Here is a 54840-nt window from a genome sequence, read left to right as displayed (position 1 = left end):
TTGAAGAGATCGTCAAGGGCTCGTTCGGCAAGAACCCCGCGGTGTTCAACAATGCCGGCCAGCACTACAACCACATCCACTTCTGGAGCTGGATGAAGCCCAATGGCGGCGGCACCAAGCTGCCGGGCAAGATCGAGAAGAAGATCAACGAGGACCTCGGCGGCTTCGAGAAGTTCAAGACCGACTTCCAGGCGGCCGGCGTCGGCCAGTTCGGCTCCGGCTGGTGCTGGCTCCAGGTCAAGAACGGCAAGCTCGAGATCTCCAAGACCCCGAACGGCGAGAATCCGCTGGTGCATGGCGCCACCCCGATCCTCGGCTGCGACGTCTGGGAGCACTCCTATTACATCGACTACCGCAACCGCCGCCCCGATTATCTCAAGGCGTTCGTCGAGAACCTCGTGAACTGGGAATACGTCGAGTCCCTGCTCGAGAAGGCGTAAGGCCTCGTTGTCATTCCGGGGCGCCCGCAGGGCGAACCCGGAATCCAGAAGTTGTGGCGCGAGATTCTCAGGTGCGCAGTTGCGCACCAGAGCTCGCACTTTGTGCGCCCCGGAATGACAGAAAACAAAAGGCGGTCGCTCGCGCGGCCGCCTTTTTGCTGTGCGGAATTGCCCTGCGTGGCGCGCGCACCGGTCTGTCATCGTACTGTTTGCATCGAATGGACGCCGCCCTTAATCAGGAACGGCATCACCCTCGAGCGACCGAGCCCGTTGTCAGAACCTTCCCCGAAGAACCCGGCGCCTGCCGAGGACGCGGAGTCCGAACCGCGGCCGGGGCGGGTCCGCAAGCCGATCGGCTGGTCGACGATCATCATCGCAGCGCTGGTCGCGGTGAGTGCGACCTTGGTCTGGCGGCGTGACGGCACCGACGGTGTTCTCGACATTCTGACCCACGATCTGTCGCTATTCTCAGGCATCCTGCCGCGCGTGCTCGCCGGCTGCCTGCTCGGGGCCTTCATCTCGGAGATCCTGCCGCACGAAAAGGTCTCGCGCTCGCTCGGACCGAAATCCGGCCTGATGGGGCTGCTGATCGGCACCGCCTTCGGCGCGATCCTGCCGGGCGGTCCCTTCACTGCCTATCCCGTGGCGAGTGCGCTGCTCGCAGTCGGCGCCGATTTCGGCGCCACCATCGCCATGGTCGTGAGCTGGACCCTGATCGGCTATGGCCGGGCGGTGGCCTGGGAAATCCCGATCATGGGCACCGACTTCACGCTGTGGCGGATTCTGATTTCGCTGCCGCTGCCGGTACTCGCCGGTGCGCTCGGCCGCTTCGTCTATGTCCGGCTCTATCCGAAGCGTGAAAGCGACGAGGACGCGGCATGAGCGCCGCGCTTTTCATCGACATCCTGTTGTGGGGATCGGTGTTCGGCGTCGGGCTGATCGCCTTTCGCCGCGGCCCGCCTGTGTTCAAGGCCTCGCTGCGCGAAGGTTCGATGGATTTCATCAACATCGTGCCGCGCATCGCGCTGGGCGTGATCGGCTCCGGCTACATCGCCGCGATCATCCCGCAGGAGGTGATCACCGGCTGGCTCGGGCCGGACAGCGGCTGGCTCGGGGTTGCGACCGCCGTGGTCGCCGGCGCCGCCACGCCGGGCGGGCCCGTGATCGGCTTCTCCATCGGCACGGTGGCGCTGAAGTCGGGCGGCGGGGTGCCGCAGGTGGTGGCCTATGTCGTAGCCTGGGCCCTGTTCGCCTTCCAGCGGGTGATCTTGTGGGAAATCCCGTTCATGCCGGCCCGTTTCGTCTGGTTCCGCTGCGCCGTGTCGGTGCCGTTTCCTTTCGTGGCAGCTGCCATCGCGATGGTGATCGGCAAGCCGTGAGCCCGACGTGGACAGGGGTTATGTTATAATATAACGTTCCGAAATGGTTCCCGCCGCGTCCCACGCCCACCATCACGACCATGCCCATGGCCATTCTCATGACCACGCGCATTCGCATGGGCACGACCACACCCACGCCCATGTCCACGACGCGGCCTCGCCGCATCCGGCCCAGGCGGCGCCCTGGTCGATCCTGCGCATGACCATGGCCGCGCGCCTTCTGGCCGCGCTCGCCGTCTGTGCCGTGCTCTGGGGCGTGGTCTTCCTGGCGATGAGGTGACCATGGCGGCGCTGCACTTCCACAATGTCACGCTCGGCTATGACCGGCATCCGGCCGTGCACCATCTCAACGGTGAGGTTGCGCGGGGCGCGCTGGTCGCCGTGATCGGCCCGAATGGCGCCGGCAAGTCGACCCTGCTGCGCGGCATCGTCGGCATCCTCCGGCCGCTCGACGGCAGCATCCATCTCGGCGGGCTCGACTCTCGCGATATCGCCTATCTGCCGCAGAGCGCGGAGATCGACCGCAGCTTCCCGATCTCGGTGTTCGACTTCGTCGGCACCGGGCTGTGGCGCGGGACCGGCTTGTTCGGCGGTATCGGCAAGGCGGCGCGCGGGAAGATCTTGCGCGCGATCGCCTCCGTCGGCCTCAATGGCTTCGAGAACCGCCCGATCGGTACGCTCTCGGGTGGCCAGATGCAGCGCGTGCTGTTCGCGCGCGTGTTGCTCCAGGACGCAAGCCTGATCGTGCTGGACGAGCCCTTCAACGCCATTGACAGCAAGACCACGACCGACCTGCTCGCGCTGGTCAAGCACTGGCATGGCGAGGGCCGCACCGTGCTCGCCGCGCTGCACGACATGGAGATGGTGCGCAACCATTTCACCGAGACGCTGGTGCTGGCGCGAGGCCCCGTGGCGTGGGGACCGACAGTGGAGGTTCTGACGCCGGAAAACCTGCTGGTGGCGATGCGGATGTGCGAGGCGTTCGACGACAGCGCCGCGGCCTGCGCCGCCGACGATACCAGCTCGCGGGCGGCGTGATCACCGATGCTCTACGACACGCTGATCGGTCCCTTCACCGAATTCGAGTTCATGCGGCGGGCGCTGGCCGCCGTGATCGCATTGTCGCTGGCCGGTGCGCCGATCGGCGTCTTCCTGATGCTGCGGCGGATGAGCCTCGTCGGCGATGCCATGGCGCATGCGATTCTGCCCGGCGCGGCGGTCGGCTTCCTGCTCTCCGGGCTCAATCTGTTCGCGATGACGGCCGGCGGGCTGATCGCAGGCTTTGCCGTCGCGATCCTCGCCGGCGTCGTCGCGCGCTCGACCGGGCTGAAGGAGGACGCCTCGCTCGCGACCTTCTATCTGGCCTCGCTGGCGCTCGGCGTCACCATCGTCTCGATCAAGGGCACCAATATCGACCTGCTCCACGTGCTGTTCGGCAACATCCTCGCGATGGACGACCAGACCCTGCTGGTGGTGGCCTTCAACGCCACCGTGACGCTGCTGGTGCTCGCCGTGATCTACCGCCCGCTGGTGATCGAGAGCGTCGATCCCTTGTTCTTGCGCACAGTCAGCCGCGCCGGCGGTCCCGCGCATCTCGCCTTCCTGGCGCTGGTCGTGATCAACCTCGTCAATGGCTTTCAGGCCCTTGGCACGCTGCTTGCGGTCGGCCTGATGATCCTGCCGGCGGGTATCGCGCGGTTCTGGTCACGCGATCTCACCGTCATGATCTGCATCGCGGTGGTCGCTGCCGCGGCTTCCGGCTATGCCGGCCTCGTGCTGTCGTTCCAGACCCGCGTGCCGTCCGGCCCTGCGGTCATTCTCGTGGCGACGGTGCTCTACATCGCCTCCGTGCTGTTCGGCCGCGTCGGCGGCATCGTCCGGCAGATGTTTCCCGGCCGGCATCTGGAAGCGTGACGGGCGATGCGCTTCCTTCTGTTCCTTGCCTTGCTGACCATCGCCTCGCCGTTGCAGGCCGCGGAACGGCTCAACGTCATTGCGAGCTTCTCGATCCTCGGCGACTTCGTCCGTAACGTCGGGGGAGATCGGGCCAACGTTACGACGCTGGTCGGCCCCGACAGCGACGTCCACGTCTATACGCCGGCGCCAGCCGATGCGAAGCGGGTCGCGGAGGCGAAGCTCGTCATCGTCAATGGGCTCGGGCTGGAGGGCTGGCTGCCGCGTCTCGTGCAGTCCGCAGGGAGCAAGGCCGTGGTGGTCACCGCGAGCGCCGGCATCGTGCCGCTGAAGCTCGGTTCGGCCGCCGACCCCCACGCCTGGCAGTCGGTCCCCAACGCCAAGGTCTACGTGACCGATATTGCCAATGCGCTGGCGGCGGCCGCCCCGGATGATGCGGAGTTCTTCCGGGTCCAGGCAAAAGCCTATCTGGAAAAGCTCGAAACGCTCGACCGCGAGGTCCGCGAGGCCGTGGCGAAAATCCCGCCGGAGCGGCGCAAGGTGATCTCGACCCATGACGCCTTCGGCTATTTTTCCGCCGAATACGGTATCCAGTTCATCGCCCCCCTGGGGGTCTCCACCGAAACCGAGCCGAGCGCACGCGACATCGCGGCCATCATCGGCCAGATCAAGGCACAAAAAATACCGGCCGTGTTTCTGGAAAATATCAGCGACGACCGGCTGATCCGGCGGATCGCGGCCGAGACCGGCTCAAAAGTCGGCGGGACCCTGATTTCGGACGGTTTGACCGGCGAAAAGGGGCCTGCACCCACTTACATTGATATGGTCAGGCACAATATAAAGGCGCTGACCAGCGCGCTTGACCACTAGGGCAGGGGCCACCCCGCCTCGCGTCGCGCGAAAAGCCCGAAGTCCGGAGTTGTTATGTCTGAAGCGACCTCTCAGAAAATTCCCGTGACCGTCCTGACCGGCTATCTCGGTGCCGGCAAGACCACGCTCCTGAACCGCATCCTGTCGGAGAATCACGGCAAGAAATACGCCGTCATCGTCAACGAATTCGGCGAGATCGGCATCGACAACGACCTCATCATCGGCGCCGATGAGGAAGTGTTCGAGATGAACAATGGCTGCATCTGCTGCACCGTGCGCGGTGACCTCGTGCGCATCATGGACGGCCTGATGAAGCGCAAGGGCAAGTTCGACGCCATCATCGTCGAGACCACCGGCCTTGCCGATCCGGCGCCGGTCGCCCAGACCTTCTTCGTCGACGAGGACGTGCAGAAGAATGCGCGGCTCGATGCCGTGGTCACGGTGGCCGACGCCAAATGGCTGTCCGATCGGCTCAAGGACGCGCCCGAGGCCAAGAACCAGATCGCCTTTGCCGACGTCATCGTGCTGAACAAGACCGATCTCGTCAGCAAGGGCGAGCTTGCCGAGGTCGAAGCCCGCATCCGCGGCATCAATCCCTATGCGAAACTCCACCGCACCGAGCGCTGCTCGGTGGCCCTGGCCGACGTGCTCGACCGCGGCGCCTTCGATCTCGACCGCATCCTCGACATCGAGCCGGACTTCCTGGAGGCCGACGATCATGACCACGACCATGATCACCACCATCACGGCCACGATCATCACCACCATGATCACGGTCACGGCCTGAAGCACTATCACGACGAGGACATGCAGTCGCTGTCGCTCAAGACCGACAAGCCGCTCGATCCGAATGTGTTCATGCCCTGGCTGCAGAATTTGGTGCAGGTCGAAGGCGGCAAGATCCTGCGCTCCAAGGGCATCCTCGCCTTCCACGACGACGACGATCGCTACGTCTTCCAGGGCGTCCACATGATGCTGGAGGGTGACCACCAGCGAAAGTGGAAGGAGGGCGAGCCGCGCGAGAGCCGCCTCGTCTTCATCGGCCGCGAATTGCCGGAAGAGGCCATCCGCAAGGGTTTTGAGAGCTGCATCGTCTCGTGATGAAAGAGTTTTCGCCGGCCCCCGATTCCGCCTCGATCGTCTCCGTCACCGATCGCGTCAAGCCGGTTACGCTCGGCATGGGCGTGACCTCGGTGCATTTCCTCAGGGATCGCGCCGCCTTCGTCGGCGGCGAGGAGAATGTCGCGTTCGTCGATGACAAGGGTGAGATCAGCACGGTCACTGTTCACAGCGGCGGCATTCTCTCCACCGCCTGCGATGGCAAGCGCCTCGTGATGGGGGGCGACGACGGCAAGGTCGTCTCGCTCGACGCCAAGGGCGAGGTGACGCTGCTCGCCACCGATCCCAAGCGACGCTGGATCGATGCGGTGGCGCTGCATGCGGACGGATCCTACGCCTGGTCGGCCGGCAAGACGGCTTTCGTCAAGAGCGGCAAGATCGAAGAGAAGTCGCTCGAGGTGCCCTCGACCGTCGGTGGGCTTGCGTTCGCGCCCAAGGGACTCCGGCTCGCAATCGCCCATTACAATGGCGCGACGCTGTGGTTTCCGAACATGGCGGGATCAGCCGAATTCCTGCCCTGGGCCGGCTCGCATCTCGGCGTCACTTTCAGCCCGGACAACAAATTCCTGGTCACCACCATGCACGAGGCGGCGCTGCATGGCTGGCGGCTTGCCGACAACAGGCATATGCGGATGACCGGCTATCCCGGCCGCGTCCGCTCGATGTCCTGGAGCGCGGGCGGCAAGGGGCTCGCGACCTCGGGCGCCGACACCGTCATCATTTGGCCGTTCGCCAGCAAGGACGGTCCGATGGGCAAGGAGCCCGCGATGCTCGCGCCACTGCAGGCGCGGGTGTCGGTGGTCGCCTGCCATCCGAAGAACGACATCCTCGCCGCCGGCTACAGCGACGGCACCGTGCTGATGGTGCGGCTGGAGGATGGCGCCGAGATCCTGGTCCGCCGCAACGGCACGCCGCCCGTGGCCGCGCTCGCCTGGAATGCGAAAGGCACGCTGCTCGCTTTCGCCGATGAAAATGGGGACGGCGGAATGCTGGAGCTTTAAACTGTCATCCTTTAGGCCGTAGGGTGGGCAAAGGCGCTCTTGCGCCGTGCCCACGATCTTTTTGCATTGACGGGAGCCGTGGGCACGCTTCGCTTTGCCCACCCTACGGCAGCTGACATTCATGCGATTTCTGACGACCTTCCAGCTTGCTGATTTCCTCGACACGCTAATCAGCCTGACTACGGCCTTCGTGCTGGGCACGCTGATCGGTGCCGAGCGGCAATATCGCCAGCGTACCGCGGGCCTGCGCACCAATGTGCTGGTCGCAGTCGGCGCGGCCGCCTTCGTCGATCTCGCCATGCAGCTGGACGGCGCCGATGGCGCGGTGCGGGTCATCGCCTATGTCGTCTCGGGCATCGGCTTCCTCGGCGCCGGTGTCATCATGAAGCAAGGTATGGACGTGCGCGGGCTCAACACCGCTGCGACGCTATGGGCTTCGGCCGCTGTCGGCTCCTGCGCCGGTGCCGACATGATCGCGCAGGCGGCGGCGCTGACCGTCTTCGTCATCGCCGGCAACACCATGCTGCGCCCCCTGGTCAACGCCATCAACCGCATCCCGCTGAACGAGAAGGCGCTGGAGGCGACCTATTATTTCAAGCTCGCGGTCGCCGCCGACGCACTGCCCGACATGCGCGACCGCCTCGTCGACAAGCTCGAAGGTGCGAAATATCCGGTGGCGGGTATCGAGGTCGTCGAGCTCGGCGAGGATATGCTGGAGATTGTCGCCAAGCTGGTCGCCAGCGCGGTCGACCCGAACGAGCTGAACGCGGCGGCGACCGATCTCCAGCATCTGCCCGGCGTCCGCCACGCGACGTGGGAAGTCAGCACGACGGAGTGAGCGCGGCGTTTTGGCGCGCAGGCTGCAGTTCCCCCTCGCCGGGAACGGAACCCCGGTCGGGCAATTTCGTTGATCCCGCGGACAAAGGCGGTGATCGACATGACAGTCAATGACAAGCGCAGACTGAAACTCGACCTTCTGATCGCCTGTTCGCTGTTCGCAGCAGGTGTCGTTATATCGGGCATATCGATCGCGCAGATCCGCGCCGAGAGCCGGATGCAACTGGCGCAGGCGACACCGCCGCTTCAGGGCACGCCCTCTGACGAGCAGAGCAAGGTGCCCGCGGAAGCCAAGCCGGGCGGCGACCGGCCGACCACGCCGGCCCCCGAGCCGGCGCGGCCTGAGCCGCAGACACAAGGCGCGGCGACCAAGCCGGCACTGCCGCCGGCACCGGCCGAGAAGATCGCGCCGCCGATCGAGAAGAAGTAGCTGTCTGATAGACCAACGGTGTCATCGTCCGCGAAGGCGGACGATCCAGTATTTCAGAGACCGTAGTGATTGAACCGAGACGCCGCGGCGTACTGGATGCCCCGCCTTCGCGGGGCATGACAGCTGTGGTGGGGCCGAAGCCCGCGCCCCTCACCGCACGAGAATGTTCTTGAACTGCCAGGGATCGCTGGTGTCGATGTCTTCCGGGAACAGTCCCGGACGATCCGTCAGCGGCGTCCAGTCGGTGTAGAACCCCTTCACTGGGCCGAGATAGGGCAGCTGGATTTCCAGCAGGCGATCGAAATCCATCTCGTCGGCTTCGACGATGCCTTCCTTCGGGTTCTCCAGCGCCCACACCATGCCGCCGAGCACGGCGGAAGTCACCTGCAGGCCGGTGGCGTTCTGGTAGGGCGCGAGCTTGCGGGTCTCCTCGATGGAGAGCTGCGAGCCGTACCAGTAGGCATTGTTGTCGTGGCCGAACAGGAGCACGCCGAGCTCGTCGATGCCGTCGACGATCTCGTTCTCGTCGAGGATGTGGTGCTTCTCCTGCATCTTGGCGGCGCGGCCGAACATCTCGTGCAGCGACAGCACGGCATCGTCGGCCGGATGATAGGCATAGTGGCAGGTCGGCCGGTAGATCGCCTTGCCCGATGCGTCGCGCACCGTGAAGTAATCGGCGATCGAGATCGACTCGTTATGGGTGACGAGGAAGCCATATTGCGCGCCGCGGGTCGGGCACCAGGTGCGCACGCGCGTGTTGGCGCCGGGCTGCATCAGGTAGATGGCCGCGCCGCAGCCGGCTTCGTGGGTCCGCGCGTTCTCGGGCATCCATTTTTCATGGGTGCCCCAGCCGAGCTCTGACGGCTGCACGCCTTCCGACAGGAAGCCTTCGACCGACCAGGTGTTGACGAACACGTCGGGCTCTTTCGGCTTCTTCGAGCGCTGGGTGTCGCGTTCGGCAATGTGAATGCCCTTGATGCCGGCCTGCCGCATCAAATCCGCCCATTCGGCCTTGGTCTTCGGCTTGGGGGCATTGAGCTTGAGATCGGCGGCGACGTTGAGGAGCGCCTGCTTGACGAAAAAGGAGACCATACCGGGATTGGCGCCGCAGCAGGAGACCGCCGTGGTCGAGCCCGCGGGACGCGCGCGCTTGGCCGCCAGCGTGGCTTCGCGCAGGGCGTAATTGGAGCGCGCTTCCGGACCCTTCGAGGAGTCGAAATAGAAGCCCAGCCAGGGCTCGTTGACGGTGTCGATGTAGAGCGCGCCGAGCTCGTTGCAGAGCTCCATGATGTCGGTGGAGCCGGTGTCGACCGATAGATTGACGCAAAAGCCCTGGCCGCCGCCTTCGGTCAGCAGCGGGGTCAGCAACTCGCGGTAATTGTCCCGGGTCACGGCCTTCTGGATGAAGCGCACATTGTGCTTTTCGCAATGCGCCTTGCGGCCCTCGTCCTTGGGATCAATCACGGTGACGCGGGACTTGTCGTAGTCGAGATGCCGCTCGATCAGCGGCAACGTGCCTTTGCCGATGGAGCCGAAGCCGACCATGACGATGGGACCGGTGATCTTCGCGTAGATCTGCGAGGCGGGGCTCATGGGATGGTTTTCTCCGGAACGTGCTGGCAAACAAATGGTGAGGGGTGGATCAGGCGCTGCAGCGCGTGTCAGATGCTGCGGCGCTTGGCGGTGACTTCGATCTCGACCTTCATCTCGGGCTTGGCGAGGGCGCTGACGACCAGCAACGTCGCCGCCGGCCTGATGTCACCGAGGACCTCGCCGCAGACGGCGAAGTGGGCGTCGATGTAGCTGGCGTCGGTGACGTAGTAGGTCGCACGGACAATATCGGCCATCTCGAATCCGCCCTCTTTCAGGGCAGCTTCGATGGTCTTGAAGCAGTTGCGTGACTGGCTCGTGACATCAGCCGGCATCGTCATCGTGGTGTAGTCATAGCCCGTGGTTCCCGCGACGAAGGCGAAATCGCCGTCGATCACGGCGCGGCTGTAGCCGACGGTCTTCTCGAGGGGAGAGCCGGTGGAAATGAGGCGACGGGACATGTTTCGGACCTCGACTGAAAGGGGTGTTTCGCGGGGTTAAAGGGCGTTTCCCGGGCCTGCGCAACCCCGAAAGAGCGGGCGTCAGGACGGGCGCAGCCGGGCGTTGCCGCTTTACGCGGCTTCGGTCGTCGCCATCATGGCAATCCCTCAGGCCGCGTGCGCATGGAGGGCGCGAAGGACCCTCCGTTTGGACAGGGGCGCGCCGGTCGGGACAATCATCCCCTCGGCGCCATCGAGCGCACCCGCCTGGAATTCGATCGCGAGCAGCCGGTCGCGCTCGAACGGGCCGGGCAGCGCCAGCGCGCCGGTCTTCTCGCCCGAGAAGCCGAAGCGGGCATAATAGGGGGCATCGCCGAGCAGGATGACGGCTTCATGCCCGCGCGCCCGGGCGGCGGCCAGCGCTTGATGCATCAGCGCGGCGCCGATCCCGAGCTCGCGGCAGGCAGGGTCAACCGCCAGCGGTCCGAGGACCAGAGCAGGCCTGCCTCCGGCGCTGACGTGCCACAGCCGCACGGTTCCCACGAGCTTGCCCTCGCGCACCGCCGACAGGGCAAGGCCTGTGGCGGGCGCGCGTCCGTCGCGCAGGCGCTGGCAGGTGCGGCCGTGGCGGTTCTCGCCAAAGCAGGCATCGAGCAGCGCTTCACGGGCGGCGACGTCGGCAGCACGCTCCGCGCGGATCACGAACGGAGCGGCTTTCGAGGTGAGGGCGATCTGTGGCTTCCGAAAAGCAGTCATGGCGCGTCAGTCCCCGCTTGAACCGGCGTGCGCACAGCACGCCTGTCCAAGACGTCGTCAGATCGAACTGTCAGGGAGGAGCCGGCAATCCGGCTCCCGGGTTCGTCAGGCCTCAGAGAAAGAGGCGGATCAGATATGGTACGTCCGCAGCGGCGGGATGCCGTTGAACGCCACCGACGAGTAGGTCGACGTATAGGCCCCGGTGCCTTCGATCAGCACCTTGTCGCCGATCTCGAGCGTGACGGGGAGCGGATACGGGCTCTTCTCGTACAGCACGTCGGCGCTGTCGCAGGTCGGACCCGCGAGCACGCACGGCGTCATGTCCGCGCCGTCGTGACGGGTACGGATGGCGTAGCGGATCGACTCGTCCATCGTCTCGGCGAGACCGCCGAACTTGCCGATGTCCAGGTAGACCCAGCGCACCTCGTCCTCGTCGCTCTTCTTCGAGATGAGCACGACCTCGGATTCGATGATGCCGGCGTTGCCCACCATGCCGCGGCCCGGCTCGATGATGGTCTCCGGAATCTGGTTGCCGAAGTGCTTGCGCAGCGCGCGGAAGATCGAGCGGCCGTAGGTCACGACCGGCGGCACGTCCTTCAGGTACTTGGTCGGAAAGCCGCCGCCCATGTTGACCATGGACAGGTTGATGCCGCGCTCGGCGCAGTCGCGGAACACCTGCGAGGCCATCGCCAGCGCACGGTCCCACGCCTTCACCTTGCGTTGCTGCGAGCCGACATGGAACGAGATGCCGCACGGCTCCAAGCCCAGGCGCTTGGCAACGTCGAGCACCTCGACGGCCATTTCCGGGTCGCAGCCGAACTTGCGCGACAACGGCCACTCGGCGCCGGCGCAATCATAGAGGATGCGGCAGAACACCTTCGCGCCGGGGGCGGCACGGGCGACCTTCTCGACCTCGGCGGCGCAATCCACGGCGAAAAGCCGGATGCCGAGCGCGAAGGCGCGCGCGATGTCGCGCTCCTTCTTGATCGTGTTGCCGAAGGAGATGCGGTCGGGCGTCGCACCCGCGGCCAGCGCCATCTCGATCTCGGCGACCGTCGCGGTGTCGAAGCAGGAGCCCATGGATGCCAGCAGCGCGAGCACTTCCGGCGCCGGGTTCGCCTTGACGGCGTAGAACACGCGGCTGTCGGGCAGCGCCTTGGCGAAGGTCTGGTAATTGTCGCGCACGACCTCGAGGTCGACGACGAGGCACGGCTCGGTGTCGAGGCCATCCTTGCGGCGGTTGCGCAGGAATTCCTGGATACGTTCGGTCATAGCACTCTCCAAAGCGGCCCCAGCGACGGAGCTCGTTCAAAGTGGTTCTCGGACGAGGGTGCTACGCCGCTGCCGCACGATGGAGACGCGACAGGGCAAAGACCCCTAGACCGAATTGTGCTGCCGTGGATTGGTTGGGAATTTCCCGCCCGCACACCTGGCAATGAAGGACAAGCCTTTTCAGTAGCCCGCGCCGGCGTTGGAATGCCGGTAGAGACCAAAAAAGCCCGATCCGTCGTTGCTTTAAGTCGCGTCCCCCGTTGAGAGCGGGGTGCGCCGGTTCGCCTCCGGCTGCCAGTCACGGTTGCAAAGAGCGAAGTCACCTTCGACAAGGCATCTCTTTGAGAGAGATGCTGGACGCTCCGGGTTTGCTTCCTCGTCCGACCTTCAGGCCTTGCGACCTTCAGTCTTCCGACTTCCGCACTTCCGAAGAGCCCCTCGGCTTCTTCACCCCTTGGCGGCTGTCCGGCCTCTTGTCCGGATACCTACCGACTGACACGCGACCACAGGCACGTGCGAAATTGGGCAAGAGCGCACATAAGCGTTTTGAATCAGCTTCGCAAGAATTTTTTTAGGCTGAGAACAGAATTGCCTAACATCTGCTTGCGCGGTGTTGCGCGAGCGACGCGGAAGATGAACACGCGTTAAGTTTTCTGTGGCAGCGCGCGCGTCTCTCGCGCGCGAAGCGTCAGCGGCGCTTCGTGAAGGGCTCGACACGCTGGGCCGCGCGGATGAACGCGGTCATCACGAGCACACCGAGCGCGAACAGCACGGCCTGCAGGATGTGGGTGCCCTGGTCGCCAAGCCCGAACAGGATCGCGAGCGCCCAGCCGCCGGCGAAGGCCGCGCCGAACACCTCCGCGCCGATCAGGATGGCGGCGCTGATGACGGTGATGACGCTTGGCCAGGCGATCTGGCGGGACGAGGAGGAAGGCGCGTTCATGGGCTCAGGGATCCCTAGTCTTCAAGGGCCGCAATCTCCCCGAAAAGGCGGCCGGGAGCAAGGCCAAATGGCCCAAAAAAGCCCTATCGCGTGCTATAGCTGGCCGCAACAATTGAGCCACGAAATCGGGACTTGTGATGTCAGAACCCCGCCAAATTACGGACTCCGAGACCAACCCGCTGCTGAAGGCCTGGGTGACGCCGTTTGCGACCCCGCCGTTCGACGAGATCAAGCCCGAGCACTTCCTGCCGGCCTTCGAGCAGGCCTTCGCCGACCACTCCGCCGAGATCGCGGCGATCACCAACGATCCGGCGGCGGTCGACTTCGCCAACACCATCACGGCGCTGGAGCGCTCGGGCAAGCTGCTGAGCAAGGTCGCGGCCGTGTTCTACGACCTCGTCTCGGCGCATTCCAACCCGGCCATCCTGGAGATCGACAAGGAGGTCTCTCTGCGGATGGCACGGCACTGGAATCCGATCATGATGAACGCCGTGCTGTTCGGCCGCATCGCCCAGCTGCACGAGAACCGCGCCAATCTGGACCTGGCTCCGGAGCAGCTTCGCCTGCTGGAGCGCACCTACACCCGCTTCCACCGCGCCGGCGCCGGCCTCTCCGAGGAGGCCAAGATGCGGATGGCGGAGATCAACGAGCGGCTCGCCCAACTCGGCACCAGCTTCAGCCATCATCTGCTCGGCGATGAGCAGGACTGGGTCATGGAGCTGGGAGAGGCCGACCGCCAGGGCCTGCCGGAGAGCTTCGTCGCCAGCGCCAAGGCTGCGGCAGAAGAGCGCGGCATGGAAGGCAAGGCCATCGTCACGCTGTCGCGCTCCTCGGTCGAACAGTTCCTGAAGAGCTCCGCCCGGCGTGATCTGCGCGAGAAGGTCTACAAGGCTTTCACCGCGCGGGGCGACAACGGCAATGCCAACGACAACAATGGAACCATCGTCGAGGTCCTCAAGCTGCGCGAAGAGAGCGCCAAGCTGCTGGGCTATCCGACCTTCGCCGCTTACCGGCTGGAGGACTCCATGGCCAAGACGCCGGATGCGGTCCGGAGCCTTTTGGAGCGGGTCTGGAAGCCGGCCAGAGCGCGGGCGCTCGCCGACCGCGACGACATGCAGGCGCTGATCACGGAAGAGGGCGGCAATTTCAAGCTCGCTCCCTGGGACTGGCGCTTCTACGCCGAGAAGCTGCGCCTTCAGCGCGCCAATTTCGACGATGCCGCGATCAAGCCGTATCTGTCGCTCGACCAGATGATCGCCGCCGCCTTCGACTGCGCCACGCGCCTGTTCGGTATCACCTTCGAGGAGCGCAAGGACGTTCCGGTCTGGCATCCCGACGTCCGGGTCTGGGAGGTCAAGGGCCCCGATGGCAAGCACAAGGCGCTGTTCTATGGCGACTACTTCGCCCGGCCGTCGAAGCGCTCCGGCGCCTGGATGACCTCGCTGCGCGACCAGCAGAAGCTCGACGGCGATGTTGCGCCGCTGGTTCTCAATATCTGCAATTTTGCCAAGGGCGCCGGCGGCGAGCCTTCGCTGCTGTCGCCCGACGATGCCCGCACCCTATTCCACGAGTTTGGCCACGGCCTGCACGGCATGCTCTCCAACGTGACCTATCCGTCGCTGTCGGGCACCTCCGTGTTCACCGATTTCGTCGAGCTGCCGTCGCAGCTCTACGAGCACTGGCAGGAGCGGCCCGAGGTGCTGCAGAAGTTCGCCCGTCACTACCAGACCGGCGAGCCGCTGCCCGACGAGCTGTTGCAACGGTTCCTGGCCGCGCGAAAATTCAACCAGGGCTTTGCCACGGTCGAATTCGTCTCCTCGGCCCTGGTCGATCTCGAATTCCACACCCAGCCGGCCGAAGCGGCCAGCGACGTCCGCGCCTTCGAAAAGAAGGAGCTGGAGAAGATCGGCATGCCCGAGGAGATCGCGCTGCGTCACCGGCCCACCCAGTTCGGTCACATCTTCACCGGCGACCATTATGCCGCCGGCTATTACAGCTACATGTGGTCGGAGGTGATGGACGCCGACGCCTTCGGCGCCTTCGAGGAGGCCGGCGACATCTTCGATCCCGCCGTCGCCAAGCGTCTGCACGACGACATCTACGCCTCGGGCGGATCGGTCGATCCCGAGGCCGCCTATGAGGCGTTCCGCGGCCGCCCGCCGGAGCCCGACGCGCTGCTGCGCCGGCGCGGCCTGCTCGACGACGCGAAGGCGGCCTGATGGGCATGCGCGCCCTGTTCGGATCGCTGCTTGCCGCCGGCCTGTCGCTCGCGGCAGGCACGGCGCAGGCCCATCCGCATGTCTGGATCACCGCGACCAGCGAGCTGCTCTACGCGGCCGACGGCTCCATCACCGGCGTCCGCCACGCCTGGACGTTTGATGACATGTTCTCGTCCTATGCGGTGCAGGGGCTCGAGAGCAAGACCAAGGGGGCCTATACGCGCGAGGAGCTCGGGCCGCTGGCGCAGACCAACGTCGAGTCGCTCAAGGAATACGCCTACTTCACCTTCGCGCGAGCGGACGGCAAGAAGGAGCGATTCCAGGAGCCGGTCGACTATTTCCTCGACTACAAGGATACGGTCCTGACCCTGCACTTCACGCTGCCGCTGAAGAACCCGGTCAAGTCCAAGCAGCTGGTGCTCGAAGTGTTCGACCGCTCTTTCTTCATCGACTTCCAGATGGCCAAGGAAAGCCCGGTGAAACTGGTGGGCGCGCCCGCCGGCTGCCAGATGAAGCTGGAGCGCCCGAGCGACGGCACCGCGAGCGCGCAGAAGCTCAACGAGCAGACCTTCATGAACGGCGAGAACTCGAATTTCGGCATGATGTTCGCCAACAAGATCACGGTGGATTGCCCTTGATCGGTCGTCTTCGCTCTCCGCTCACCCGCGGGCTTCTGGTCTGCGCCGCCGTCTTCCTCGTCATAGGTGTGGCTGATGCCGCGCTTCACGATGTCTTCGCGCAAAACCCCTTTGGCGCGCCGCGCCCGGCGCAGGCGGCTCAGCCCGAGGCCAGCGGCCTCATCGGCTGGCTGCTGGCCAAACAGTCGGAATTCTATCGCCAGATGTCGGCGACCATTCGCGCCGCCAAGTCCGACGGCTCGGCGGTGTGGACGCTGCTGTTCATCTCGTTTGCCTACGGCATCTTCCACGCCGCCGGCCCCGGCCACGGCAAGGCGGTGATCGCCTCCTATCTCGTCGCCAACCACGAGACCGCGCGGCGCGGCATCGCGCTGTCGTTTGCATCGGCCCTGATGCAGTCGCTGGTCGCGATCCTCATCGTCGGCATTTCTGCCTGGGTGCTGAATGCGACGGCCAAGACCATGTGCAAGGCGGAAGGGGCGATCGAGATCGCGAGTTACGCCCTGATCGCGCTGTTCGGGCTGCGTCTCGTCTGGGTCAAGGGCCGCATTTTCATCCGGGCGCTGCAGGCGGCCCAGCCGGTGCCGGCGATCGCCGGCGTGCCGCATCATCACGATCACGGTCATCACCATCATCACGATGCCCACGATCATCACGATCACGGTCATGATCACCATCACCACGGTCATGATCATGCCCACCACGGGCATGACCACGTCCATGACGAGCATTGCGGTCATTCCCATGGCCCCACGCCGAGCGAGCTCGCCGGCCCCGGTGGCTGGCGGCGCGGCTTCGCTGCGATCCTGACCGTCGGCATCCGCCCCTGCTCCGGCGCGATCCTGGTGCTGGTGTTCGCGCTCGCCCAGGGCCTGTTCTGGGCCGGCATCGCCGCCACCTTCCTGATGGGATTAGGCACCGCGATCACGGTCGCGGCCATCGCGGTCGTCGCCGTCTCCGCCAAGGACATCGCCGCCCGCCTCAGCGCAGGGCGCGACGGCGGCGGCGCGCTGTTCATGCGCGGCATCGAATTCGCGGCTGCTGGCGTCGTGCTGCTGTTTGGCGCGGGCCTGTTGTTCGGCTACATCGCGGCCGAGCGGACGACGTGTTTCTAGGCGAAGGTCTCGTAGCCCGGATGGAGCGCAGCGCAATCCGGGACAGTGCCGCCGTGGAAGACCCCGGATTACGCTTTGCTCCATCCGGGCTACGGTCGCAAACCTCACACCGGCAGAAACCGCTTCAGCGCCGGCATGAAGAAGATCCCGAGATTGATCGCAAAGCCGATGCTCCAGAGGATCGAGCGCAGCGTCGGGCGGTTGCCGAGATAGGTCAGCACATAAGCGAGGCGCACGATGAGGAAAAGTGCCGCGAGCTCGTCGATCAGCCGCTGCGGCGAATCCCTGAATTCGGCGAGCAGCACCGCGAAGGCGAAGAACGGGAAGGTCTCGATGCCGTTCTGGTGCGCGCCGAGCGCGCGCTGCGAGAGCGCGTCCTCGTAGAAGGCGGGGTCGCGTGGCCGGGAATTGTCGAAGCGGCGAAACCTGATCCATTTGATCGAGCCGATCGTCGACAGATAGAGCAGCAGCGCTCCAAAGACGCACCATTCCGCGAGTGTCATCGTCGCTCCCCCGCCTGGGTGCGACCCTAGCGAAACCGGCCTCATCTTGACAAGTTCGGACCAACGCGCGACCCACAGAGCCATGACCAGTGTCGTCCCCATCGAGGCCGCGAGACCGGCCGCCCAATCCGCCCAATCCGCCCTGCCGCGCGCTGGCGTGCTCCTGATCAATCTCGGAACGCCCGACACGGCCGATGCGCCGGGCGTGCGGGTGTACCTGAAGGAGTTCCTCTCGGACGCCCGCGTCATCGAGGACCAGGGCCTGGTCTGGAAGTTCGTGCTGAACGGGATCATCCTGCGCAGCCGCCCCCGCACCAAGGCGCTCGACTACCAGAAGATCTGGAACACCGAGAAGAACGAGTCGCCACTGAAGACCATCACACGGTCGCAGAGCGACAAGCTCGCCGCCGCCCTGTCGGACCGTGCCCACGTCGTGGTCGACTGGGCGATGCGCTACGGCAATCCCTCGATCAAGTCGGGCATCGACGCACTGATCGCGAAAGGCTGCGAGCGCATCCTGGCGGTCCCGCTCTATCCGCAATATTCCGCCTCGACCTCGGCGACGGTCTGCGACGAAGTGTTCCGCGTGCTCGCTCGTTTGCGTAACCAGCCGACGTTGCGGGTGACGCCGCCTTATTACGAGGACGCGGCCTATATCGAGGCGCTTGCCGTCTCGATCGAGACGCATCTGGCGACGCTGTCCTTCAAGCCGGAGCTGATCGTGGCGTCGTTCCACGGCATGCCGAAATCCTATGTCGACAAGGGCGACCCCTATCAGCAGCACTGCATCGCCACCAGGGCGGCACTGCGCCGCCGGCTCGGCATGGACGAGACCAAACTGCTGCTGACCTTCCAGTCGCGCTTCGGCAATGCCGAGTGGCTCCAGCCTTACACCGACAAGACCATGGAGCGGCTCGCGAAGGAAGGCGTGCGCAGCCTCGCGGTGGTGACGCCGGGCTTTGCCGCCGACTGCCTGGAGACGCTCGAGGAGATCGCGCAGGAGAACGCCGAGATCTTCAAGCACAATGGTGGCGAGCAGTTTTCTGCGATTCCCTGCCTCAACGACAGCGACCCGGGCATGGACGTGATCCGCACCCTGGTGCTGCGCGAGCTCCAGGGCTGGATCTGATGGGCGCCCCATGAACCGCCGTGAGTGTCTGGCGCTTCTTGGGACCGTCGTCGCGTTGCCGTCCTCGGTGCTGGCGCAGCAACCAGCACGTCGGCTCGGCGTTCTCTCGGTCACGGCTGCCGATGATGCGATCGGCCAGACGCGCAGCATGGTCCTGCTCGAGGCGCTCGCCGGACATGGCCTGAAAGAGCGCGACAACCTCAAGATCGACTGGCGCAGTGGTGGCGGGGACCGCGCGCGCATCGCGCGGCTCGCCGACGAGCTGATCGCGCTCAGGCCCGACGTCCTGCTGGCGGTCGGCACGCCTTCGGTCGAGGAGCTGCGCCAGCGCACCACCACGATCCCGATCGTGTTCGCCGTCGTCACCGATCCCGTCAGCCAGGGCTTTGTCGAAAACCTCGCGCATCCCGGCGGCAACGTCACCGGCTTTACCGATTACGACGGCCCGTTGGCCGGCAAATGGCTGGAGATGCTGACGCAGGTCACGCCAAAGGTGTCTCGCGTCTTCGTCGTCTACAATCCCGCCACCGCCCCGTTCGCGCCGCTGATGCTGCGCACGATCGAGGACGCCGCACGGACCCTTCAGGTGACGGTCGAGCCCGCGCCGGTGCATGACGCAGCCTCGATCGCGGCGCTGGGCTTGCGGAAAGACGGCGGGTTGCTGGTGTTGCCGGACTTCTTCACCATGGCCAATCGCGGCCAGCTTCTGGCGGCGATTGCGCAGGCGCGCGTGCCCGCGGTGTTCTGGAGCCGCACCTTCGTGGAGGAGGGCGGGCTGATGTCCTACAGCACCGACAGCGCCGAGCAGCTCCGCCGCGCTGCGGACTATATCGACCGTATTCTGAAGGGCGCGCGGCCAGCCGACCTGCCGGTTCAGAACCCCACCAAGTTCGAGCTCGCGGTCAACCTGAAGACGGCGAGGGAGTTCGGCGTCACACTTCCCCCGGGCCTCATCGCACTCGCGAATGACGTGATTGAATGAAGTCGGTCCAACGTGCGCCTTCAGATTCGTCAATTTTCGCCGCTAGGTTTCCGCTGCACGCTTTCAAGGGCCCGCTACAAATACATATCTTGATCCTTCCCCGTTTGGATGACTTGTGCAGAATTGGATCGATACCGACGTGAATTGCGACCGCTGAACCGGTAGGGTTGCGCTCCCGACCAATGACGGCGCGGGAAAGGGCTTTTCCCGCTTTGGAGGAAATATGAGCGGTTTCGACATTTTCGCGATTGTTCTGGTGTTGCTCGTCATCGTCACGCTGGTTGCCGGCGTGAAGACGGTGCCGCAGGGCTATGACTGGACCATCGAGCGGTTCGGCAAATACACCCAGACGCTGAGCCCCGGGCTCAATCTGATCGTGCCCTATTTCGATCGCGTCGGCCGCAAGATCAACATGATGGAGCAGGTGATCGACATCCCCGAGCAGGAGGTCATCACCAAGGACAACGCCACGGTAACGGTGGACGGCGTTGCCTTCTACCAGGTGTTCGACGCCGCGAAGGCGAGCTACGAGGTCGCCAATCTGACCCAGGCGATCACGGTCCTGACCATGACCAACATCCGCTCGGTGATGGGGTCGATGGATCTCGACCAGGTGCTGTCGCACCGCGACGAGATCAACGAGCGCCTGCTGCGCGTCGTCGACGCCGCGGTGTCGCCCTGGGGCGTCAAGGTCAACCGCATCGAGATCAAGGACATCGTGCCGCCCGCCGACCTCGTCGAAGCCATGGGCCGGCAGATGAAGGCCGAGCGCGTCAAGCGCGCCGACATCCTCGCCGCCGAAGGCCAGCGCCAGTCCGAGATCTTGCGCGCCGAGGGCGCCAAGCAGGGCCAGATCCTCCAGGCCGAAGGCCGCCGCGAGGCCGCCTTCCGCGACGCCGAGGCGCGCGAGCGTCTGGCCGAGGCCGAAGCCAAGGCGACGCTGGCGGTGTCGGAAGCGATCGGCAAGGGCGACGTCGCCGCGTTGAACTATTTCATCGCCGACAAATATATCAAGGCGTTCGGCCAGTTCGCGGACGCGCCGAACCAGAAGATCATCATGCTGCCGATGGAAGCAACCTCCATGCTGGGCTCGCTCGCCGGCATCGGCGAGATCGCAAAGGCAACGTTCGGCGAAAGCGCCGCCTCCGCAGCCGCCGCCGCCCGCCGCACCGGCTCGGTGCCGACGACAGGCAGCACGCCGCCGGCGGTGCCGCCGCGGCAGGGATAGTCACCGGAGCATGTCCCTCCGCACGGGGGCATGCACCATGATGGAAGGTCGTGTCATGACCGACATGTTCGTATCGCTCGGCAGCTGGAATTGGCTGATCTTCGGCTTCGTCCTGATGGCGCTGGAGGTGCTGGCGCCGGGCATATTCCTGTTCTGGCTCGGGCTCGCCGCGCTGCTCGTTGGCCTGATCTCGTTCACCGTCGTCATATCGTGGCAGATCCAGCTCGTGATGTTCGCGGTGTTTGCCGCGGCCGCCGTGCCGATATGGCGCCGCCTTGCGCGGCCGAAGCCGGATGCAAGCGCCAGCCCGTTCCTCAACAAGCGCACCGAGGCACTGCTCGGCCGCGAGTTCACGCTGGAGAAGCCGATCATCGACGGCAGCGGCACCGTGCGCATCGGCGACACCGTGTGGCGCGTCGCAGGTCCGGATACGCCGGCCGGGACGCGGGTGAAGGTGGTGCAGGTCGACGGTGCGAACCTGACCGTGGCGGCGGCGTAGCCGTCTCTTACCCTCCCCTGGAGGGGGAGGGTCGATCGCGCGTAGCGCGAGCGGGGTGGGGTGATCTCTCAACACGGGCGCTGCCGCGGTGGAGAGACCGTCACCCCACCCCGTCTCACATTTCGCTACGCTCCATGTGAGCCGACCCACGGGCGAGCTTCGCTCGTCCCGGACCCCTCCAGGGGAGGGTAAGAAAAAGCGCTACCCCTTCCACCTCTCCGCAAACCGGTGCAGCGGCATGACCATCTCGCACAATTCCCGCCCGAGCGGCGTGAGCCCATAGCCTGCGCCGTCCCCCAGCTCCACGAACCCCGCCTCGCGCAACTCCGTCAGCCGCGCTTGCAGCACGGTCGGTGAGGCCTCGTCGCAGGCGGTGCGCAATGCGCGGGAGGTGAGGGGCTCGCCGCGCAACTCCCACAATATTCGCAGGCTCCAGCGCCGGCCGAGCAGGTCCAGCAGCGCCATGATCGGCCGCCCGGTGCGCGAGCCGCGGACGCTTCCTGATGCTGCCTGTTTTGCCATCGTCCCGCCCCCTTGCGTCGTGCTACAGATAGTGTAGCGTATTGCTACAATAAATGTAGCAAAGGAGGCGGCCGATGTCCCAGTCCACGCCGCGCATTGCCCCGCTCACCCCGCCTTATCCCCCGGAGATCCAGGCGCAGTTCGATCGCATCATGCGCGGCGCGGCGCCGCTGGTGCTGTTCCGGGTGATGGCAGGCCATGCTCGCGCCTGGGACAAGTTTCGCGCCGGCGGCCTGCTCGATCCCGGCCCGCTCTCCCTGCGCCAGCGCGAAATCGTCATCGACCGCACCTGCGCGCTGAACAGATGCGAGTATGAATGGGGCGTGCACGTCGCAGTTTTCGCCGGGCCGGCGAAGCTCGCCGAAGACGAGGTGCGTGCCACCGTGCAGGGCGATGCGACGTCACCGTGCTGGTCGCCGGCCGAACAGGCGCTGATCGCAGCGGTCGACGCGCTGCATCACCGCGCGACGTTCAGCGATGAAGAGTTTGCCGCGCTCTCCGCGCATTACGACGAGGCGCAGATCTTGGAGATCATGCTGCTGTGCGGCTTCTATCGCACGGTGTCGTATCTGGCGAACGGGCTGCGGCTGCCGCTGGAGGAGAACGCGGCGCGATTTCCGGCGGTGGACTCCCTCTCCCCGCAAGCGGGGAGAGGCGAAGAAATTACGCCACGCCGGCCCGCAGCAGATCGTGCAGATGCACGATGCCCACCACCTTGCCCGCCTCGGTCACGACCAGCGTCGTGATCTTGCTTGTGTTCAGCACCTCGATCATCTCGGTGGCGAGCATGGACGGCGGCACGGTCTTCGGCTGCTTCGTCATGATCTCGTCGACCGACGCCGTCAGCAGGTCGGGCCGCATGTGGCGGCGCAGGTCGCCGTCGGTGATGATGCCTGCGACCTCGTTTGCTTCGTTGACGATGCAGACGCAGCCGAGGCCCTTGGCCGACATCTCGACCACGGCCTCCGACATCTTGGTGCCCAGGGGCTTGACCGGGATCTCGGCGCCGGTGCGCATATAGTCGCGGACGAATTTCAGCATCGCGCCCAGCTTGCCGCCGGGGTGGAAATGCGCGAACTCCAGCGCGGTGAAGCCGCGGCCTTCGAGCAGCGCGATCGCGAGGGCATCGCCGATCGCGGCCTGCATCAGGGTCGAGGTGGTCGGCGCCAGATTGTGCGGGCAGGCCTCGCGCGCCTTCGGCAGCTCGATCACGAGGTCGGCGGCTTGTCCCAGCGAGGAGTCCGCGTTCGACGTCACCGCGATCATGGGAATGGCGAACCGCGCCGAGTAGTTCACGAGGTTCTTCATCTCCGGCTGCTCGCCGGACCAGGACAGCGCCATGATGACGTCGTCGGTGGTGATCATGCCGAGATCGCCATGGCCGGCCTCCGCGGCATGCACGAAGAAGGCGGGGGTGCCGGTCGAGGCCAGCGTCGCCGCGATCTTGCGTCCCATATGGCCCGACTTGCCGAGCCCGGTGACGATGACGCGCCCCTTGGCGTTGCGGATCAGTTCGACCGCCTTGGCAAACGTCTCGCCCAGCGGGCCGCGCAGGGCGGCTGCGAGCGCGTTGATGCCGCCGCTCTCCGTCTCCAGCGTGCGGAGCGCGGATTCGACGCTGTCGGGGATGGGGCCGGATGATTGGGTCATCAGCGGTTTCGAACTCGGCATGTTCTGGTCCAGGGAGGAGGGGGCATTGGCCCGGTCGGCGCCTCATTAGCACGCCGCGGCCGTGGAGGCGACGAGCGCGCCTAAGCCCTCAACCGGTCATTAACCATAATTGTTTTAACTCCATTAACGATGGTTCCCGCCAGCCGGCGGAGGTCACCGTGAAAGTGTTTGATTTCGTTGGAGTTATTCCATCGTGGGGTCGTCTCCAGGCACCGGCCGGAGCAAACGCGCGCAGTTCCTGCGCGCGGCTTTGCCGTGCCTAGCGCCGGGTCTTGCGCTGACGGCCCTCACAAGCGCGCCCGCGGCCGGCCAGAGCCTCACGCCCGATCTGTTCAATCCCAACCGCGGCGGCTTCGCCGCGCCCGAGACGCTGCCGACGCGCCGCACGGCAGGCGTGCCGCAGGCGCCGTCGGATGCGTTGCCGGCACTGCCCGATCCCAGTGCCGATCCGCGCAAACGCCAGCAGACGCCGGCGACCTCGCGCGTCGGTCAGGTCCCGACCTACGGACTGCCCGCCGCCACCGGCGCGAGCGGCTCCGGCTATGATTCGCTCAACCGCAAGCGACAGCAACCAAAACTCTATCCGGGCCAGCCGAAGCCGAAGCGCGCCGCCGGGCCCGGCTCGCCGGTGCCGACCACGGCGCCGCCGCCCTCGACGCTCGGCCTGCCCAGAATCGCGCCGCCGCCATCCGCGTCCGCCAACAAGGCGCCGGTGCCGGCGGCGATGGCGGGCACCGTGCCCGGACAGCCGCTGCGCCGCCGCCTCAAGGCGGATGACGATGCGTTCGGAGCCGTCGGCGACTATGCCGGCAGCTTCCTGATCAAGGGCGGGCTCGAGCTCTCCACCGGCTACGACAGCAATCCGACGCGTCTCAACAAGCCGGTGGGATCGCCAGTCTATGTCGTTGCACCGGATCTTCTGGTGATGTCCGACTGGGAGCGCCACGCGCTGGTCGCTGACCTGCGCGGCTCGTTCTCCGGCTACACCAACAACATGCCGGCGACGATCAACGGTTTTGCCTCGCCTTCGCCGGTCGAGGCCGATCGTCCCGACTTCACCGGCCATGTCGACGGCCGCCTCGACGTCGACCGCGATCTCAAGCTGACCTCGCAGCTGCGCCTGCGGCTCGCCACCGACAATCCCGGCAGCCCGAACGTGCAAGCCGGCCTGCAGAAATATCCGGTGTACGCCGCCTACGGCACCACCGTCGGCTTCGACCAGACCTTCAATCGTTTCCAGGTCGCCGCCGGCGCCACCGTCGATCGCACCGCCTACACGGACTCCAAGCTCACCGACGGCTCGACCTTCAGCAACGGCGATCGCGATTTCAACCAGTATGGCGGCATCGGCCGCTTCTCCTACGACCTCAAGCCGGGCCTGAAGCCATTCGTCGAGATCCAGGGCGACACCCGCGTCCACGACCAGGCCGCCGACCGCAACGGCTATTTCCGCGATTCAAACGGCGGCTACGCCAAGGTCGGCTCGTCCTTCGAATTCTCGCGCATCCTCACCGGCGAAATCTCGGTCGGCTATTCCGCGCGCAACTACACCGACCCGCGCCTCAGCCAGCTCGCAGGATTTCTGACCACGGGCTCGCTGATCTGGAATGCGAGTGGCCTCACCACGGTGAAATTCTTCACCGATACGCAGATCGCCGAAACCACCATCCCCGGCTCCTCCGGCGTGCTGGTGCGCACCTATTCGGCCGAAGTCGACCACGACTTCCGCCGCTGGCTCACCGCCGTCGGCAAGTTCACCTACGGCACGCTCGACTACCAGGGCCAGAACCGCAACGACAAGACCTACTCGTTCGAGAGCAATTTGATCTACAAGCTCAACCGCAACATCTGGGTCAAGGGCACGCTGCGCCACGACATCCTGGATTCAAACCAGCCGGGCTCGAGCTCGCAGGGGACGGTGGTGATGGTGGGCGTGAGGCTGCAGAATTAGGGGCTGCGGTGAGGCGCGTTTGAGCGCATGCGGCTTGGTTCGGCTCCGCTCTCGCCACTTACTCCGGTGTCATGCCCCGGCTTGACCGGGGCATCCAGTACGCCGCGGCCTATCCGTATACGTTAGATGTCTCTAGAATACTGGATCGCCCGGTCAAGCCGGGCGATGACACCGTTTGCTGACCGGCGGCGGAGCAAAAAGCTCAGCGCGGCAGATCCGTTTTCCCCATCAGGAACGTGTCGATCGACCTTGCGCACAGCCGCCCTTCGCGGATCGCCCAGACCACCAGCGACTGGCCGCGGCGCATGTCGCCGGCGGTGAAGACGTTCGGGCGGGAGGTCTGGTAGTCCAGCGTGTTGGCCTTGACGTTGCCGCGCGGGTCGAGCTCGACGGCGAGCATCTTGAGCATGCCCTCGTGCACGGGGTGGACGAAGCCCATGGCGAGCAGGACGAGCTCGGCATCGAGCTCGAACTCGGTGCCGGCAATCGGCTTGAACTTGTCGTCGACATGCACGCAGTGCAGCTTCTTGACCTGGCCGTTCTCGCCGGAAAACTTCTGGGTCAGCACGGCGTATTCGCGCACCGCGCCTTCGGCCTGGCTCGAGGACGTCCGCATCTTCAGCGGCCAATTCGGCCAGGTCAGGCCCTTGTTCTCGCGCTCGGGCGGGGCGGGCATGATCTCGAGCTGGGTCACGGACAGCGCGCCCTGGCGCAGCGAGGTGCCGATGCAGTCGGAGCCGGTGTCGCCGCCGCCGATGACGACGACGTGCTTGCCGCCGGCCAGGATCTCCTGGACGCCGTTCAGTGGCTCGCTGGCGACGCGGCGGTTCTGCTGCGGCAGGAAGTCCATGGCGTAGTGGATGCCTGACAGCTCGCGGCCGGGAATCGGCAGGTCGCGCGGGGCTTCCGCGCCGCCGGTCAGCGCGACGGCGTCATATTCGTTGAGCATCTCGCGCGGATCGACATTGCCGTCGACGCCGACATGGCTGTTGTAGTGGAACGTGACGCCTTCGCCTTCCATCTGCTTGACGCGGCGGTCGATGACGCCCTTCTCCATCTTGAAGTCGGGAATGCCGTAACGCAGCAGGCCGCCGGCCTTGGCGTACTTCTCGAACAAATGCACGTCGTGGCCGGCGCGCGCGAGCTGCTGGGCGCAGGCCATGCCGGCCGGGCCCGAGCCGATCACCGCGACCTTCTTGCCGGTCTTGACCGCAGCGATCTCGGGCTTCAGCCAGCCATTGTCCCAGGCGCGGTCGACGATCGCGCATTCGATGGTCTTGATGGTGACGGGGTTGTCGTCGATGTTGAGCGTGCAGGACGCTTCGCACGGCGCCGGGCAGATGCGTCCCGTGAACTCCGGGAAATTGTTGGTCGAGTGCAGATTGCGCGAGGCTTCTTCCCAATTGCCCTGGTAGACAAGGTCGTTCCAGTCGGGGATCTGGTTGTTGACCGGGCAGCCGGGCGTGCCGGGCGCGACCGAGCCGGTGCCGTGGCAATAGGGAATGCCGCAATTCATGCAGCGCGCGGCCTGGTCGCGCGTTTCCTTCTCGGTCAAGGGAACGACGAACTCGTTGTAATGCTTCACGCGTTCGGCGACCGGGGTGTACTTGCGGTCGTGCCGTTCGATTTCCAGAAAACCCGTGATCTTGCCCATTAAACCCGAAGTCCCTGCCGCTTAAGTTCTTTGTTCTCTCACTCCTCATCCTGAGGAGCGGCGCGCTCTTCGCGCCGCGTCTCGAAGGATAGAGGCCCGGATGGTGGTCTCATGGTTCGAGGCGGCGCTTTCCGCGCCTCCTCACCATGAGGGCATTCTCTTACGCCCCGATCGCGATTTTCGGCTCGGCGTCCGCGTTGGCGGCCATCTCGCGCAGCGCGCGCCGGTACTCGACCGGCATCACCTTGCGGAATTTGGGCAGCCATTCCTTCCAATTGGCAAGGATGTCGGCGGCGCGCTTGGAGCCGGTGGCTTTCGCATGGCGCGAGATCAGGACGTGCAGCCGCTCGACGTCGGAGGCGAGCAGGTTGTTGAACACGTCGACCCGGCCGTGCGCCTCGAGGTCACCGGAATGGTGATAGGTGCCGGCGTTGATCAGCTCTTCCGACAGCACCGGCTCGAGCTCGACCATCGCCATGTTGCACAGCCTGTCGAAATCGCCGGTCTCGTCGACCACGTAGGCGATGCCGCCGGACATGCCGGCCGCGAAGTTGCGCCCGGTCTTGCCGAGCACGACCACGATGCCGCCGGTCATGTATTCGCAGCAATGATCGCCGGCGCCCTCGACCACGGCGACCGCGCCGGAATTGCGCACGGCAAAGCGTTCGCCGGCGATGCCGCGGAAATAGCACTCGCCCTCGATCGCGCCGTACATCACGGTGTTGCCGACGATGATGCTCTCTTCCGGCACGATGGCGGAGTTCTTCGGCGGCTTGACGATGATCTTGCCGCCCGAGAGACCCTTGCCGACATAGTCGTTGCCTTCACCTTCGAGCTCGAAGGTGACGCCGTGGGCGAGCCAGGCGCCGAAGGCCTGGCCTGCGGTGCCCTTGAGGCTGACATGGATGGTGTCGTGCGGCAGGCCGGCATGGCCGTAGATCTTGGCGACCGCACCGGAGAGCATCGCGCCCGCGGAGCGGTTGGTGCTGTTGATCGTGGCCTCGATCTTCACCGGCGCGCCGCGGTCGAGCGCAGGCGTTGCCTTCTCGATCAGCGAGCGGTCGAGCACCGCCTCCAGATGATGGTTCTGGCGCTCGGAGTGATAGATCTTCTGGCCCTTCTCTTCCTTCTGCTTGACGAACAGCTTGGAGAAATCGAGGCCCTTGGCCTTCCAGTGCGCGACCAGTTTGGTCTGGTCGAGCAGCTGTACCTGGCCGACCATCTCGTTGAAGGTCCGGAAGCCGAGCGAAGCCATGATCTCGCGGACTTCCTCCGCAACGAAGAAGAAGTAGTTGATCACGTGCTCGGGCTGACCGGTGAAACGCTTGCGCAGGACGGGGTCCTGGGTCGCGACGCCGACCGGGCAGGTGTTGAGATGACACTTGCGCATCATGATGCAGCCGGCCGCGATCAAGGGGGCGGTGGCGAAGCCGAACTCGTCGGCGCCCAGCAATGCGCCGATCACGACGTCACGCCCAGTGCGGAAGCCGCCGTCGACCTGAACCACGATGCGGCTGCGCAGCCGCTCGCGCACCAGGGTCTGGTGGGTTTCGGCTAGCCCAATCTCCCAGGGCGAGCCGGCATGCTTGATCGAGGTCAGGGGCGAAGCACCGGTGCCGCCTTCGAAGCCGGCGATAGTGACATGGTCGGCGCGCGCCTTGGCAACGCCCGCGGCCACCGTGCCGACGCCGATCTCGGAGACGAGCTTGACCGAGACGTCGCCCGTCGGGTTGACGTTCTTGAGGTCGTAGATGAGCTGCGCCAGATCCTCGATCGAGTAGATGTCGTGATGCGGCGGCGGCGAGATCAGGCCGACGCCCGGCGTCGAGTGCCGGACCTTGGCGATGGTCGCATCGACCTTGTGGCCGGGCAACTGACCGCCTTCGCCGGGCTTGGCGCCCTGCGCCATCTTGATCTGCATCATGTCGGAGTTGACGAGATACTCCGTGGTGACGCCGAAGCGGCCCGAGGCGACCTGCTTGATCGCCGAACGCATGGAATCGCCGTTCGGCATCGGCTTGAAGCGGTCGGCTTCCTCGCCGCCTTCGCCGGTGTTCGACTTGCCGCCGATCCGGTTCATGGCGATGGCGAGCGTGGTGTGGGCCTCGCGCGAGATCGAGCCGAAGCTCATCGCACCCGTGGCGAAGCGCCTGACGATGTCCTTGGCCGGCTCGACCTGGTCGACCGGGATCGGCTTGCGCTTCTCTTCGTCGGCGTTCTTGATCCGGAACAGGCCGCGCAGCGTCAGAAGCCGCTCCGACTGCTCGTTGAGGATCTTTGCGAAGGCGCGATAGCGCTCCTGCGAATTGCCGCGCGCGGCGTGCTGCAGCAGCGACACCGATTCGGCGGTCCAGGCATGGTCCTCGCCGCGGCTGCGATAGGCGTATTCGCCGCCGACGTCGAGCGCGGTCTTGTAGACCTGCGCCTCGCCGAACGCGTCGGCATGACGGCGCACCGCCTCCTCGGCGATCTCGCCAAGGCCGACGCCCTCGACGCGGGTATGCGTGCCCGCGAAGAACTTTGCGACGAAGTCCGCCTTGAGGCCGACCGCGTCAAAAATCTGCGCGCCGCAATAGGACTGGTAGGTCGAGATGCCCATCTTGGACATCACCTTCAAAAGGCCCTTGCCGATCGACTTGATGTAGCGCTTGACGATCTCGTAATCGTCGAGCGAGCCGGGCAGGCGGTCCTTCATCGCGACGATGGTCTCGAACGCGAGATAGGGATTGATCGCCTCGGCGCCGTAGCCGGCCAGGCAGGCGAAGTGATGCACTTCGCGCGGCTCGCCGGATTCGACGACGAGACCGACCGAGGTGCGCAGTCCGACGCGGATCAGATGATGATGCACGGCGGCGCAGGCCAGCAGTGCCGGGATCGGCACCCGGTCGGTGCCGACCATGCGGTCGGACAGGATGATGATGTTGACGCCCTCGCGCACCGCGCTTTCGGCGCGCGCGCAGAGCTCGTCGAGCACCTGGTCCATGCCTGCCGCGCCGAGACCGGCGTGGAAGGTGGTGTCCAGCGTGCGTGACTTGAAGTGCGACTCGGCAACATCCGAGATCGAGCGGATCTTTTCGAGATCCGCGTCGGTCAGGATCGGCTGGCGCGCTTCAAGGCGCTTGGTGGTAGCAAGGCCCTGCAGATCGAACAGGTTCGGCCGCGGTCCGATGATGGAGACAAGGCTCATCACCAGCTCCTCGCGGATCGGGTCGATCGGCGGGTTGGTGACCTGCGCAAAGTTCTGCTTGAAGTAGGTGAACAGCGGCTTGGCCTTGTCCGACAGCGCCGAGATCGGCGTGTCGTTGCCCATCGAGCCCGCGGCTTCCTCACCCGTGGCCGCCATCGGCGTCATCAGGATCGCGATGTCTTCCTGGCTGTAGCCGAACGCCTGCTGGCGATCGAGCAGCGACAAATTGGAGCGCACGCCTGTCGTCGGCACCTTCGGCAGCTCTTCCAGCACGATCTGGGTCCGCTCCAGCCACTCCTTGTAGGGGTGGCTCTTGGCGAGCTCGGCCTTGATCTCGTCGTCCGGGATCAGGCGGCCCTGTTCGAGGTCGACCAGCAGCATCTTGCCGGGCTGCAAGCGCCACTTGGTGATGATCTGGTCTTCGGGGATCGTCAGCACGCCCATTTCGGACGCCATCACGATGCGGTCGTCCTTGGTGACGAGATAGCGTGCGGGCCGCAGGCCGTTGCGGTCGAGCGTGGCGCCGATCTGGCGACCGTCGGTGAAGGCGATCGCGGCGGGGCCGTCCCACGGCTCCATCAGCGCGGCATGATATTCGTAGAAGGCGCGGCGCTTCTCATCCATCAGCGGATTGCCGGCCCACGCCTCCGGAATCATCATCATGACGGCGTGCGGCAGCGAGTAGCCGCCCTGCACCAGGAATTCGAGCGCGTTGTCGAAGCAGGCGGTGTCCGACTGTCCCTCGTAGGAGATCGGCCAGAGCCGGTTGATATCCTTGCCGTAGAGCTCGGAGCTCACCGAGGCCTGCCGCGCCGCCATCCAGTTGGTGTTGCCGCGCAGCGTGTTGATCTCGCCGTTATGCGCGATCATGCGATAGGGATGCGCCAGCGACCAGGCCGGGAAGGTGTTGGTCGAGAAGCGCTGATGCACCAGCGCGAGCGCGCTCTCGAAATCTGTCTCGTGCAGGTCGGGATAGTACTTGCCGAGCTGGTCGGCGAGGAACATGCCCTTGTAGATCACGGTGCGGCAGGACATCGAGCAGGGGTAATAGCCTGCAAGGCCGCGGTCGCGGCGCTGGTAGATCGCCTGCGAGATCGACTTGCGCAGGATGTAGAGCCGACGCTCGAACTCGTCCTCGGTCTTGGCGGTGCCGTTGCGGCCGATGAACACCTGCATGCAGGCAGGCTCGGTCGGCTTCACGGTGACGCCGAGCGAGGAATTATCGGTCGGCACGTCGCGCCAGCCGAGCAGGGTCAGGCCCTCCTCCTTGATCTGGTCGGCGATGATGCTCTTGATGACGTTGCGCCATGCGGTGTCGCGCGGCATGAACAGCGCGCCGATGGCGTATTCGCCGGGCGCCGGCAGCGCGAAGCCGAGCTCCTTCGCCTTGCGGCTGAAGAAGGCGTGCGGGATCTGCACCAGGATGCCGGCGCCGTCACCGGCGCGCGGGTCGGCGCCGACGGCACCGCGATGCTCGAGATTGCACAGGATGCTCAGCGCGTCCGCGACGATCTCGTGCGACTTCTTGCCCTTGATATTGGCGATGAAGCCGACGCCGCAGGAATCCTTTTCCAGGCTCGGATCGTAGAGGCCAACGGCTGGCGGGCGCGAATTGTGTTCCTGAATCGGATCGGTCGTTTTCGAGGCGACCGTCGCCGACAGCTCTTCTGCCACGATGTTTGCGCGCTCGAATTGCGACCCGTTCATTGTTCCAATCCTCTCCATGCGGCAAGCTGCCTCACCGCCATCATCGGCGCACCTTGGGCGTTCCGCGGCACCCGCCTCTGGGTCACCGCTCGTCCGCTAGCGAGCCGCATTTTCTTAAATTCAGGCCAAGGCGTTCTTCGTCCCCGAGAACGGCTTTGCCCGTTGCCTTATGGTGCTCGAAAGCACCCGCTTTCGTTGCAATTCCAATGCCGGAACCGCAAACAAAATTGAGACAGTCTTCCTGTCCTAACCATCACCTTGCCAAATTTTTGTCTAGCACACAAGCGTGCGGAAGTCCCGATTCCCGATATGTCAATCAATCGCTTTCCGAAAGTTGCGCGGCCCCGTTTTGAAGCAACGCGCCCCGATTCGGCCCTGTGGGCGCCGAAATCCCAAATGAAGCTTCGGATCAACCCTTCGAAAGGCGCGCCACGCCGCAAGAAGCGAAAGAGCGCGAGGCATTCGGGGGCCTGACAGGAGCGTGTCGACGATGAAGTTTTTCACAGGATGTGTGGCTGCCGCCACGCTGGCGCTCGCCATGAGCGCCGGGCATGGGCAGGTTTTGGCGCAAGTTCCCGCGAAAGGTATCGCAGGAGGGGCGGCCATCGCGGTGTCGGATTTCGACGGACCCTATGCGCCCCCCGAAGCCGCCCCGCCATCGCCGCCGCGTTACGGCCAAGGCTACGGTTACGGCTATGGCTACGAAGAGCGCGGTCCGGCGTTGCTGCCGTCGACCGAGGTCTACGCGGTCTTGCGTGAAAACGGCTTCTCGCCGCTCGGCATCCCGCGCCTGCGCGGCAGCATCTACACCATCGCGGTGATCGACCGCCGCGGCGACGACGGCCGGCTCGTGATCGATGCCCGCGACGGGCGGATCATCCGTTTCATGCCAGCCGCCGACGCCTACGGCATGGCGCCCGCCTATGACGAGCGCGCGGCCTCGCCTTACGGTCCGCAAAGCGCGCTGCCGCCGCCGACCGTGATCCGCAGCGGCCCGCCGCGGCCGCCGGCCGCGATCCCGCACGTGGCGAGCCGCGCCGTGCCGCTACCCAAGGCCGCCCCGCGACGCGGCGAGACGCCGGTCGCCGCCGCCAAGCCGGAGGAGCCGGTGACGCAGCAGGCTCAGGCGCCGCAGGCCCAAGCCCCGCAGCAGACCGCTGCGGCCCAAGCGAAGTCGGCCGAGGCCGCGCCACAAGCCATTGCGCCAACCGTCGGCCAGGCCAAGCCGGCACCGACGATTCTGCCGACGCAGGAGATGCCTGCCGCGCAGGGGCTGGATTAGCACTGCGAGTTTGACGCGATCGCGCCGGCCGCACCCACGCCGTCGTCCCTGCGAACGCAGGGACCCATACCGCGTGATCATCGGTGCGGATGAGGTGCGAGTACCGGACCACTGGCCTTCGCCAAACTGCTCCCTGGGGTTATGGGTCCCCGCGTTCGCGGGGACGACATCCGGGAGACTGAGCAAAACAAAAAGCGCCCGAGGATCTCGGGCGCTTTTGCGATGTCGCGGCGAAGCCTCAGCTCCGCGGATACCCGGCCGCTTCCAGGATCAAATTCGCGACCTCCTTCGGATGCGACACCAGCGAGAGGTGGCCTGCGTCGAGTTCGATCGTGGTGGCGTTCATGCGCTTGGCGAGGAAGCGCTCGAGATCGGGATTGATGGTGTAGTCGTTCTTCGACACCGCGTACCAGCTCGGCTTCGAATGCCACGCCGCTTCCGTGGTGCGGCCGGCGAAGATCGACGCCGCGGTCGGCCATTGCACGGCGTAGAGCTCTTTGGCCTGTTCGTGCTTCACGCCGTTGGCGAAGTACTTCAGGAAGGCCTCTTCCGAAAGCTTGGTGTAGCCGTCGCGCTCGACGATGCCGGCGCGGACGGGGCCGGTTGGAAACTGTTTCGACAGTGCGACGAAATCCTCGTTCGCATCCGGCGCACGGGCGGCGACATAGACGAGCCCGGTCACTTTCGGATCGGTGCCGACCTGGCTGATCACGGTGCCGCCCCAGGAATGCGCGACCAGCACCGTCGGACCATCCTGCTCGGCCAGCGCGCGCTTGGTCGCCTCGACCGAGTCCGCAAGCGACGACAGCGGATTCTGCACCGCGGTCACGTGCAGGCCTGCGGCCTGGAGGATCGGGATCACCTCCGACCAGCTCGAGCCGTCGGCCCAGGCACCGTGCACCAGCACGACGTTTTTCGCCTTCACCGTTTGCGGCGTCTGCGCATGAGCAAGGCTGAGGGGAGCCGCCAGAAGGCTCGCGGCGACAAAAAGGCTGCGCCAGAGTGACATGATCTTTCTCCGTCTTGTTTTGGGTTCGATCTCGAAAGGACGGCACGTGGAGCGTCGGCGTTACGCGCGGTCACCAAGCTGTGACAAGCGTCTGGTCGGGGAGCATCGCGACTGCGCAATCGATGCAGCTATCTCTGGTTTCCCGCGCCTGAACCGGACCAGACTTAGAATGACGACCCAAACCTGTATTTCCATTTCGACCGAAAACAAAAGCCGCGGACTGAGCACGCAAAAAACGCCCCGGGGCACCGGGGCGTTTTCGCAACCTGGAAGTGGCCTATTGCTTAGGCGGCGACCGAGTTCTCGATCACCTGCGCCTTGGGTGCGCTGGTGTTGATCGCGATCTGGCGCGGCTTCTTCGCCTCGGGAATCTCACGGACGAGGTCGACGTGAAGCAGCCCGTTCTCGAGCGAGGCGTCCTTCACCTGCACGAAGTCGGCGAGCTGGAAGGCGCGCTCGAAGGCACGCGCGGCGATGCCGCGGTAGAGCACTTCGGACTTGCTGTTCTCGTTGGCGACTTTCTCGCCCTTGATCGTCAGCGTGTTTTCCTTCGCGACGATGGAGAGCTCATCCCTGGCGAAACCCGAGACCGCAACGGTGATGCGGTAGGCGTTCTCGCCGGTACGCTCGATGTTGTAGGGGGGATAACCGGGGCTGCCGTCCGAGCTGGCCTGGTCGAGCAGGCTGAAGAGGCGGTCGAAGCCGACGGTGGAACGATAGAAGGGGGTGAGATCATAGCTACGCATGGTCAAGTCCTCCATTGAGCGACTATTGGGTAACCCGCCCGCCAATCGGGCCGGGCTTTAGTCTGTGTGCAGCCTGATGTTCCGGTTCCGAAACACTGGTAGCGGCCTGCACGAAGATGATATGGGTGGAACGAGACGGCGTTCAAGAGGGCGGCAATCAGCGCCTTTTCGGCGCTCCCGCCCCTTGATTTGCAGCACTTCGCGCCCAAGCACTCCCAATCATGACGCTGGTCTCGATCCCGTCCAATCCCGTCCCTGAAGACGTCGTCAGCGGTACCATCAAGACGCCCGATGGTGCCGAGCTGCGCTTTGCGCGCTGGGCGCCGCCGGCGAACCGCAAGGGCACCGTCTGCGTCTTCACCGGACGCAGCGAGCAGATCGAGAAATATTTCGAGACCGTGCGCGATTTGCGCGACCGCGGCTTTGCCGTGGCGATGATCGATTGGCGTGGGCAGGGCCATTCCTCGCGCCGCCTGCGCGACCCGCGCAAGGGCTATGTGCGCGACTTCGCCGATTTCGAGGTCGATGTGGAGGCCTTCGTGCAGCAGGTCGTGCTGCCGGACTGCCCGCCGCCCTTCTTCGCGCTGGCCCACTCCATGGGCGGCACGGTGATGCTGCGGGTGGCGCATGCGGGCAAGCGCTGGTTCGATCGCATGGTGCTGTCGGCACCGATGATCGACCTGCCCGGCCGCACCACCTCGCTTCCGGTGCGCGCGCTGCTCAAGACGATGCGCCTGCTCGGGCAGGGCGGCCGTTATGTCCCCGGCGGCAGTGACCGTCTCACCGGGCTCGATCCCTTCATCAACAATCCCGTGACCAGCGATCCGGTGCGCTATGCGCGCAATGCCGCGATCCTGGAGGAGGACCCGACGCTCGGGCTGGCATCACCGACCGTGGCCTGGGCCGACACCGCCTTCCGCGCCATGAACACCTTCAAGGGCAAGAACTACCCCTCGCAGATCCGCCAGCCGATCCTGATGCTGGCGGCGTCCAACGACGCGGTGGTCTCGACCGCGGCGATCGAGGAGTTCGCCTATCATCTGCGCGCCGGCTCCCATCTCGTGATCGCCGGCGCCAAGCACGAGATCCTCCAGGAGCAGGACCGCTACCGCTCCCAGTTCTGGGCCGCCTTCGACGCCTTCGTGCCGGGCACGCCGTTGTTTAAGTGAGGGGACCTTCGCCCTCGCCCCGCTCATGTCCGCCGAAGCCTTGGCGAAGGCGGATGCGGGGACGCGACGAGCTTCGCTCGCGCTGAGAGGGTCGCGGTGAGGGGAGTCTCCGCGGGGCGGTGAGAGTTGGATTCGCGGAGAGTCCCCCTCACCCGAATTCGATCTGCAATCGAATTCGACCTCTCCCCGCAAGCGGGGAGAGGTGAAGATCATCTACAGCGTCTTCAGATACTCGATCAGATCGTAGCGCTCGGCATCGTCCTTGAACATGCGGCCGATGACGCCGTCGCGTTTCGGTTCGCCTTCCTTGCGCTCGAAGGAATGGCCGAGCACGCTGTTACCCTGGACCGGGTCCTTCTCCGACCCCGCCGAGAACTGCGTTTCGCCCGTCTTGCACGTCTCATCCGCGGTCACCGCAAAGCCGACGGTGACGGGATCATAGTCGCGGCGGCCCATACAGAATTTGGTTGGGCGCTCGTTCGCCGGCTTCAGCAACCAATACAGCGAAGGCACCGAACCGTTGTGCAGGTAAGGCGCCGTTGCCCAGATGCCGTTCAATGGCCGCGCGCGATAGCGCGGGTCGGGCGCCGGATTGAGACAATTCTTGCGCGCGAGATTCCACAATTTCGCCCGTTCGGCCTCCGGGACCTTCTCGTCGTCCATCCATTTGCGGGCGACGAGATCGACCACCGTCATGAGCCCGAGCGCATAAACCATCTCATTGGGCGATTTGCTCGCGGTCGGGATGTCGCATTGCCACCATTTCTGGAGGTCGGCCGTATTCACCTTCAGGAAGCCGGGCACATCGACGATCCTGTTGCTGAGAACAAGGGATTGTTCGGGATCCGTCTTGATCTCCTTGAGGGGAATCGTGACCGCGTTCAGGACCTTGCTGTCGCCGCTCGCCTCCCAATGAGTCGAGGACCAGAAAGCCTTGGTGTTGATGGCCGGCAGGTGACATCCGGAGCACATCTCGGTGTAGATCTTGCGGCCGTTCTCGACCTTGGCCTGATCGATCCTCCATGCGTCGCCGAGGATCTGAGAGGGCCATTGCGGCGCCAGCAGGCCGCCGAATTTCGGATCGGCAGAGGAATCGGCCGGCTTGAACGGATCGGGGCCTCTCAGCATGTCCTCGATCCAGCCGAGTGTCCTGATGTTCACTGAGGACCGCCACAGCCGGTCCTCCGGATAGGCGTCGGACAGGTTGAGCAGCGCCGTCACGCCGAGCGCTTCGCCGGCGTTGCGGATCAACGGCTGCTCGATCGACGCGTCGTACTGGGCGAATTTGAACCAGGGCACGGTCCAGATCGCGGGGTAGCTAACCGGAGCATCCTGGGCATGCAGGTTCTTCTCGAAGCCCTTGATCCCGCTCAGCGCGAGATCCTGCGAGAAGACCTGGTTGCCGATGCGATTGAGAGCGTCGAGGCGGCCGAACCCTTCCTCCGTGTCCTGCTGCTGCCTGCCGTTCCAGGTCTTCTTGCTTTCAACCGTCTTTTGCTGGGTTTTCGCCCAGTCAATCAGGAACGTGCCGATCGCGCTGAGCTTCTGCTTGAGTGCGGCGCGGTCAGTCTTGCTGGCATCGGGGCCGAGCACGCGATCGGCAAAGCGCTGGAAGCGGAACGGGACATACAGGGTGTAGGCGATCGACAGGCCGGTCGAGAGCTCCAGCTTCTTCAGGTCGGTCATGGCCGGGCCGCCGTCGAAGCGCACATCCACGCCCTGGTAATGGATCTGGCCGGTGTGGCAGGCCGCGCAGGTCAGCCCGATCTTGTCTTCCTCGCGACGGCCGGTCGCGGGATCGACGACGCCGGTCATACGCGCGAAACCGACCGGCAGGCCGTCGACGTTCTCCACCGGCGTCCATCTGGTCGACCAGTCCGGCACCTGCGTCGTCTCGTAGACATTGGCGTAACCGAAGCGGCGCAACGTCGTCGTGTCGGTCTGGATCGATTGCGGGCTGGGAATAAAGCCGAAGCCTTCGAGGTAGGCGCTGTCCTTCATCATGCCGGGCTTCGAGAACAGATGAAGGCGTGGCTGCTCCAGCGCCATGAACCATTCATAGGGCACGGGGAAGGTCGCGGTGCCCTGGCTGGCATGGTGGAACCAGTGCCGGTCCTTCAGCGACCAGTTTTGCTCGAGCCAGAAGGCGGCCTTCGTCTCCGGGACCGCGGGCAAGGGCGGCGGCAGGAGATTTACGAGAATTCCCTTCTGCGGCAGCATGGCGCGAATCTGATTGGGGAATTCGGCCACCGCGACAAGAGCAACGAGGCCGACGGCGATCAGCAAGGCCGCAAGCTTGAGGGCGCCCCGCACCACGCGCTGGCAGGTGGATAGCACCGGCGGGACCAGCCGCTGGTTGATGCGCGCGGGGAATTGGCGCTCGTTGAACAGCGTGCGCACGTCGGCAACGCCGAGATAGCGATCCTCGCCCGTGCCCTTGCCGATGATCTTCAGGAGGATCGGCCATTCGAACTTCATCAGCAGCGGGTAGTACCAGCGCGCGGCGCTGCCGGCGCGCTTGAGGTTGTCGCGCATGAAGATTTCGATTTCCGAGGCGTTGAGGCCCAGCTCGGAGCCGCCATTCGGATCGGTGTAAGTCCGGCCGAAACTCGCGAACCGAGCGATCTCGTCGTCGTTGACCTTGCCGTCGACGCCGAGGATGCGCGAGCCGGCACCGCGTTTGTCCAGCGGGCCCCCGCGCAGCGCATCGAGCTGCGCGCCCGAAAAGATGCTCTTGAGGATGTGACCGAGACCATTGGCGATGAGCGCCACGCCGCGGACCTGGAGCCGGGCAGACGCCTTCTTCAGCCCGGTCTCGCCGGTCGCGTTCGCGATCGTCTCCGACAGCTTGCCGAGCGGGACGGTGCCGCCCTCGACGAAGCCCTCGCCGACGAGGCCGCGCAGGAATGGGCAGGGATTGTTCGGCGAGACCTGGATCGAGGGATCGAACGGCGGCTTCGAAGCGGGGTCATGCATGGCCCAAAATCCTGAAAACAGCGAATCGTGAAATGAGGCGCCGATCAAGCGCGGAAAGTCCTAACAAACCGACATCAGATTATACTACTTCAGCGTGTGGCGAAGTGTGGCCGAATTCACTGTCCTGTCAACAAGAGCAGGCGGGTCTGGCCAAAGACTGAGGGAACACCGTGGAGGACCGCGGTCTGCCGGTCAGGATTCGGCGACGCGTTTGACGTCGCTCTGCACCAGCGTCAGCTTGCCGAGCGGCACGCCGGCCTTCAGCAGCCCCTCGCGATAATGGGCGAGATCCTCGGGCCGCTTCCAGTGGAAGTTGCGCAAGTGACGATCGACATTGAGGGTCGGGTAGTTGCCCATCAGCACGCCGGTCGCCTCGCTCGCCTCGGCGCTCCGGCCCAATTGTGCCAGGGCTGCGGCGCGGATCGCCAGCGCCTGCATGTGGTTGGGGTTGATGTAGAGCTGCTCGCGCGCCCATGACAGGGTCGCGTCATATTGGCGCAACAGATAATGGCTGAAGGCGTTCAGTGCCGCCCATTGGTAGCGCGGGTCGCTGTTGTCGCGTTGCGCGGCCATCGAGAACAGCTCGATCGCCTCCCGGTGCTCGCCGATGACGAAATGGCAGATGCCGAGCACGCCGCGCGCGCCCATGTCGTAGGGATTGAGCGCGAGCGCGCGCTTGGCCGCGTCCATCGCCGCCTCATAATGCCCTTCCATGGCGTGCGCCCAGGACAGGATCGAGAACGCAAAGGACGAGCGCGGGTCGAGCCGGACGCTGGTTTCGGCGAGGTTCATCGCCTCGGCCCACATCTCTCGCGAGCCCTTGACCCAGCCGAACTGGATGCTCTGGATCTGGATCGTGGCGAGATAGGCGTGCGCGATCGACAGTTTGGGATCGACCCTGATGGCTTCCCGAAACAGATCGACGGCGGTGGCCAGGTCCTCCTTGGTCTGCCGGTAGTAATGCGACAGCCCCTTGAGGAAGCGATCCCAGGCGGTGACGTCGGTCGAGAGTCGCGCGGGCGCCGAGGCTTCGGCACGGACGATCTCGGTGGCGATGGCGGCGGACAGATTGGTCGTGATCTCGTCCTGCATCGCGAAGAAGTCGCCGATGTCGCGGTCGTAACGGCCGGTCCAGAGCTGCTCGCCGGTCTCCGGCGCGATCAGCTCGGCGGTGACGCGGATCTTGGCTCCGGCGCGCCGCACCGAGCCCTGGATCAAATAGGTGGCGTCGATCTCGCGCGCGATCAGGCGGGTGCTGGTGTTCCTGCCCTTGAAGGCGAAGGTCGAGTTGCGGCTCAGCACGCGATAGAAGGATTGCAGCGACAGCGCGTGGATCAAATCCTCGGTGAGGCCGTCGGAGAAATACTCGTCCTGGGCATCGCTGAGATTGGCGAACGGCAGCACGCCGACGATCGCGGTGCGGTACTGTTGCGAGAGGGCGGACGCCTCCCGGAGCTCGGGCGCGAGCGCCGGCGCACCCTCGGGTGTCCAGGTCCAGACCCCGACCGCATCCTTGATGTTCTTGAAGCGATGATTGCCGGCGTCGACCAGCGGCACGCTGAGATGCTTGCTCGCCTCCTTGTAGGCCTTGGCCGAGATCGCAAAGCCGCCCGGACTCGCCACCGATTCCAGACGGACGGCAATGTTGACATCGTCACCGAATACCTCGTCCTCATCGGCGATGACGTCGCCCATATGGATACCGAGGCGGAACTGCATGGCGCGGTCAGCCGGCAGATGGTGGTTGCGCTCCGCCATCAGCGTCTGCATCGCGATCGCGGCCTCGGTGGCGCCGACGATCGAGGGGAACTCCAGCAGGAAGCCGTCGCCGGTGTTCTTCACGACACGGCCGCCGTGATTGAGGATGATCGGGTGGATCGCGCTGCGATGGGCCTTGAAGGCGGCATGGGTGCCGGCCTCGTCGCTGCCCATCATGCGCGAATAGCCGGCGACATCGGCGCAGACGATGGCGGCCAGACGTCTTTCCATATCCCGGAAGCTCCAAGGGATCGATAAGTGATCGTGAAGGGACCTGGGACTGGCCACGGCGTGGCAAGTCGGCTCGAATCCCGCATTTCAAGAACCTCGCCTTTATAAAGCAGATGTGGCCGAGCGGAAGCATGATCCGCATTGCAAATTCGAGGTAAATCCTCCGCAATCCCGGCGGTGGACGGCGGCGGCCGAACCGACTAAGCGGAATTGCGACCGCACGAACGGGCGGCAGGGGCACCTTTTGCATGCTGGGCATTCACGAAATCGGGCTCTTCATCCTCTCGGGCGTGCTGCTCAACATCACGCCGGGGCCTGATTCCGTCTACGTCATCGGTCGCAGCATGCAGATGGGCTGGCGGGGCGGCGCCGCGGCCGCATTCGGCATCAGTTGCGGCTGTTTTGTCCATGTCGCGGCCGCCGCGATCGGCCTTTCGGCCCTGCTCATGGCCTCGTCGACCGCCTTTTCGATCCTGAAGCTGGTCGGCGCGGCCTATCTCGTGTTCACCGGGATTCAGATGCTGTGGTCGCGTCCTGTGCTGGCGGTGTCGATCGACGAGCCGGTGCGAAGCTCGCTGCGGCGGGTGTTCCTCCAAGGGGTCTTCACCAACGCGCTCAATCCCAAGGTCGCGCTGTTCTTCCTGGCCTTCCTGCCGCAATTCGTTGCGGCCGATTCACCGCACAAGCCGCTCGCCTTCCTGACGCTCGGCCTGATCTTCATCTCTACGGGGACGCTGTGGTGCCTGGTGCTGGCCGCGTTCGCGGCCAAAGCCGCCCACCGGCTCCGCGAGTCCGAGGGTGCGATCGCCTGGGTCAACCGCGCGCTCGGCGGCCTCTTCATCTATCTCGGCATCCGCGTCGCCATGCTGGAGACGCGGTAGCTCGTTCGAACGGATGAGGGAAGCTGCGTAGGGTGGGCAAAGGCGGACTTGCGCCGTGCCCACCGCCTCTCTCGGTCACAAAAAATGGGTGGGCACGCTTCGCTTTGCCCACCCTACGGTCTGCCCTAGCCGAATTCCTTCGCCACCGCGCTGCCGGCGAGATAAAGGCCGAGCAGGATCATCGCGATCAGGAACCAGCGGCGGAACGCTTCCGCCGGCATTCGCGCCCGCACCGACTGTCCCACGAACATGCCGGCAAAAGCCATGGCCATGCCCACCGCGCCCGGCACGACATTGGCTGGCGTCAACAGGCCAACGGCGGTGAGGTTGAAGGCCAGCGCCAGCGTCGCTGTCGTGAAGAACACGCCGAGCGCCTGAACCAGCTCGTCCTTCTCCATGCCGATCGCCTGCATGAACGGCATCGAGGGGATCACCTGCACGCCGGTCGAGGCCGAGATCACGCCGGTGACGACACCGACCACGCCGCCCACCCATTTCTCGTTTTGCTGCGCGACGCGGAATTGGAGCTTGTTCAGACCGATCACGGCATAGATGACGAGCAGGACGCCGAGCACGATCGTGCCGTAGCGCGCATGCGGGCCGGTCAGCGCGCCGGCATTGAGCCAGCATCCGATCACGGTGCCGATCATCAGCGGCCACAGCCGCTTCAGGATGTCGCGCAGATGAGGGCCGACGAAGGTCTGCCAGATGTTGGTGACGATGGCGGGCACGATGACGATGGCGATCGCGCGGCTGGGCGTCATGCTCACCGCGAGCAGGCCCATGGACACGGTCGGCAGGCCGAGCCCGACCACGCCCTTGACGAATCCGGCGACCAGGAAGACGGCGGCGATGACAATGAGAAGCGGGTCGATCATGCCTGCACATTGACCGAAGCCGCGCCGACGCACAATCTGGAGGTTACGGAGCAAGCCTTCGTTGGAGACGAAGGCTGGCGCATGATCCGGACCCGCAGGGCCGCGTCAGCGCAAAGTGCGCAGCGGTTTTCCGTCAAGATCGTGCTCCAACAACAAGAAAGAGACCTGCCATGCGTTTCGACCTCGTCGACCTCCAGCTGTTCATCGCGGTCGCCGACCAGCGCAGCATCACCCGCGGCGCGGAGCGGTCGCATCTGGCCCTGGCCTCGGCCAGCGCGCGCATCAAGGGGCTCGAGGACGCGCTCGGGGTCGCGCTGCTCAAGCGCGGGCGGCGCGGCGTCGAGCTGACCGCGGCGGGCGAAAGCCTGCTCGACCATGCGCGGCTGGTCATCCACCAGATCGACGCCATGCGGGGCGATCTCGCCGGCTTTGCCTCTGGCGTGCGCGCCAGTGTGCATTTCCTCGCCAACACCTCCGGCCTGTCCGAGCATCTGCCGAAGGCGCTGGCCGGCTTCCTGCGCGAGCATCGCGACATCGCCGTCGACATCGAGGAGCGCGAGAGCACCGACATCGCGGCCGCGATCACCGCAGGCGCGGCCGATCTCGGTTTCGCCGCCGAGCACGCGCTGCCCGATCATATCGAGCGCTTCGTGTTCAGCGAGGACCGCCTGGCGCTGGTGACCTCGCGCCGCGGCCCGTTCGCCGGCCGCCGCCAGATCGATTTCCAGGAGGCGGGGGCGTGCGAGTTCGTCGGGCTGACCAGCGCCACCGCGCTTCAGATGCATATTTCGAAGCACGCGGCGCGGCTCGGCATGCGCCCGCATTTCCGCGCACGCCTGCGCGATTTCGACGCGATCTGCCAGATGGTCGCCGCCGATGTCGGCGTGGCCCTCGTGCCCGAATCCGCCGCCCGCCGCTGCGCCAAGCTGATGCATCTCGCCATCGTCCGCCTGCGCGATGCCTTCGCCAACCGCCGCCTCGTGATCTGCGCGCGCAGCTTCAAGGCGCTGCCACGGCCGGCCAAGATGCTGGTGGAGCATTTAAGGGCAGAGACGGTGTGAGCAGTGCCGTCGCGATCGAGGAGCGACGTCCTGACAGACCGCGCCTAGTGCGTGTTCGATTTCTGCCATTTCTCCAGGTCGACCGGTGGCCGCTTCGGATCGATCGGGTCTTTCTCCGGATTGCTCAATTCCCCGCTAGATATCCGTTTCCGCGCCGACGCCTTGGGAAGCATGCTGCTGTTGGTCGGCTACAGCATGTCCGACCCCAACTTACGTCTGCTCCTGCATCGGCATATTTGGGACGATTCCGGCCACCGCCAGGACCGGCCGAAATCCCTTGTATTTATCGCGCAGCGCAATCCTGTGCAGGAAGCCGTCTTGGCGAACTGGGACATCACCACCATTGCGCCGATGGATGGCGTGACCGCTTCCCGCGATCAAGGCTGCCGTGATCGCGCCCGCCGATGAACCGGCCACCCAATCGATCCGCGGTGCCAGATCAGTCAGGGCTTCGAATGCCCCGCCATGATAGGCACTTAGGCCCAGGCCGCCGGAGAAGACCACGGCCGTCAGGGATCGCTCCGGGTCCATGGCACGGCTCGCCTTAGCGGAGGTTACTTACCGGTATTCCCTGTAACGGCGTGCCTGGGCATAGCGCGGGTTGATGCCGCAATAGGCGTGCGTGCCCGAGGCGGTCGCCATGCATTGAGCGTAACTGGCAAACTGGCAATTGCCCGGATAGCCCCAGGTCCGGCCCTGGAGGCAGTAGCGATCCTGCGCAACTGCCGAGGTCGAACAGCCAAGGCACGCCACGAACGACAGAGTGGCGGCAGCTATCAGCAAACGACGCTTCATGGAAATCTCCAATTTCGACATTGAAACGCGGCCAGTGAGGCGGCGTTCCAAATGGGCTCGGCACGCCTGGGGTCGCGGCACATCGTGTTCGGCGAGGTCGGCCGCCAGCGGCCCGTCAGCCGGCCCTACTTCGCCGTCTCCACGCCGGCGTCCTTGATCACCTTGGCCCATTTCGCGGTCTCGTCCGCGATGAACTGCCGGAAGTGCTCCGGCTCGTCGCCGACCAGCGTCGCGCCCTGGGCGGCGAGCTTTCCCTTCACCGCCGGATCCGCCATCGCCTTGGTGGCGAGGCCATGCAGCGCCGTGACGATCTCCTTCGGCGTGCCCTTCGGTGCGACCATGCCGTACCAGTTCTCGATGTGGAGGCCGGCAAAACCCGCTTCCGCGGTGGTCGGCACATCGGGCGCGGTCGGCGCCCGCGCGACCGAGCCGACCGCAATGGGACGCAGCGCGCCGGCCTTGACCTGCGGCAGCAGCACGGGGAGATCGAGAAACGTCATCTGCACCTGCTGGCCCAAGAGATCGTTCACCGCCGGAGCTGCGCCGCGATAGGGCACATGGACGATGTCGATCTTCGCCGTCAGCTTGAACAGCTCTCCAGCGAGGTGTGGCAGGCTGCCAGCGCCGGAGGAGGCGAAGTTGAGCTTTCCCGGCTGCGCCTTGGCGAGCGCGATCAATTCGCCGATGTCCTTGGCGGGCACGTTGGTGGCGACCACGAGCATTTCCGGCACGGTCGCAACCAGCGTCACCGGGGTGAGGTCGCTCAAGGTGTCGTAGGCGACTTTCTCCATGCTCGGGCTGATCGCGAGCGCGCCGGCTGAGGAGATCGCGATGGTGTAGCCGTCGGGGGCGGCCTTGGAGACCGCATCGGTGCCGAGCACGCCGCCCTGGCCGCCGCGATTGTCGATCAGCACCGGCTGCCCTGACAGCTCCGACATGCGCTGGCCGATCACCCGCGCGATGATGTCGTTGGGCCCGCCGGCCGGGAACGGCACGATCAGCTTGATCGGCTTCGTCGGAAAATTCTGCGCAGACGCCACTGACGGCAGCAGCAGCCATAATCCAAGAAGAAGCCTGCGTGAGATGGTCATGCAAGCCTCCGCCCGCGTTTGTTATTGGTTGAGCAGCTTCAGTGCTTCTTCGTGAACCCTGGCATCCCCGGCCGCGACGATGCGGCCGCCGCCCTGGGCCGGTTTGCCTTCCCAGGTGGTGACGACGCCGCCGGCGCCGGTCACGATCGGGATCAGCGCTGCGATGTCGTAAGGCTTCAGCTCGGTCTCGACCACGAGATCGACGTGGCCGGCCGCCAGCATGCAATAGGAGTAGCAGTCGCCGCCATAGCGCGACAGACGCGCGCCCTGCTCGATACGGCTGAAAATGGCGCGGTCGCGGTCGTTCATCAGAAGCGGGCTGGTGGTGTAGGTCGTGGCTTCCGAAAGTGAGGCGCAGCGGCGGACTTGGAGCCGGCGCTCGCCGGACGGGCCCTTGTAGTTGGCCGAACCGTTGTCGCCGGAGAAGCGCTCGCCGATGAAGGGCTGGTGCATCATGCCGTAGACCGGCGCGCCCTTGTGCAGCAGCGCGATCAGCGTTCCCCAGATCGGAAAGCCGCCGATGAAGGATTTGGTGCCGTCGATGGGGTCGAGCACCCAGACATAGTCGGCGTCCTCGCGCTCGTTGCCGAATTCCTCGCCGACGATACCGTGCTGGGGGAAGTTGGCCTTGATCAGCCGGCGCATCACCGCCTCAGCGGCGCGATCGGCCTCCGTGACGGGGTCGAAATCCTTGGTCTTGCTCTTGTCGTCGATCGACAGCGAGGTGCGGAAGAACGGCAGGATAGTTTCGCCGGAGGCGGTGGCGAGCCGTCCGATGAAGGCGGAGAAGTCGATCACCGTCACAGGCCAAATCCTCAAAGCGAAAGTTGGATGGAGCTCGCTCCTGCCTAGCTCAATTCGCCTCGCGCGTGCAGCGCTGTCTTGATCTTGCACCCTGGTATTTTGGATGCCGAAGGCGGCTGCCCCATCCAAGTCATCTGCTGGCCAAATATCGATCACAGAGTTGAAAACTTAGTTCCGAATATGCCTTGTTCGTATGCAAATGACTATCAACCCATTGAATTTCCTTATCAAAGAAACTGAATCTGGGTTTCCATAGAAGCAATTGAGCCATGTGTGTACTGCATGGGAAACGGCTCGAAAGCCCTTGCACTTTGTGCGTCGCGGTCGCATATTGTTGCGGTGCGGTAGCGCTTGGCGTTACCGCTGCCCTCCTTGGGCGTTTCCTCCCTAGACTTGGGCCGCTTGCGTCATTCGCGAGCGGCCCTTTTTTCTTTGCGCCTCTGTTTTCGTTCCAACCTGCGCAGCGAAAGCGAAGCGAAGGCGCGCTCGCGCCAATCACAGGCAATACGATCTGACGAAGGAAGGCCGGCGCCTATTCCGCCGCGGCCTGGAACGGGCCGAGATCGCCGAACGGAATCGTGGTCGCGAGCACGTCGGCGAGAACGCCGAAGTCGGACGCCACTTGCGCAAAGCGCGCACTCCGCTCGCGCCGCCGCTCGTCCATGTAGATCGCGCGGTTGAGCTCGAGCTGCACCGCGTGCAGGCCACTCGCGGGATTGCCGTAATGCTCGGTGATGAAGCCGCCGGCATAGGGCTTGTTGCGGCCGATCGAATAGCCGAGGCCGGTCATGGTCTCCTCGACCCGGTCGGGCAGAAGTGGGGTGCAGCTCGTGCCGTAGCGGTCGCCGATCACGACGTCGGGCCGGCGCGGCTCGTCGCGGGACACGCCGACCGACGGCATCGAATGGCAGTCGACCAGCACCACGGTGCCGAACATCTGGTGCACCTTGTTGATCAGCCGGCGCAGCGCGCGGTGGTAGGGCTTGTATAGCGTTTCGATCCGCCCCAGCGCATCGTCGACCAGGATGCGGTCGCGGTAGATCTCCTGGCCGTCGCCGACCACGCGCGGAATGGTGCCGAGGCCACCGGCGACCCGCATCGAGCGGGTATTGGCAAAGCTCGGCAGCCGTCCGCTGAACATGCGGGGATCGAGCTCATAGGGCTCGCGATTGACGTCGACATAGGAGCGGGGAAAGTTGACCCGCACGGTCGGAAAGCCGCGCTCGCTCAAATGGCCGATCAGCTCGTCCATGAAGGAATCTTCGGACCGCCGTAGCGTCGGCAGGTCGATCCTGGACGCCGCGAGGAATTCGTCCGGATAGGTCGAGCCGGAATGGGGCGAGTTGAAGATGACAGGCGCGCGCCATTGCGCGGGCTCAACGATCTCGAAGGCTGGCGACACCTCGCCGTCAAACCGGGTCATCTTCTCAGGCTTCGTCCCTTAGCGGCAGGATCCGGGCCCCGGATCGAATTGATTCGGCCGATCGATGCGGCTCTTATGTGTCGTCATTGTCCGGAATCGCAACCATTCTGCCAAGCGAAAAGATGTGATTGGTGCTGGAACATGTCTTAACCGTGTGGGCAGGGAAGCGGGGATGCGCCGGGGGCTCGATTGATTCGAGCAGCATTCCGGTTCACAAGGAGCCGGCAGCGCAGCCGGCTTGGGGTTAAGATTTTCACCCCAAATTTACCCTCTGTCCGGCTTAGTAAGCTCTGCTGATATCCTCTGGGGATTCGACGTTTCCTGCCATGCCAAAAATCCTGCTCGCCGAAGACGACAACGACATGCGCCGTTTCCTGGTCAAGGCGCTGGAAAACGCCGGTTTTCAGGTCTCGTCCCACGACAACGGCATGGCCGCCTATCAGCGGTTGCGGGAAGAGCCGTTCGAGATGCTGCTCACCGACATCGTGATGCCGGAGATGGACGGCATCGAGCTCGCCCGCCGGGCCTCGGAACTCGACCCCGACATCAAGATCATGTTCATCACCGGCTTCGCCGCGGTCGCCCTGAACTCGGATTCGGACGCCCCCAAGAACGCCAAGGTGCTGTCCAAGCCCGTGCATCTGCGCGAATTGGTCAGCGAAGTGAACAAGATGCTGGCGGCTTAAATCGGCCCCGTTCCGTCCTTGCGCAGGGTCCCCTCGTCCGTTATAGGGACCCCACCCGACGTAAGTGGACTATTAGGGCACGTAGCTCAGCGGGAGAGCACTACCTTGACATGGTAGGGGTCACAGGTTCGATCCCTGTCGTGCCCACCACGCTTCGCCTTCGGCTTCGCGTGGCACAGCCTGGAAAATTGCGGCGAAGCGTGTCCGGCGTAGCTCGAAGAGCGGAGACGGACTGGCGCGTCTGCTTCCTCTCAGTCGAACAACTGAGCCCGCCCGAAGGGCGCAGGCGGGCTGCCGCCGCGAGCTACGGCTCGGCAAGCCACGATCTCAATGCGAAGCGTGTCCGGCGTAGCTCGAAGAGCGGAGACGGACTGGGGCGTCTTGCTCGGTTTCGCTGGACAGCCCGTAGCCCGGATGGAGCGAAGCGCAATCCGGGTTGCCCCTCCAGAGGCCCATCCCGGCCATCATTTCAGTTCCGTGTTCGCCACCGGCAGGATGGAGGCGACGTGCCAGCCGGTCGCATCCTGAACGTAGGTCTGGCTGATCAGAAACGTATTTTGTTGCGATGGCTTGCCCGGAAGGCCGCGTGTGAAAACGATTGGAACGAGGATCTGCATCACCTCGTTCGAGATCACCGCAACGTGGAATTTCGACATGTCGGGTTCGAGGTGCCAGGTGCCCTCGTAATAGGCCTTGAAGCGGGTGGCGACCGCATCGCGGCCTCGCGTCTCGATGCCTCTCGCAAACAACAGCGTGCCGGGCGAATTCCAGAGCATCACCTTCACATCGTCCGCATCATGCGCATTCTGCACGGCGATGAATTTTTCGAAGATCGCTCGTGCCTCGGCGTCATTTGCGGCAGCTTGCGCCCCTCCTGCTGACCAGAACGTTGCGGCGAGCACCAGCGCTGCGGTCGCTGCCGCAGCACGACGGCATCGTCCAGATGGCCGCGGCCTGATGGAGCCTCGAGACATCTCGGAAGGGGGCATGGTCACCTCTCGTTTTGAATGATAGCCGTAATATCATCGATCGCCTCGCCGACCTTTCAGGATCGCGCGATCCGCGGTCGCCGCTGCATCACGTCTTCGTTGCCCACGCCTTGGTGGATTGCCGCAGGGATTTAGCCTGCCCCGCGCGGTCGGGGGCTTGCCCCCTGGAACAGGCCGGTGCTGCCGCGCATTGATCCGCCATGTCCAAGACCCCCGGAAAAAGGTTTGCCGTCGGCGACCACGTCAGCTGGAATTCCGAGGCCGGCCGGGTGCGCGGCCATATCCTGCGCGTGCACACCGCCGACGTCGATTACAAGGGCTACGTCCATCACGCCACGCCCGACGATCCGCAGTACGAGATCAGGAGCGACAAGACCGATCACGTCGCCCTGCACAAGGGCCGCGCATTGCGGTCGTTGAAAAGCTGACGGCCGGCGAGCCGAGCGGTCGAGGTGTCACCATGGCTCATCCGTTCTTCACCATCGGCCACGCCACACGTTCGATCGAGGAATTCCTCGAATTGTTGCAGCACAGCGCGGTCACCTTCGTGGCTGACGTTCGGACCGTGCCCCGCTCCCGTACCAACCCGCAGTACAATCGCGAGACCCTGCCGCAATCGCTCGCGGCTGCTTCGATCGGCTACGAGCACATTGCCTCGCTCGGCGGCCTGCGCAGCCGCAAGCGCGAGGTGCCGCGCGAGACCAATGCCTTCTGGCAGAACGTCAGCTTTCACAATTACGCCGACCACGCGATGGGCGCGGCCTTTCACGAAGGGCTCGCACATCTGCGCGCCGTCGGGCAGGTGGAGCGCTGCGCCATCATGTGCGCGGAGACATTGTGGTGGCGATGTCACCGTCGGATCATCACCGACTACCTGCTCGCCGCCGGCGAGACGGTGTTCCACATTCTCGGTCCCGGGCAGGTCAAACCGGCCGAAATGAACCCGGTGGCGCGGGGCGTGGCTGACGGCCGCCTGGCCTACCCGGCCGAGAGTTAGCCAATCCTCGCCGCGGAGATTATGCTTGCGCTCCATCCTGGCTGCGATGTGGCCTTCCGACGCGAGCCCGCCCATGAGCATATCCGTCATCGAGCAAGCAAAAATCCAGGCCCAGGTGCTGGTGCCGCTGGTCAAGGCGCTCCAGGCCGAGCTCGGCGAGGCGCGCGCCAACGCGCTGGTGCGCAAGGCGCTCGGCGATCTCTATCGCGGCTTCGGCGAGGAATTCTGGAAGGCCAAGAGCCAGGGAGAGAGCGAAGCCGATCTCGGCAAGGCGGTATCGTCTGCCTTCAAGACCTACTCCCGCGATGACGCGCTCGCCTATGACGTCATCGAGCAGTCGCATGATGCCTTTGCCTTCGACGTCAAGCGCTGCGCCTATGCCGAATTCTATAAAGCGCTCGGCGAACCGGAGCTCGGCTTCCTCCTGATCTGCACGGCCGATTTTGCGACCGCGGAAGGCTTTGGTCCCGACATCAAGCTCGCGCGGACGCAGACGATCATGCAAGGCGCGTCCCATTGCGACTTCCGCTATCGGCGCGATGGCGGCGAGGGCCGGTGAGGGAGCGCCTCTCACGTCCCGCCGTCTTTTGCTCCCAGCAGCACATCCTTCAACCCGGTCGGATAAAGGCTCGGTCCGCCGTCCACGTCGAGCTCGGCAAGGTTGAACCAGCGCGCGACGATCGGCTCTCCATTGTCCTCGAGGAAGTCGATGCGGTCCTCACCGGCGAAGGCGCCGTCAGGAAACTCCACCTCGCAGATGAACATCACCTCGTGCCCGGTCGATCCCTCGTGCACAAAAATGTTCTCCAGCACCAACGGCTCGCTTGCGATGGTGACGTCGATGCCGAGCTCCTCGTTGAGCTCGCGCATCAGCGCAGCGCGCCAGCTCTCGCCGAACTCGATCTCGCCGCCGAGCGGGCGTACGCCCTTGATCCGCCCGGCATCGTCGCGAATTTCGGCCGCCAGCAGGCGCCCGTCCCGCCAGTGCAGGCCGATCGCGACGACGCGGATGTGGGGATGAGGGCGCCAAATGGTCATGACGGATCGTTATCGCGCGCGCCGCCTCCGTGCAATGCGCGAAAGTAAGGTCTTCACGCCAGGCCTGATCACCTTCGCAGGCTTGCTCCATGATTCGCAGCCTGTCATTGTCCGGTCATCCGCCACGGCGAGCTGGTGCGATCGAGCTATCGCGTGCGGCGAAATGCGTCGCTCCGCCGGATATGAAGAGAAGGCAGGCTATTGAGATGAGCAGCGTGAATAAGCCCGGCGGCAACTACTTGCCGGTGATCATCCATGGCGGGCTCGCCTATGTCAGTGGCCAGCTGCCGCGTCGCGGCGAAGACCTGCTGTATGTGGGCAAGGTCGGAGCAGGCGTCGATATCGCGGCCGCACAGGAAGCTGCTGCCCTTTGCGCTGATCTCTGCATCTCCGCCATCAATCACGCCACAGGCGGAGAGGACCGGATCGTCCAGGTCCTGCAGCTCGTTGGATACGTCGCTTCAGCGCCTGGATTTACCCAGCAGTCGCAAGTCATGAACGGTGCCTCCGACCGGCTGATCGAACGCCTCGGCGAGCGCGGTCGTCATACGCGGACGTCCGTCGGCGTCGCCGAGTTGCCGCGAGGGGCGCCGGTCGAGCTGAACATGATTGCCGCTGTTCGGTCATAGCGGGCAGCGTTATCTGACGAGATATTTGGCAACCGCCGCCTCGTCCCACGCGATCCCGTTGCCGGGCTCCTCGTTCGGCAGCGCAAAGCCGTCCTTGATCTTGAGCCGCGTCGACAGCACAGCGTCGGCCCAGTCGACATATTCCAGCCAGTGCGCCGTCGGCGTCACGCAGAGCAGATGCGCGCTCACTTCGGAGAACAGATGCGAGGACATCTCGATGCCGGCAGCATGCGCGAGCGATGCGGCGCGCAGCCATCCGGTCACGCCGCCGATGCGCTGCACGTCGGGCATCACGTAATCGCAGGCTTCCGCGGAAAGCGCCGCCTGCATCGAGAAGGCGCTGTCAAAATTCTCGCCGATCTGCACCGGCGTATGCAGTGCGTCGGCGATGCGGGCGCAGCCGGCATAATCGTCGTGGCGGATCGGCTCCTCGATCCAGCTCAAGCCCTCGTCGTCGAGCATCTCGCCGCGGCGGATGGCGTCGGTCACCGTCAGTGCCTGATTGTAGTCGCACATCAGCGTCACCTCGTCGCCGACGGCCTTTCTCACCGCGCGGACGACGGCGAGATCCTCCCGCGCATCGGGCCGGCCGACGCGGATCTTGGCGGCCTGAAATCCCTCGGCCAGCAGCTTGTGCGCCTCCTCGACCGCGGCGCGCGCGGGCATGATGCCGAGCCCCTTCGAATTGTACGCCTTGACCGGCCTGGGCGCGCCGCCGAGCAGCCGTGCCAGCGGCAGGCCTCTGCTGCGGGCAAGCGCATCCCACGCCGCCATGTCGATGCCGGCTTGCGCCAGCCGCTGCAGGCCGGCGAGGCCAAGCAGGGTGAAGCGCTGGGTCAGCTTGCGCTCGATCTCGAACGGCAACAGCTCGTCGCCGGCAAGCAGGTCTGACATTTCCGTGACCATCGCCGTCAGCGGCTTCAATGCCGAGGGTGTGATCGAGAACAGATAGGCGTGCCCGCGGGCGCCCTGGTCGGTCTCGCAGTCGATCAGCACCAGCGGGGCCTTGGCGACCGCGCCGGTCGAGGTCTGCAGCGGCAGGTTCATCGGCACGATCACGGGCCGCGCATGGAAGCGCTTGATGCGAATGGTCTCGGTCATGAGTCTCTCCAGGCGGGGCGGAACGATCAGGCTACTTTTGCTGCAAGGCCATGCGAACGCCAAGACCCAGATAGATCGCCCCGATGACGCGGCCCTGCCAGCGGCCGATGCTGCGATGACGGGTGAGCCAGCCAGCGACTTGCCCGGCAACAAGAGCGATCAACGCGGTGTAGATCGCGCTCATGATGACGAAGATGAGGCCAAGAATTGCAAGCTGGGCAACGACGGAGCCCTTCTCGGAATGTACGAACTGTGGGAGAAAGGCCAGGAAGAAGAGCGCCGTCTTCGGGTTGAGCAGTTCGGCCAGCACCGCCTGCCGGAAGGCGAGCGACGCGTCGACCAAACGCGACTGCGCCAACTTGATATCCTCGCCTCTTTCCATAAGCGCGCGGATGCCGAGATATATGAGGTAGGCAGCGCCGGCGTACTTCACCAGGCTGAAGGCGAGAGCCGAGGTCATCAGCACCGCCGACAATCCGAGCGTAGCCATCGCGGTGTGAAGCAGGTCTCCAGTAGCGATGCCAAGACCGGTGGCAATTCCGACGCGATGCCCGCCCACAGACGCGCGCCCGAGCACCAAGAGCACCGCGGGACCCGGAATGAGAAAGAGGCCGAGAACCACCGCGATATAGGTCAGCAACGTGTCGAACTGGATCATGGTGAGTTCCGGTCTGATTGTCAGGAGCTAGAACCAGCCAGACCCGGTCTCTCAATGCAAGCCCTCGATGCGGCATAGGCTCCTGGTTCTCAGAGCTGTCTCCACTAGACGCGAGGTGATTCCCTATTCGGTCGACGCGCTGAGCGATGCGACGGCCGAGCGAAGCGGTGTCATCACCGAGCGCGCGCCGGGCCTGGAGCTCTATCTCGATCCCGCGGTGGTGAAATCCGGCGATGCGGCGCGCGTGCGCGCTCTGCTGGAAAACGCACTGGCTTCGCTCAAGCCCGCGTGAGGGCTGCTGTTCTGAGAGAGCTTCCGTGGGGCATGCTCTCTTACCCTCCCCTGGAGGGCAGGGCTATCGCATATGGCTGAGGGTGGCCAAGAGGAATGCGTTGTCCCAGCCAGCGCGCTTGATTTTACGCCGGAGGGAAGCGCGATCCGGGTGGGTTCGCAGAACATTGAGGGCGAGCCTGCGCAGAATGGCGAGATTCTCGGGGGCGTGGTCACAGCGCGAGCGGTTGCCATCCTCAGCGAAATGGACGTCGAGAACCCAATGGAGCTGATTCTCGATGCCCCAATGGCTGCGGGTGACGTGGAGCAACCTCTTGGGGGAGATGTATTTGGACAGCAGATAGTACCGCA

At 65.0% G+C, this 54840-nt stretch carries 53 protein-coding genes, 1 tRNA gene and 3 pseudogenes (1 of these 57 only partly in view); 32 read left to right on the top strand and 25 right to left on the bottom strand.

Annotated elements, in window-relative coordinates:
• From A3AS_RS0103390 to A3AS_RS48135, 11 genes are all read left to right on the top strand, one after another.
• Positions 1–440: the 3' portion of a superoxide dismutase gene (locus A3AS_RS0103390; protein WP_018316199.1), read on the top strand. 157 nt of this gene lie to the left of the window's left edge; the window shows 440 of its 597 coding nt (coding positions 158–597); its start codon lies beyond the left edge, outside the window; the stop codon is at positions 438–440.
• Positions 441–710: 270 nt separating this feature from the next.
• Positions 711–1322: a permease gene (locus A3AS_RS0103385; protein ID WP_026201624.1), complete on the top strand. Its 612-nt coding sequence runs from the start codon at positions 711–713 to the stop codon at positions 1320–1322.
• Positions 1319–1819, top strand: a complete 501-nt coding sequence (locus A3AS_RS0103380) for a hypothetical protein (RefSeq protein ID WP_018316197.1) — start codon at positions 1319–1321, stop codon at positions 1817–1819. The genes A3AS_RS0103385 and A3AS_RS0103380 overlap by 4 nt, the downstream gene beginning before the upstream one ends.
• Before the next feature lie 43 nt (positions 1820–1862).
• Positions 1863–2099 (top strand): hypothetical protein, encoded by a 237-nt coding sequence (locus tag A3AS_RS0103375; protein ID WP_018316196.1) that lies wholly within the window; start codon positions 1863–1865, stop codon positions 2097–2099.
• Between the two features lie 2 nt (positions 2100–2101).
• Positions 2102–2857 carry a metal ABC transporter ATP-binding protein gene (locus tag A3AS_RS0103370; RefSeq protein ID WP_020508612.1) on the top strand — a complete coding sequence of 252 codons (756 nt, stop codon included), beginning with the start codon at positions 2102–2104 and terminating at the stop codon, positions 2855–2857.
• Positions 2858–2863: 6 nt separating this feature from the next.
• A complete protein-coding gene (locus A3AS_RS0103365; protein WP_018316194.1) occupies positions 2864–3733 on the top strand; it encodes a metal ABC transporter permease in 870 nt (289 codons plus the stop codon).
• A gap of 6 nt (positions 3734–3739) precedes the next feature.
• Entirely contained in the window at positions 3740–4603 is an 864-nt protein-coding gene (locus A3AS_RS0103360; RefSeq protein WP_018316193.1) for a metal ABC transporter solute-binding protein, Zn/Mn family, read from the top strand.
• 54 nt (positions 4604–4657) lie between these two features.
• Positions 4658–5704 (top strand): GTP-binding protein, encoded by a 1047-nt coding sequence (locus tag A3AS_RS0103355; RefSeq protein WP_018316192.1) that lies wholly within the window; start codon positions 4658–4660, stop codon positions 5702–5704.
• A complete protein-coding gene (locus tag A3AS_RS0103350) occupies positions 5704–6723 on the top strand; it encodes a WD40 repeat domain-containing protein (protein ID WP_026201623.1) in 1020 nt (339 codons plus the stop codon). The genes A3AS_RS0103355 and A3AS_RS0103350 overlap by 1 nt, the downstream gene beginning before the upstream one ends.
• A gap of 121 nt (positions 6724–6844) precedes the next feature.
• The gene (locus A3AS_RS0103345; protein WP_018316190.1) at positions 6845–7561 is read left to right on the top strand and encodes an MgtC/SapB family protein; all 717 of its coding nucleotides are present in this window, start codon (positions 6845–6847) and stop codon (positions 7559–7561) included.
• A 99-nt stretch (positions 7562–7660) separates the two neighbouring features.
• Complete coding sequence (locus tag A3AS_RS48135) at positions 7661–7990, top strand: hypothetical protein (RefSeq protein WP_026201622.1); 330 nt, start codon at positions 7661–7663, stop codon at positions 7988–7990.
• A 150-nt stretch (positions 7991–8140) separates the two neighbouring features.
• Here A3AS_RS48135 and A3AS_RS0103335 read toward each other — a convergent pair whose 3' ends face one another.
• The 5 genes from A3AS_RS0103335 to A3AS_RS0103315 all read right to left on the bottom strand — a co-directional run bounded on the left by A3AS_RS0103335 (position 8141) and on the right by A3AS_RS0103315 (position 12991).
• Positions 8141–9583 (bottom strand): homospermidine synthase, encoded by a 1443-nt coding sequence (locus A3AS_RS0103335; protein ID WP_018316188.1) that lies wholly within the window; start codon positions 9581–9583, stop codon positions 8141–8143.
• A 68-nt stretch (positions 9584–9651) separates the two neighbouring features.
• Positions 9652–10041 carry a RidA family protein gene (locus tag A3AS_RS0103330; protein WP_018316187.1) on the bottom strand — a complete coding sequence of 130 codons (390 nt, stop codon included), beginning with the start codon at positions 10039–10041 and terminating at the stop codon, positions 9652–9654.
• A gap of 147 nt (positions 10042–10188) precedes the next feature.
• Positions 10189–10776: a GNAT family N-acetyltransferase gene (locus tag A3AS_RS0103325; protein WP_018316186.1), complete on the bottom strand. Its 588-nt coding sequence runs from the start codon at positions 10774–10776 to the stop codon at positions 10189–10191.
• Positions 10777–10905: 129 nt separating this feature from the next.
• Positions 10906–12048 carry a type III PLP-dependent enzyme gene (locus tag A3AS_RS0103320; RefSeq protein WP_018316185.1) on the bottom strand — a complete coding sequence of 381 codons (1143 nt, stop codon included), beginning with the start codon at positions 12046–12048 and terminating at the stop codon, positions 10906–10908.
• 688 nt (positions 12049–12736) lie between these two features.
• Complete coding sequence (locus A3AS_RS0103315) at positions 12737–12991, bottom strand: hypothetical protein (protein WP_018316184.1); 255 nt, start codon at positions 12989–12991, stop codon at positions 12737–12739.
• Between the two features lie 137 nt (positions 12992–13128).
• On the opposite strand from A3AS_RS0103315, the gene A3AS_RS0103310 reads away from it, so the two are divergent.
• From A3AS_RS0103310 to A3AS_RS0103300, 3 genes are read left to right on the top strand one after another with little or no spacing between them, the layout of a single operon-like run.
• A complete protein-coding gene (locus tag A3AS_RS0103310) occupies positions 13129–15210 on the top strand; it encodes a M3 family metallopeptidase (RefSeq protein ID WP_018316183.1) in 2082 nt (693 codons plus the stop codon).
• A complete protein-coding gene (locus A3AS_RS0103305; protein WP_018316182.1) occupies positions 15210–15848 on the top strand; it encodes a DUF1007 family protein in 639 nt (212 codons plus the stop codon). The genes A3AS_RS0103310 and A3AS_RS0103305 overlap by 1 nt, the downstream gene beginning before the upstream one ends.
• Complete coding sequence (locus tag A3AS_RS0103300; protein WP_018316181.1) at positions 15839–16963, top strand: nickel/cobalt transporter; 1125 nt, start codon at positions 15839–15841, stop codon at positions 16961–16963. The genes A3AS_RS0103305 and A3AS_RS0103300 overlap by 10 nt, the downstream gene beginning before the upstream one ends.
• Before the next feature lie 104 nt (positions 16964–17067).
• Here the strand turns inward: A3AS_RS0103300 and A3AS_RS0103295 are convergent, their stop codons facing one another.
• Positions 17068–17466: an MAPEG family protein gene (locus A3AS_RS0103295; protein ID WP_018316180.1), complete on the bottom strand. Its 399-nt coding sequence runs from the start codon at positions 17464–17466 to the stop codon at positions 17068–17070.
• Between the two features lie 82 nt (positions 17467–17548).
• Here A3AS_RS0103295 and hemH point away from each other — a divergent pair, with 82 nt between their 5' ends.
• From hemH to A3AS_RS0103275, 4 genes are all read left to right on the top strand, one after another.
• Positions 17549–18595: a ferrochelatase gene (gene hemH / locus A3AS_RS0103290; RefSeq protein ID WP_018316179.1), complete on the top strand. Its 1047-nt coding sequence runs from the start codon at positions 17549–17551 to the stop codon at positions 18593–18595.
• A 10-nt stretch (positions 18596–18605) separates the two neighbouring features.
• Entirely contained in the window at positions 18606–19577 is a 972-nt protein-coding gene (locus A3AS_RS0103285) for an ABC transporter substrate-binding protein (protein ID WP_018316178.1), read from the top strand.
• Between the two features lie 223 nt (positions 19578–19800).
• Positions 19801–20805 (top strand): SPFH domain-containing protein, encoded by a 1005-nt coding sequence (locus A3AS_RS0103280; RefSeq protein WP_018316177.1) that lies wholly within the window; start codon positions 19801–19803, stop codon positions 20803–20805.
• A 55-nt stretch (positions 20806–20860) separates the two neighbouring features.
• Positions 20861–21304: an NfeD family protein gene (locus A3AS_RS0103275; protein WP_026201621.1), complete on the top strand. Its 444-nt coding sequence runs from the start codon at positions 20861–20863 to the stop codon at positions 21302–21304.
• A gap of 201 nt (positions 21305–21505) precedes the next feature.
• Here A3AS_RS0103275 and A3AS_RS0103270 read toward each other — a convergent pair whose 3' ends face one another.
• Positions 21506–21826, bottom strand: coding sequence for a helix-turn-helix domain-containing protein (locus tag A3AS_RS0103270; protein ID WP_018316175.1), 321 nt, complete (start codon positions 21824–21826; stop codon positions 21506–21508).
• Positions 21827–21900: 74 nt separating this feature from the next.
• On the opposite strand from A3AS_RS0103270, the pseudogene A3AS_RS0103265 reads away from it, so the two are divergent.
• A pseudogene (locus A3AS_RS0103265) lies at positions 21901–22449 on the top strand (carboxymuconolactone decarboxylase family protein); the annotation flags it as partial.
• A 40-nt stretch (positions 22450–22489) separates the two neighbouring features.
• Here the strand turns inward: A3AS_RS0103265 and A3AS_RS0103260 are convergent.
• Entirely contained in the window at positions 22490–23497 is a 1008-nt protein-coding gene (locus A3AS_RS0103260; protein WP_020508611.1) for an SIS domain-containing protein, read from the bottom strand.
• 193 nt (positions 23498–23690) lie between these two features.
• Here A3AS_RS0103260 and A3AS_RS0103255 point away from each other — a divergent pair, with 193 nt between their 5' ends.
• On the top strand, positions 23691–25448 hold the full coding sequence (locus tag A3AS_RS0103255; protein WP_018316172.1) for an outer membrane beta-barrel protein: 1758 nt from the start codon (positions 23691–23693) through the stop codon (positions 25446–25448).
• Between the two features lie 202 nt (positions 25449–25650).
• Here A3AS_RS0103255 and A3AS_RS0103250 read toward each other — a convergent pair whose 3' ends face one another.
• Positions 25651–27102 carry a glutamate synthase subunit beta gene (locus A3AS_RS0103250; RefSeq protein WP_018316171.1) on the bottom strand — a complete coding sequence of 484 codons (1452 nt, stop codon included), beginning with the start codon at positions 27100–27102 and terminating at the stop codon, positions 25651–25653.
• 160 nt (positions 27103–27262) lie between these two features.
• Positions 27263–31996 carry a glutamate synthase large subunit gene (gene gltB, locus A3AS_RS0103245; protein WP_018316170.1) on the bottom strand — a complete coding sequence of 1578 codons (4734 nt, stop codon included), beginning with the start codon at positions 31994–31996 and terminating at the stop codon, positions 27263–27265.
• Positions 31997–32486: 490 nt separating this feature from the next.
• On the opposite strand from gltB, the gene A3AS_RS0103240 reads away from it, so the two are divergent.
• Positions 32487–33278, top strand: coding sequence for a hypothetical protein (locus A3AS_RS0103240; protein WP_018316169.1), 792 nt, complete (start codon positions 32487–32489; stop codon positions 33276–33278).
• A 238-nt stretch (positions 33279–33516) separates the two neighbouring features.
• Here A3AS_RS0103240 and A3AS_RS0103235 read toward each other — a convergent pair whose 3' ends face one another.
• A complete protein-coding gene (locus tag A3AS_RS0103235; protein WP_018316168.1) occupies positions 33517–34287 on the bottom strand; it encodes an alpha/beta fold hydrolase in 771 nt (256 codons plus the stop codon).
• A 284-nt stretch (positions 34288–34571) separates the two neighbouring features.
• The gene (locus tag A3AS_RS0103230; RefSeq protein WP_026201620.1) at positions 34572–35033 is read right to left on the bottom strand and encodes an Hsp20 family protein; all 462 of its coding nucleotides are present in this window, start codon (positions 35031–35033) and stop codon (positions 34572–34574) included.
• Between the two features lie 221 nt (positions 35034–35254).
• Here A3AS_RS0103230 and A3AS_RS0103225 point away from each other — a divergent pair, with 221 nt between their 5' ends.
• On the top strand, positions 35255–36202 hold the full coding sequence (locus A3AS_RS0103225) for an alpha/beta fold hydrolase (RefSeq protein ID WP_018316166.1): 948 nt from the start codon (positions 35255–35257) through the stop codon (positions 36200–36202).
• Between the two features lie 213 nt (positions 36203–36415).
• Here A3AS_RS0103225 and A3AS_RS0103220 read toward each other — a convergent pair whose 3' ends face one another.
• Positions 36416–39178, bottom strand: coding sequence for a di-heme-cytochrome C peroxidase (locus tag A3AS_RS0103220; RefSeq protein ID WP_020508610.1), 2763 nt, complete (start codon positions 39176–39178; stop codon positions 36416–36418).
• 192 nt (positions 39179–39370) lie between these two features.
• Positions 39371–41167 (bottom strand): adenylate/guanylate cyclase domain-containing protein, encoded by a 1797-nt coding sequence (locus A3AS_RS0103215; RefSeq protein WP_018316164.1) that lies wholly within the window; start codon positions 41165–41167, stop codon positions 39371–39373.
• A gap of 248 nt (positions 41168–41415) precedes the next feature.
• Here A3AS_RS0103215 and A3AS_RS0103210 point away from each other — a divergent pair, with 248 nt between their 5' ends.
• The gene (locus A3AS_RS0103210) at positions 41416–42048 is read left to right on the top strand and encodes a LysE family translocator (RefSeq protein WP_018316163.1); all 633 of its coding nucleotides are present in this window, start codon (positions 41416–41418) and stop codon (positions 42046–42048) included.
• Between the two features lie 125 nt (positions 42049–42173).
• On the opposite strand, the gene A3AS_RS0103205 is transcribed toward A3AS_RS0103210, so the two are convergent.
• Entirely contained in the window at positions 42174–42926 is a 753-nt protein-coding gene (locus A3AS_RS0103205; protein ID WP_018316162.1) for a sulfite exporter TauE/SafE family protein, read from the bottom strand.
• Between the two features lie 170 nt (positions 42927–43096).
• On the opposite strand from A3AS_RS0103205, the gene A3AS_RS0103200 reads away from it, so the two are divergent.
• Both A3AS_RS0103200 and A3AS_RS0103195 read left to right on the top strand, forming a co-directional pair.
• Positions 43097–43987 carry a LysR substrate-binding domain-containing protein gene (locus A3AS_RS0103200; protein ID WP_018316161.1) on the top strand — a complete coding sequence of 297 codons (891 nt, stop codon included), beginning with the start codon at positions 43097–43099 and terminating at the stop codon, positions 43985–43987.
• A 126-nt stretch (positions 43988–44113) separates the two neighbouring features.
• Positions 44114–44395: pseudogene (locus A3AS_RS0103195) on the top strand (SIR2 family protein); the annotation flags it as partial.
• 24 nt (positions 44396–44419) lie between these two features.
• Here A3AS_RS0103195 and A3AS_RS48855 read toward each other — a convergent pair.
• From A3AS_RS48855 to A3AS_RS0103175, 5 genes and pseudogenes are all read right to left on the bottom strand, one after another.
• Positions 44420–44518, bottom strand: a pseudogene (locus A3AS_RS48855) (hypothetical protein); the annotation flags it as partial.
• Between the two features lie 27 nt (positions 44519–44545).
• Positions 44546–44782: a DUF3551 domain-containing protein gene (locus A3AS_RS0103190; RefSeq protein ID WP_026201619.1), complete on the bottom strand. Its 237-nt coding sequence runs from the start codon at positions 44780–44782 to the stop codon at positions 44546–44548.
• A gap of 125 nt (positions 44783–44907) precedes the next feature.
• On the bottom strand, positions 44908–45873 hold the full coding sequence (locus tag A3AS_RS0103185) for a tripartite tricarboxylate transporter substrate binding protein (RefSeq protein WP_018316158.1): 966 nt from the start codon (positions 45871–45873) through the stop codon (positions 44908–44910).
• A gap of 21 nt (positions 45874–45894) precedes the next feature.
• Positions 45895–46677 (bottom strand): histidinol-phosphatase, encoded by a 783-nt coding sequence (hisN, locus tag A3AS_RS0103180; RefSeq protein ID WP_018316157.1) that lies wholly within the window; start codon positions 46675–46677, stop codon positions 45895–45897.
• A 532-nt stretch (positions 46678–47209) separates the two neighbouring features.
• Positions 47210–48100: an N-formylglutamate amidohydrolase gene (locus A3AS_RS0103175; RefSeq protein ID WP_018316156.1), complete on the bottom strand. Its 891-nt coding sequence runs from the start codon at positions 48098–48100 to the stop codon at positions 47210–47212.
• Positions 48101–48426: 326 nt separating this feature from the next.
• On the opposite strand from A3AS_RS0103175, the gene cpdR reads away from it, so the two are divergent.
• Together cpdR and A3AS_RS0103165 are read left to right on the top strand one after the other, a co-directional pair.
• Entirely contained in the window at positions 48427–48786 is a 360-nt protein-coding gene (cpdR, locus tag A3AS_RS0103170; RefSeq protein WP_007597092.1) for a cell cycle two-component system response regulator CpdR, read from the top strand.
• 75 nt (positions 48787–48861) lie between these two features.
• A tRNA-Val gene (locus tag A3AS_RS0103165) sits at positions 48862–48936 on the top strand.
• A gap of 314 nt (positions 48937–49250) precedes the next feature.
• Here the strand turns inward: A3AS_RS0103165 and A3AS_RS0103160 are convergent.
• Positions 49251–49775: a hypothetical protein gene (locus A3AS_RS0103160; RefSeq protein ID WP_020508609.1), complete on the bottom strand. Its 525-nt coding sequence runs from the start codon at positions 49773–49775 to the stop codon at positions 49251–49253.
• A 200-nt stretch (positions 49776–49975) separates the two neighbouring features.
• Here A3AS_RS0103160 and A3AS_RS0103155 point away from each other — a divergent pair, with 200 nt between their 5' ends.
• The 3 genes from A3AS_RS0103155 to A3AS_RS0103145 all read left to right on the top strand — a co-directional run bounded on the left by A3AS_RS0103155 (position 49976) and on the right by A3AS_RS0103145 (position 51331).
• Positions 49976–50203 (top strand): DUF2945 domain-containing protein, encoded by a 228-nt coding sequence (locus A3AS_RS0103155; protein ID WP_018316154.1) that lies wholly within the window; start codon positions 49976–49978, stop codon positions 50201–50203.
• Positions 50204–50235: 32 nt separating this feature from the next.
• The gene (locus A3AS_RS0103150) at positions 50236–50772 is read left to right on the top strand and encodes a DUF488 family protein (RefSeq protein WP_018316153.1); all 537 of its coding nucleotides are present in this window, start codon (positions 50236–50238) and stop codon (positions 50770–50772) included.
• Between the two features lie 73 nt (positions 50773–50845).
• Positions 50846–51331 carry an L-2-amino-thiazoline-4-carboxylic acid hydrolase gene (locus A3AS_RS0103145; RefSeq protein WP_049814776.1) on the top strand — a complete coding sequence of 162 codons (486 nt, stop codon included), beginning with the start codon at positions 50846–50848 and terminating at the stop codon, positions 51329–51331.
• Positions 51332–51342: 11 nt separating this feature from the next.
• Here the strand turns inward: A3AS_RS0103145 and A3AS_RS0103140 are convergent, their stop codons facing one another.
• Entirely contained in the window at positions 51343–51810 is a 468-nt protein-coding gene (locus tag A3AS_RS0103140) for an NUDIX hydrolase (protein WP_018316151.1), read from the bottom strand.
• 89 nt (positions 51811–51899) lie between these two features.
• Between A3AS_RS0103140 and A3AS_RS0103130 the strand changes: the two genes are divergently transcribed.
• Positions 51900–52439, top strand: a complete 540-nt coding sequence (locus A3AS_RS0103130; protein ID WP_245283141.1) for a RidA family protein — start codon at positions 51900–51902, stop codon at positions 52437–52439.
• Positions 52440–52448: 9 nt separating this feature from the next.
• On the opposite strand, the gene A3AS_RS0103125 is transcribed toward A3AS_RS0103130, so the two are convergent.
• Positions 52449–53540, bottom strand: coding sequence for an enolase C-terminal domain-like protein (locus A3AS_RS0103125; RefSeq protein WP_018316148.1), 1092 nt, complete (start codon positions 53538–53540; stop codon positions 52449–52451).
• 31 nt (positions 53541–53571) lie between these two features.
• Positions 53572–54198, bottom strand: coding sequence for a LysE family translocator (locus tag A3AS_RS0103120; RefSeq protein ID WP_018316147.1), 627 nt, complete (start codon positions 54196–54198; stop codon positions 53572–53574).
• Positions 54199–54265: 67 nt separating this feature from the next.
• Here A3AS_RS0103120 and A3AS_RS44715 point away from each other — a divergent pair, with 67 nt between their 5' ends.
• Positions 54266–54490 (top strand): hypothetical protein, encoded by a 225-nt coding sequence (locus A3AS_RS44715; protein WP_245283140.1) that lies wholly within the window; start codon positions 54266–54268, stop codon positions 54488–54490.
• Between the two features lie 63 nt (positions 54491–54553).
• Here A3AS_RS44715 and A3AS_RS44710 read toward each other — a convergent pair.
• Positions 54554–54840: ISAs1 family transposase (locus A3AS_RS44710; RefSeq protein ID WP_157644202.1), on the bottom strand; the 287-nt coding region annotated here is incomplete at its 5' end.

Source organism: Bradyrhizobium sp. WSM2793 (assembly GCF_000379585.1).
Lineage (GTDB): Bacteria > Pseudomonadota > Alphaproteobacteria > Rhizobiales > Xanthobacteraceae > Bradyrhizobium.
This window is presented reverse-complemented; position numbering and strand designations above follow the sequence as displayed.

What these genes read in the sequence shown, in the direction of transcription:
- A3AS_RS0103150 (WP_018316153.1), top strand. Translation starts at nt 50,236, where the DNA reads ATGGCTCATCCGTTCTTCACCATCGGCCACGCCACACGTTCGATCGAG.
- A3AS_RS0103260 (WP_020508611.1), bottom strand. Translation starts at nt 23,497, where the DNA reads ATGCCGAGTTCGAAACCGCTGATGACCCAATCATCCGGCCCCATCCCC.
- A3AS_RS0103380 (WP_018316197.1), top strand. Translation starts at nt 1,319, where the DNA reads ATGAGCGCCGCGCTTTTCATCGACATCCTGTTGTGGGGATCGGTGTTC.
- A3AS_RS0103320 (WP_018316185.1), bottom strand. Translation starts at nt 12,048, where the DNA reads ATGACCGAACGTATCCAGGAATTCCTGCGCAACCGCCGCAAGGATGGC.
- A3AS_RS0103130 (WP_245283141.1), top strand. Translation starts at nt 51,900, where the DNA reads ATGATTCGCAGCCTGTCATTGTCCGGTCATCCGCCACGGCGAGCTGGT.
- A3AS_RS0103375 (WP_018316196.1), top strand. Translation starts at nt 1,863, where the DNA reads ATGGTTCCCGCCGCGTCCCACGCCCACCATCACGACCATGCCCATGGC.
- A3AS_RS0103250 (WP_018316171.1), bottom strand. Translation starts at nt 27,102, where the DNA reads ATGGGCAAGATCACGGGTTTTCTGGAAATCGAACGGCACGACCGCAAG.
- A3AS_RS0103325 (WP_018316186.1), bottom strand. Translation starts at nt 10,776, where the DNA reads ATGACTGCTTTTCGGAAGCCACAGATCGCCCTCACCTCGAAAGCCGCT.
- A3AS_RS0103350 (WP_026201623.1), top strand. Translation starts at nt 5,704, where the DNA reads ATGAAAGAGTTTTCGCCGGCCCCCGATTCCGCCTCGATCGTCTCCGTC.
- A3AS_RS0103360 (WP_018316193.1), top strand. Translation starts at nt 3,740, where the DNA reads ATGCGCTTCCTTCTGTTCCTTGCCTTGCTGACCATCGCCTCGCCGTTG.
- A3AS_RS0103345 (WP_018316190.1), top strand. Translation starts at nt 6,845, where the DNA reads ATGCGATTTCTGACGACCTTCCAGCTTGCTGATTTCCTCGACACGCTA.
- A3AS_RS0103175 (WP_018316156.1), bottom strand. Translation starts at nt 48,100, where the DNA reads ATGACCCGGTTTGACGGCGAGGTGTCGCCAGCCTTCGAGATCGTTGAG.
- A3AS_RS0103210 (WP_018316163.1), top strand. Translation starts at nt 41,416, where the DNA reads ATGCTGGGCATTCACGAAATCGGGCTCTTCATCCTCTCGGGCGTGCTG.
- A3AS_RS44715 (WP_245283140.1), top strand. Translation starts at nt 54,266, where the DNA reads ATGCGGCATAGGCTCCTGGTTCTCAGAGCTGTCTCCACTAGACGCGAG.
- A3AS_RS0103295 (WP_018316180.1), bottom strand. Translation starts at nt 17,466, where the DNA reads ATGACACTCGCGGAATGGTGCGTCTTTGGAGCGCTGCTGCTCTATCTG.
- A3AS_RS0103200 (WP_018316161.1), top strand. Translation starts at nt 43,097, where the DNA reads ATGCGTTTCGACCTCGTCGACCTCCAGCTGTTCATCGCGGTCGCCGAC.
- A3AS_RS0103335 (WP_018316188.1), bottom strand. Translation starts at nt 9,583, where the DNA reads ATGAGCCCCGCCTCGCAGATCTACGCGAAGATCACCGGTCCCATCGTC.
- A3AS_RS0103280 (WP_018316177.1), top strand. Translation starts at nt 19,801, where the DNA reads ATGAGCGGTTTCGACATTTTCGCGATTGTTCTGGTGTTGCTCGTCATC.
- A3AS_RS0103305 (WP_018316182.1), top strand. Translation starts at nt 15,210, where the DNA reads ATGGGCATGCGCGCCCTGTTCGGATCGCTGCTTGCCGCCGGCCTGTCG.
- A3AS_RS0103315 (WP_018316184.1), bottom strand. Translation starts at nt 12,991, where the DNA reads ATGAACGCGCCTTCCTCCTCGTCCCGCCAGATCGCCTGGCCAAGCGTC.
- A3AS_RS0103215 (WP_018316164.1), bottom strand. Translation starts at nt 41,167, where the DNA reads ATGGAAAGACGTCTGGCCGCCATCGTCTGCGCCGATGTCGCCGGCTAT.
- A3AS_RS0103120 (WP_018316147.1), bottom strand. Translation starts at nt 54,198, where the DNA reads ATGATCCAGTTCGACACGTTGCTGACCTATATCGCGGTGGTTCTCGGC.
- A3AS_RS0103140 (WP_018316151.1), bottom strand. Translation starts at nt 51,810, where the DNA reads ATGACCATTTGGCGCCCTCATCCCCACATCCGCGTCGTCGCGATCGGC.
- A3AS_RS0103370 (WP_020508612.1), top strand. Translation starts at nt 2,102, where the DNA reads ATGGCGGCGCTGCACTTCCACAATGTCACGCTCGGCTATGACCGGCAT.
- A3AS_RS0103230 (WP_026201620.1), bottom strand. Translation starts at nt 35,033, where the DNA reads ATGCGTAGCTATGATCTCACCCCCTTCTATCGTTCCACCGTCGGCTTC.
- A3AS_RS0103235 (WP_018316168.1), bottom strand. Translation starts at nt 34,287, where the DNA reads ATGTCACTCTGGCGCAGCCTTTTTGTCGCCGCGAGCCTTCTGGCGGCT.
- A3AS_RS0103310 (WP_018316183.1), top strand. Translation starts at nt 13,129, where the DNA reads ATGTCAGAACCCCGCCAAATTACGGACTCCGAGACCAACCCGCTGCTG.
- A3AS_RS0103205 (WP_018316162.1), bottom strand. Translation starts at nt 42,926, where the DNA reads ATGATCGACCCGCTTCTCATTGTCATCGCCGCCGTCTTCCTGGTCGCC.
- A3AS_RS0103125 (WP_018316148.1), bottom strand. Translation starts at nt 53,540, where the DNA reads ATGACCGAGACCATTCGCATCAAGCGCTTCCATGCGCGGCCCGTGATC.
- A3AS_RS48135 (WP_026201622.1), top strand. Translation starts at nt 7,661, where the DNA reads ATGACAGTCAATGACAAGCGCAGACTGAAACTCGACCTTCTGATCGCC.
- cpdR (WP_007597092.1), top strand. Translation starts at nt 48,427, where the DNA reads ATGCCAAAAATCCTGCTCGCCGAAGACGACAACGACATGCGCCGTTTC.
- A3AS_RS0103365 (WP_018316194.1), top strand. Translation starts at nt 2,864, where the DNA reads ATGCTCTACGACACGCTGATCGGTCCCTTCACCGAATTCGAGTTCATG.
- A3AS_RS0103185 (WP_018316158.1), bottom strand. Translation starts at nt 45,873, where the DNA reads ATGACCATCTCACGCAGGCTTCTTCTTGGATTATGGCTGCTGCTGCCG.
- A3AS_RS0103285 (WP_018316178.1), top strand. Translation starts at nt 18,606, where the DNA reads ATGAACCGCCGTGAGTGTCTGGCGCTTCTTGGGACCGTCGTCGCGTTG.
- A3AS_RS0103220 (WP_020508610.1), bottom strand. Translation starts at nt 39,178, where the DNA reads ATGCATGACCCCGCTTCGAAGCCGCCGTTCGATCCCTCGATCCAGGTC.
- A3AS_RS0103240 (WP_018316169.1), top strand. Translation starts at nt 32,487, where the DNA reads ATGAAGTTTTTCACAGGATGTGTGGCTGCCGCCACGCTGGCGCTCGCC.
- A3AS_RS0103145 (WP_049814776.1), top strand. Translation starts at nt 50,846, where the DNA reads ATGAGCATATCCGTCATCGAGCAAGCAAAAATCCAGGCCCAGGTGCTG.
- A3AS_RS0103275 (WP_026201621.1), top strand. Translation starts at nt 20,861, where the DNA reads ATGACCGACATGTTCGTATCGCTCGGCAGCTGGAATTGGCTGATCTTC.
- gltB (WP_018316170.1), bottom strand. Translation starts at nt 31,996, where the DNA reads ATGAACGGGTCGCAATTCGAGCGCGCAAACATCGTGGCAGAAGAGCTG.
- A3AS_RS0103330 (WP_018316187.1), bottom strand. Translation starts at nt 10,041, where the DNA reads ATGTCCCGTCGCCTCATTTCCACCGGCTCTCCCCTCGAGAAGACCGTC.
- A3AS_RS0103190 (WP_026201619.1), bottom strand. Translation starts at nt 44,782, where the DNA reads ATGAAGCGTCGTTTGCTGATAGCTGCCGCCACTCTGTCGTTCGTGGCG.
- hemH (WP_018316179.1), top strand. Translation starts at nt 17,549, where the DNA reads ATGACCAGTGTCGTCCCCATCGAGGCCGCGAGACCGGCCGCCCAATCC.
- A3AS_RS0103355 (WP_018316192.1), top strand. Translation starts at nt 4,658, where the DNA reads ATGTCTGAAGCGACCTCTCAGAAAATTCCCGTGACCGTCCTGACCGGC.
- A3AS_RS0103160 (WP_020508609.1), bottom strand. Translation starts at nt 49,775, where the DNA reads ATGCCCCCTTCCGAGATGTCTCGAGGCTCCATCAGGCCGCGGCCATCT.
- A3AS_RS0103155 (WP_018316154.1), top strand. Translation starts at nt 49,976, where the DNA reads ATGTCCAAGACCCCCGGAAAAAGGTTTGCCGTCGGCGACCACGTCAGC.
- A3AS_RS0103225 (WP_018316166.1), top strand. Translation starts at nt 35,255, where the DNA reads ATGACGCTGGTCTCGATCCCGTCCAATCCCGTCCCTGAAGACGTCGTC.
- A3AS_RS0103270 (WP_018316175.1), bottom strand. Translation starts at nt 21,826, where the DNA reads ATGGCAAAACAGGCAGCATCAGGAAGCGTCCGCGGCTCGCGCACCGGG.